57 protein-coding genes and 5 tRNA genes (2 of these 62 cut by a window edge) are annotated in these 56,060 nt (G+C 45.7%); 29 read left to right on the forward strand and 33 right to left on the reverse strand.

Features of this window, described 5'->3' with window-relative positions:
• The 4 genes from ACP7H9_RS01910 to ACP7H9_RS01925 all read left to right on the forward strand — a co-directional run.
• A protein-coding gene (locus ACP7H9_RS01910) for a YdbH domain-containing protein (RefSeq protein WP_439222123.1) crosses the window boundary here: on the forward strand, nucleotides 1-1,968 show its 3' portion. Its footprint begins 375 nt before the window's first position; 1,968 of the gene's 2,343 nt are visible here — the last part of the coding sequence; the start codon falls outside the window, past its left edge; the stop codon is at nucleotides 1,966-1,968.
• A gap of 12 nt (nucleotides 1,969-1,980) precedes the next feature.
• The gene (locus ACP7H9_RS01915; RefSeq protein ID WP_011234492.1) at nucleotides 1,981-2,166 is read left to right on the forward strand and encodes a YnbE family lipoprotein; all 186 of its coding nucleotides are present in this window, start codon (nucleotides 1,981-1,983) and stop codon (nucleotides 2,164-2,166) included.
• Nucleotides 2,167-2,181: 15 nt separating this feature from the next.
• Entirely contained in the window at nucleotides 2,182-2,538 is a 357-nt protein-coding gene (locus ACP7H9_RS01920) for a YdbL family protein (RefSeq protein ID WP_231378632.1), read from the forward strand.
• Between the two features lie 74 nt (nucleotides 2,539-2,612).
• Complete coding sequence (locus tag ACP7H9_RS01925; protein WP_439222124.1) at nucleotides 2,613-3,410, forward strand: hypothetical protein; 798 nt, start codon at nucleotides 2,613-2,615, stop codon at nucleotides 3,408-3,410.
• Nucleotides 3,411-3,605: 195 nt separating this feature from the next.
• Here ACP7H9_RS01925 and ACP7H9_RS01930 read toward each other — a convergent pair.
• The 10 genes from ACP7H9_RS01930 to ACP7H9_RS01975 form a co-directional block, all read right to left on the reverse strand.
• A tRNA-Leu gene (locus ACP7H9_RS01930) sits at nucleotides 3,606-3,692 on the reverse strand.
• A gap of 25 nt (nucleotides 3,693-3,717) precedes the next feature.
• Nucleotides 3,718-3,791, reverse strand: a tRNA-Cys gene (locus ACP7H9_RS01935).
• 6 nt (nucleotides 3,792-3,797) lie between these two features.
• Nucleotides 3,798-3,873 (reverse strand) — tRNA-Gly (locus ACP7H9_RS01940).
• A gap of 96 nt (nucleotides 3,874-3,969) precedes the next feature.
• Entirely contained in the window at nucleotides 3,970-4,518 is a 549-nt protein-coding gene (gene pgsA, locus ACP7H9_RS01945; protein WP_011233905.1) for a CDP-diacylglycerol--glycerol-3-phosphate 3-phosphatidyltransferase, read from the reverse strand.
• Between the two features lie 23 nt (nucleotides 4,519-4,541).
• Nucleotides 4,542-6,380 carry an excinuclease ABC subunit UvrC gene (gene uvrC / locus ACP7H9_RS01950; protein ID WP_114981339.1) on the reverse strand — a complete coding sequence of 613 codons (1,839 nt, stop codon included), beginning with the start codon at nucleotides 6,378-6,380 and terminating at the stop codon, nucleotides 4,542-4,544.
• Nucleotides 6,377-7,027, reverse strand: a complete 651-nt coding sequence (locus tag ACP7H9_RS01955) for a LuxR C-terminal-related transcriptional regulator (RefSeq protein ID WP_034820779.1) — start codon at nucleotides 7,025-7,027, stop codon at nucleotides 6,377-6,379. The genes uvrC and ACP7H9_RS01955 overlap by 4 nt, the downstream gene beginning before the upstream one ends.
• Nucleotides 7,028-7,235: 208 nt before the next feature.
• A complete protein-coding gene (locus tag ACP7H9_RS01960) occupies nucleotides 7,236-7,829 on the reverse strand; it encodes a DNA-3-methyladenine glycosylase family protein (protein WP_011233908.1) in 594 nt (197 codons plus the stop codon).
• 7 nt (nucleotides 7,830-7,836) lie between these two features.
• Nucleotides 7,837-8,631 (reverse strand): thioesterase family protein, encoded by a 795-nt coding sequence (locus ACP7H9_RS01965; RefSeq protein WP_011233909.1) that lies wholly within the window; start codon nucleotides 8,629-8,631, stop codon nucleotides 7,837-7,839.
• A gap of 29 nt (nucleotides 8,632-8,660) precedes the next feature.
• A complete protein-coding gene (locus ACP7H9_RS01970; protein ID WP_439222125.1) occupies nucleotides 8,661-9,569 on the reverse strand; it encodes a DUF3667 domain-containing protein in 909 nt (302 codons plus the stop codon).
• Nucleotides 9,570-9,688: 119 nt separating this feature from the next.
• Nucleotides 9,689-9,780, reverse strand: a tRNA-Ser gene (locus tag ACP7H9_RS01975).
• A gap of 245 nt (nucleotides 9,781-10,025) precedes the next feature.
• Between ACP7H9_RS01975 and ACP7H9_RS01980 the strand changes: the two genes are divergently transcribed.
• The 5 genes from ACP7H9_RS01980 to ACP7H9_RS02000 all read left to right on the forward strand — a co-directional run bounded on the left by ACP7H9_RS01980 (nucleotide 10,026) and on the right by ACP7H9_RS02000 (nucleotide 12,033).
• Entirely contained in the window at nucleotides 10,026-10,694 is a 669-nt protein-coding gene (locus tag ACP7H9_RS01980; protein ID WP_011233911.1) for a Bax inhibitor-1/YccA family protein, read from the forward strand.
• A gap of 66 nt (nucleotides 10,695-10,760) precedes the next feature.
• Nucleotides 10,761-11,105, forward strand: coding sequence for a sulfurtransferase complex subunit TusD (tusD, locus tag ACP7H9_RS01985; protein ID WP_011233912.1), 345 nt, complete (start codon nucleotides 10,761-10,763; stop codon nucleotides 11,103-11,105).
• A complete protein-coding gene (locus ACP7H9_RS01990; protein ID WP_011233913.1) occupies nucleotides 11,105-11,428 on the forward strand; it encodes a DsrE family protein in 324 nt (107 codons plus the stop codon). Before tusD ends, ACP7H9_RS01990 begins: the two co-directional genes overlap by 1 nt.
• Entirely contained in the window at nucleotides 11,425-11,694 is a 270-nt protein-coding gene (locus ACP7H9_RS01995) for a hypothetical protein (RefSeq protein ID WP_439222126.1), read from the forward strand. Before ACP7H9_RS01990 ends, ACP7H9_RS01995 begins: the two co-directional genes overlap by 4 nt.
• 9 nt (nucleotides 11,695-11,703) lie before the next feature.
• Nucleotides 11,704-12,033 carry a TusE/DsrC/DsvC family sulfur relay protein gene (locus ACP7H9_RS02000; protein ID WP_011233915.1) on the forward strand — a complete coding sequence of 110 codons (330 nt, stop codon included), beginning with the start codon at nucleotides 11,704-11,706 and terminating at the stop codon, nucleotides 12,031-12,033.
• A gap of 1 nt (nucleotide 12,034) precedes the next feature.
• Here ACP7H9_RS02000 and serS read toward each other — a convergent pair whose 3' ends face one another.
• The 6 genes from serS to lrp all read right to left on the reverse strand — a co-directional run bounded on the left by serS (nucleotide 12,035) and on the right by lrp (nucleotide 18,660).
• Nucleotides 12,035-13,327, reverse strand: a complete 1,293-nt coding sequence (serS, locus tag ACP7H9_RS02005; protein WP_011233916.1) for a serine--tRNA ligase — start codon at nucleotides 13,325-13,327, stop codon at nucleotides 12,035-12,037.
• A gap of 7 nt (nucleotides 13,328-13,334) precedes the next feature.
• Nucleotides 13,335-13,724 carry a fluoride efflux transporter CrcB gene (gene crcB / locus ACP7H9_RS02010; RefSeq protein ID WP_011233917.1) on the reverse strand — a complete coding sequence of 130 codons (390 nt, stop codon included), beginning with the start codon at nucleotides 13,722-13,724 and terminating at the stop codon, nucleotides 13,335-13,337.
• Nucleotides 13,717-15,057, reverse strand: coding sequence for a replication-associated recombination protein A (locus ACP7H9_RS02015; protein WP_011233918.1), 1,341 nt, complete (start codon nucleotides 15,055-15,057; stop codon nucleotides 13,717-13,719). Before ACP7H9_RS02015 ends, crcB begins: the two co-directional genes overlap by 8 nt.
• Nucleotides 15,058-15,062: 5 nt before the next feature.
• Nucleotides 15,063-15,665: an outer membrane lipoprotein chaperone LolA gene (lolA, locus tag ACP7H9_RS02020; RefSeq protein WP_439222127.1), complete on the reverse strand. Its 603-nt coding sequence runs from the start codon at nucleotides 15,663-15,665 to the stop codon at nucleotides 15,063-15,065.
• A 3-nt stretch (nucleotides 15,666-15,668) separates the two neighbouring features.
• On the reverse strand, nucleotides 15,669-18,074 hold the full coding sequence (locus tag ACP7H9_RS02025; protein ID WP_439222128.1) for a DNA translocase FtsK 4TM domain-containing protein: 2,406 nt from the start codon (nucleotides 18,072-18,074) through the stop codon (nucleotides 15,669-15,671).
• A gap of 94 nt (nucleotides 18,075-18,168) precedes the next feature.
• Nucleotides 18,169-18,660, reverse strand: coding sequence for a leucine-responsive transcriptional regulator Lrp (gene lrp / locus ACP7H9_RS02030; RefSeq protein ID WP_011233921.1), 492 nt, complete (start codon nucleotides 18,658-18,660; stop codon nucleotides 18,169-18,171).
• 141 nt (nucleotides 18,661-18,801) lie between these two features.
• Between lrp and ald the strand changes: the two genes are divergently transcribed.
• The 5 genes from ald to infA all read left to right on the forward strand — a co-directional run bounded on the left by ald (nucleotide 18,802) and on the right by infA (nucleotide 22,710).
• Nucleotides 18,802-19,929 carry an alanine dehydrogenase gene (gene ald, locus ACP7H9_RS02035; RefSeq protein ID WP_110013079.1) on the forward strand — a complete coding sequence of 376 codons (1,128 nt, stop codon included), beginning with the start codon at nucleotides 18,802-18,804 and terminating at the stop codon, nucleotides 19,927-19,929.
• Nucleotides 19,930-20,074: 145 nt separating this feature from the next.
• A complete protein-coding gene (gene trxB, locus ACP7H9_RS02040) occupies nucleotides 20,075-21,034 on the forward strand; it encodes a thioredoxin-disulfide reductase (RefSeq protein WP_439222129.1) in 960 nt (319 codons plus the stop codon).
• Nucleotides 21,035-21,043: 9 nt separating this feature from the next.
• Nucleotides 21,044-21,754, forward strand: coding sequence for a leucyl/phenylalanyl-tRNA--protein transferase (gene aat / locus ACP7H9_RS02045; RefSeq protein ID WP_439222130.1), 711 nt, complete (start codon nucleotides 21,044-21,046; stop codon nucleotides 21,752-21,754).
• Nucleotides 21,754-22,482: an arginyltransferase gene (locus ACP7H9_RS02050; RefSeq protein ID WP_439222131.1), complete on the forward strand. Its 729-nt coding sequence runs from the start codon at nucleotides 21,754-21,756 to the stop codon at nucleotides 22,480-22,482. The genes aat and ACP7H9_RS02050 overlap by 1 nt, the downstream gene beginning before the upstream one ends.
• Before the next feature lie 9 nt (nucleotides 22,483-22,491).
• Nucleotides 22,492-22,710 (forward strand): translation initiation factor IF-1, encoded by a 219-nt coding sequence (gene infA / locus ACP7H9_RS02055; RefSeq protein ID WP_008489926.1) that lies wholly within the window; start codon nucleotides 22,492-22,494, stop codon nucleotides 22,708-22,710.
• A gap of 69 nt (nucleotides 22,711-22,779) precedes the next feature.
• Here the strand turns inward: infA and clpA are convergent, their stop codons facing one another.
• Complete coding sequence (clpA, locus tag ACP7H9_RS02060; RefSeq protein WP_011233926.1) at nucleotides 22,780-25,050, reverse strand: ATP-dependent Clp protease ATP-binding subunit ClpA; 2,271 nt, start codon at nucleotides 25,048-25,050, stop codon at nucleotides 22,780-22,782.
• A 27-nt stretch (nucleotides 25,051-25,077) separates the two neighbouring features.
• Nucleotides 25,078-25,386 carry an ATP-dependent Clp protease adapter ClpS gene (clpS, locus tag ACP7H9_RS02065; RefSeq protein ID WP_011233927.1) on the reverse strand — a complete coding sequence of 103 codons (309 nt, stop codon included), beginning with the start codon at nucleotides 25,384-25,386 and terminating at the stop codon, nucleotides 25,078-25,080.
• A gap of 217 nt (nucleotides 25,387-25,603) precedes the next feature.
• On the opposite strand from clpS, the gene cspD reads away from it, so the two are divergent.
• Nucleotides 25,604-25,819 (forward strand): cold shock domain-containing protein CspD, encoded by a 216-nt coding sequence (gene cspD, locus ACP7H9_RS02070; RefSeq protein ID WP_011233928.1) that lies wholly within the window; start codon nucleotides 25,604-25,606, stop codon nucleotides 25,817-25,819.
• Between the two features lie 77 nt (nucleotides 25,820-25,896).
• Here the strand turns inward: cspD and yejK are convergent, their stop codons facing one another.
• Nucleotides 25,897-26,940: a nucleoid-associated protein YejK gene (gene yejK, locus ACP7H9_RS02075; RefSeq protein ID WP_439222132.1), complete on the reverse strand. Its 1,044-nt coding sequence runs from the start codon at nucleotides 26,938-26,940 to the stop codon at nucleotides 25,897-25,899.
• A gap of 67 nt (nucleotides 26,941-27,007) precedes the next feature.
• Between yejK and ACP7H9_RS02080 the strand changes: the two genes are divergently transcribed.
• From ACP7H9_RS02080 to ACP7H9_RS02095, 4 genes are all read left to right on the forward strand, one after another.
• Nucleotides 27,008-28,642 (forward strand): DUF3413 domain-containing protein, encoded by a 1,635-nt coding sequence (locus tag ACP7H9_RS02080; RefSeq protein ID WP_439222133.1) that lies wholly within the window; start codon nucleotides 27,008-27,010, stop codon nucleotides 28,640-28,642.
• Between the two features lie 86 nt (nucleotides 28,643-28,728).
• Nucleotides 28,729-28,805, forward strand: a tRNA-Pro gene (locus tag ACP7H9_RS02085).
• Between the two features lie 595 nt (nucleotides 28,806-29,400).
• Entirely contained in the window at nucleotides 29,401-30,858 is a 1,458-nt protein-coding gene (locus ACP7H9_RS02090; RefSeq protein WP_439222134.1) for a hypothetical protein, read from the forward strand.
• A 163-nt stretch (nucleotides 30,859-31,021) separates the two neighbouring features.
• Nucleotides 31,022-31,567: a hypothetical protein gene (locus ACP7H9_RS02095; protein ID WP_439222135.1), complete on the forward strand. Its 546-nt coding sequence runs from the start codon at nucleotides 31,022-31,024 to the stop codon at nucleotides 31,565-31,567.
• Nucleotides 31,568-31,636: 69 nt separating this feature from the next.
• Here the strand turns inward: ACP7H9_RS02095 and ACP7H9_RS02100 are convergent, their stop codons facing one another.
• From ACP7H9_RS02100 to ACP7H9_RS02115, 4 genes are all read right to left on the reverse strand, one after another.
• Nucleotides 31,637-32,017 carry an integrase arm-type DNA-binding domain-containing protein gene (locus ACP7H9_RS02100; RefSeq protein WP_439222136.1) on the reverse strand — a complete coding sequence of 127 codons (381 nt, stop codon included), beginning with the start codon at nucleotides 32,015-32,017 and terminating at the stop codon, nucleotides 31,637-31,639.
• A gap of 190 nt (nucleotides 32,018-32,207) precedes the next feature.
• Nucleotides 32,208-33,263: a Fic family protein gene (locus ACP7H9_RS02105; RefSeq protein WP_439222137.1), complete on the reverse strand. Its 1,056-nt coding sequence runs from the start codon at nucleotides 33,261-33,263 to the stop codon at nucleotides 32,208-32,210.
• A gap of 68 nt (nucleotides 33,264-33,331) precedes the next feature.
• The gene (locus ACP7H9_RS02110; protein WP_439222138.1) at nucleotides 33,332-33,736 is read right to left on the reverse strand and encodes an HIT domain-containing protein; all 405 of its coding nucleotides are present in this window, start codon (nucleotides 33,734-33,736) and stop codon (nucleotides 33,332-33,334) included.
• Nucleotides 33,737-33,739: 3 nt separating this feature from the next.
• Nucleotides 33,740-34,240, reverse strand: a complete 501-nt coding sequence (locus ACP7H9_RS02115) for an alpha/beta hydrolase (protein ID WP_439222139.1) — start codon at nucleotides 34,238-34,240, stop codon at nucleotides 33,740-33,742.
• A 115-nt stretch (nucleotides 34,241-34,355) separates the two neighbouring features.
• Here ACP7H9_RS02115 and ACP7H9_RS02120 point away from each other — a divergent pair, with 115 nt between their 5' ends.
• The gene (locus tag ACP7H9_RS02120) at nucleotides 34,356-35,198 is read left to right on the forward strand and encodes a TIGR02285 family protein (protein ID WP_110014006.1); all 843 of its coding nucleotides are present in this window, start codon (nucleotides 34,356-34,358) and stop codon (nucleotides 35,196-35,198) included.
• Here the strand turns inward: ACP7H9_RS02120 and ACP7H9_RS02125 are convergent.
• The 5 genes from ACP7H9_RS02125 to asnA form a co-directional block, all read right to left on the reverse strand.
• Nucleotides 35,195-35,578 (reverse strand): glutathione S-transferase N-terminal domain-containing protein, encoded by a 384-nt coding sequence (locus ACP7H9_RS02125; protein WP_011233941.1) that lies wholly within the window; start codon nucleotides 35,576-35,578, stop codon nucleotides 35,195-35,197. The two genes, ACP7H9_RS02120 and ACP7H9_RS02125, sit on opposite strands and share 4 nt — an antisense overlap.
• 84 nt (nucleotides 35,579-35,662) lie before the next feature.
• Complete coding sequence (locus ACP7H9_RS02130; protein ID WP_110014007.1) at nucleotides 35,663-36,646, reverse strand: LLM class flavin-dependent oxidoreductase; 984 nt, start codon at nucleotides 36,644-36,646, stop codon at nucleotides 35,663-35,665.
• Nucleotides 36,647-36,652: 6 nt separating this feature from the next.
• A complete protein-coding gene (locus ACP7H9_RS02135) occupies nucleotides 36,653-37,390 on the reverse strand; it encodes an SDR family oxidoreductase (protein WP_011233943.1) in 738 nt (245 codons plus the stop codon).
• A 20-nt stretch (nucleotides 37,391-37,410) separates the two neighbouring features.
• Entirely contained in the window at nucleotides 37,411-38,001 is a 591-nt protein-coding gene (locus tag ACP7H9_RS02140) for a TetR/AcrR family transcriptional regulator (RefSeq protein ID WP_016341287.1), read from the reverse strand.
• A gap of 56 nt (nucleotides 38,002-38,057) precedes the next feature.
• Nucleotides 38,058-39,038, reverse strand: coding sequence for an aspartate--ammonia ligase (gene asnA / locus ACP7H9_RS02145; RefSeq protein WP_439222140.1), 981 nt, complete (start codon nucleotides 39,036-39,038; stop codon nucleotides 38,058-38,060).
• Nucleotides 39,039-39,188: 150 nt separating this feature from the next.
• Here asnA and asnC point away from each other — a divergent pair, with 150 nt between their 5' ends.
• The 9 genes from asnC to ACP7H9_RS02190 all read left to right on the forward strand — a co-directional run bounded on the left by asnC (nucleotide 39,189) and on the right by ACP7H9_RS02190 (nucleotide 51,340).
• The gene (gene asnC, locus ACP7H9_RS02150) at nucleotides 39,189-39,659 is read left to right on the forward strand and encodes a transcriptional regulator AsnC (protein ID WP_110014010.1); all 471 of its coding nucleotides are present in this window, start codon (nucleotides 39,189-39,191) and stop codon (nucleotides 39,657-39,659) included.
• A 182-nt stretch (nucleotides 39,660-39,841) separates the two neighbouring features.
• Nucleotides 39,842-42,460: a M14 family zinc carboxypeptidase gene (locus tag ACP7H9_RS02155; protein ID WP_439222141.1), complete on the forward strand. Its 2,619-nt coding sequence runs from the start codon at nucleotides 39,842-39,844 to the stop codon at nucleotides 42,458-42,460.
• A 137-nt stretch (nucleotides 42,461-42,597) separates the two neighbouring features.
• Nucleotides 42,598-42,771 (forward strand): DUF1328 domain-containing protein, encoded by a 174-nt coding sequence (locus ACP7H9_RS02160; protein WP_016341288.1) that lies wholly within the window; start codon nucleotides 42,598-42,600, stop codon nucleotides 42,769-42,771.
• A 122-nt stretch (nucleotides 42,772-42,893) separates the two neighbouring features.
• A complete protein-coding gene (locus tag ACP7H9_RS02165) occupies nucleotides 42,894-44,573 on the forward strand; it encodes a carbon starvation CstA family protein (RefSeq protein ID WP_110014012.1) in 1,680 nt (559 codons plus the stop codon).
• 20 nt (nucleotides 44,574-44,593) lie between these two features.
• Nucleotides 44,594-44,866 (forward strand): cory-CC-star protein, encoded by a 273-nt coding sequence (locus tag ACP7H9_RS02170; protein ID WP_011233950.1) that lies wholly within the window; start codon nucleotides 44,594-44,596, stop codon nucleotides 44,864-44,866.
• 35 nt (nucleotides 44,867-44,901) lie between these two features.
• Nucleotides 44,902-45,912 carry an ArsA family ATPase gene (locus ACP7H9_RS02175; RefSeq protein WP_439222142.1) on the forward strand — a complete coding sequence of 337 codons (1,011 nt, stop codon included), beginning with the start codon at nucleotides 44,902-44,904 and terminating at the stop codon, nucleotides 45,910-45,912.
• A gap of 73 nt (nucleotides 45,913-45,985) precedes the next feature.
• Nucleotides 45,986-47,002 carry a zinc-binding alcohol dehydrogenase family protein gene (locus ACP7H9_RS02180; protein ID WP_011233952.1) on the forward strand — a complete coding sequence of 339 codons (1,017 nt, stop codon included), beginning with the start codon at nucleotides 45,986-45,988 and terminating at the stop codon, nucleotides 47,000-47,002.
• 69 nt (nucleotides 47,003-47,071) lie between these two features.
• A complete protein-coding gene (locus ACP7H9_RS02185; RefSeq protein WP_011233953.1) occupies nucleotides 47,072-48,226 on the forward strand; it encodes an efflux RND transporter periplasmic adaptor subunit in 1,155 nt (384 codons plus the stop codon).
• Nucleotides 48,227-48,238: 12 nt separating this feature from the next.
• Complete coding sequence (locus ACP7H9_RS02190; protein WP_110014016.1) at nucleotides 48,239-51,340, forward strand: efflux RND transporter permease subunit; 3,102 nt, start codon at nucleotides 48,239-48,241, stop codon at nucleotides 51,338-51,340.
• A gap of 64 nt (nucleotides 51,341-51,404) precedes the next feature.
• Here the strand turns inward: ACP7H9_RS02190 and ACP7H9_RS02195 are convergent, their stop codons facing one another.
• The 5 genes from ACP7H9_RS02195 to ACP7H9_RS02215 all read right to left on the reverse strand — a co-directional run.
• On the reverse strand, nucleotides 51,405-52,448 hold the full coding sequence (locus ACP7H9_RS02195) for a bifunctional glycosyltransferase family 2/GtrA family protein (protein WP_114981376.1): 1,044 nt from the start codon (nucleotides 52,446-52,448) through the stop codon (nucleotides 51,405-51,407).
• A gap of 21 nt (nucleotides 52,449-52,469) precedes the next feature.
• Nucleotides 52,470-52,838, reverse strand: coding sequence for a hypothetical protein (locus ACP7H9_RS02200; protein ID WP_114981377.1), 369 nt, complete (start codon nucleotides 52,836-52,838; stop codon nucleotides 52,470-52,472).
• 75 nt (nucleotides 52,839-52,913) lie between these two features.
• Entirely contained in the window at nucleotides 52,914-54,587 is a 1,674-nt protein-coding gene (locus tag ACP7H9_RS02205) for a M28 family metallopeptidase (protein ID WP_114981378.1), read from the reverse strand.
• Nucleotides 54,588-54,628: 41 nt separating this feature from the next.
• A complete protein-coding gene (locus tag ACP7H9_RS02210) occupies nucleotides 54,629-55,102 on the reverse strand; it encodes a DUF192 domain-containing protein (protein ID WP_227016298.1) in 474 nt (157 codons plus the stop codon).
• 89 nt (nucleotides 55,103-55,191) lie between these two features.
• On the reverse strand, nucleotides 55,192-56,060 hold the 3' portion of the coding sequence (locus ACP7H9_RS02215; RefSeq protein WP_414018443.1) for a protein adenylyltransferase SelO. The gene runs 538 nt beyond the window's last position; the window shows 869 of its 1,407 coding nt (coding positions 539-1,407); its start codon lies beyond the right edge, outside the window; its stop codon occupies nucleotides 55,192-55,194.

Here is a 56,060-nt window from a genome sequence, read left to right on the forward strand (position 1 = left end):
GCTGCTCTGAAAATTTTTAGGCAAGGTGGCCAGATAAAATTAAAAGCTCGCTACGACAACGCTCTGTTACAAGCTAATTATGATTACAACTCAGGAAAGCTTAAAGCCGGCGGCAGTTATCTTTTAGCGGCACAGCAATTTGCAGACAAGGTAACTACTGAACCAGTGTCGGTTGATGCAAAGTGGAACGGTAATCTTTCACCTTATATTGAGTCAGCGACATTGGAGAGCCTTGTAGCTGAATTGTCCGGCGAGCTTGTCGTGTCAATTGCGCAACCCACCTTAATAGAAATTACCAGCAGTACCACAACAGCAACAGGTGAATTTCAGCTAAATTTGAATAAGGGTATTATGGACTCTTATCAGCTCGAGCTGAAAGGTGATACTGAAAACTTAGCGTCGTTAATCGATTCCGATCTACCACTAAATTTTTTGTCGTTGTCTTGGGAGCTGAACAGCCATGACAGTTTGGGTATTTCAGTGCTCAATGCTAAGCAGGCTGTTAATAAAGCCCGTTGGCCTCTAAAGCTAAATGCTGTAGCTAAAGGTGAAAAAAACGAGACAATTCGCCTCGCGTCTGAGTTATCGGTACAGCAAAAACAATGGCAATTTAACTCACTTGAATTAGATTATGCACAACTAAGTGCAGATACCATTGAGTTTCCTGTTGCCGGGCAATCAATGACGATAAGCAAACTCATATCGAAGTTTTCCGGAACAGTTTCGACCACAGCTGCCGAATTCCATAGTACTGAACCAACCCGCATTGAGCTTAAAGCTTTAGACAACGACGCCTCGGCCGTACTGAGTTTCAATAGAATTTATTATCCGTACTCCGAACCTGAGAATGCGCTTGCAGAGTTTGACCTTAATATTCACAGCAAGGCGATTAACTTCGACTCCATAAGGAACCTCGAAGCCGTTTTTGACAGTAAATTTCAATATCAACAGCAGCAACTGACAAGTGACGGCGACCTCGTACTCGGTGACCATATAAAAGTGGCGCACCATAGCCAGGTTAATTCTGAACAGCTGAAAAGCAAAATTGAAGTTGCGAAATTCGACTGGCAGCAAATTCCACAACTGGATGCCCTGCTAGCAACTATGATGCCTCAACTTATTGTCAGTAAAGCGGCTATTAGCGGCCAGACAGATGTAGCTTACTCCATAAATAATAACCGCTGGCGCCTCGACAACGGGCAGTTAGAGATTCAAAAAGGTGACTGGGTTTTTGATACTTTATCGGTGGTTAATAGCAATATTGATTTTGGTTTCACCGCCAATAACGAACAACTTAATATGAATAATGCAAAGCTCCACATTGGCAGCGTGCAACAAGGCTTTGCGCTGGGGCCAATCACCGCTGAATTTAGAGCCCAACTGCCCTTTCAACAACCTATGCAATCCACTCTCGACTTAACCAGTCACACCATTAAAGCTCTTGGTGGCAGCATAAGCATTCCCAACCAGCGTTACTCTTTAACCGACAGCTTTGCACTGCCCATTGTGTTCGAAAAAATTTCGCTGGGTGAACTCATGCGTCAATATCCAAGCAACAAAATCTCCATAGATGGTGAGGTTTCAGGAACCATCCCTGTTTACTGGGACTCCAACGATTTAACCGTAGAAAGAGGTTATCTGGATGCGCTGGCGCCCGGTGGTCACCTGCAGGTAGATTCGTCCGCTCTGGTTCAACTTGCCGGCAGTAACCCCAGCTTACAAACTTTGGCAGGCGTATTGGGTAACTTCTATTATAATCAACTGTCTACGACCGTTGATTATAATGACAATGGTAAATTGACCTTAGCAGTACAACTAAAAGGCTCGAACCCTGAGCTTGAAAATGGACGTCCGGTTGAGCTTAACGTAAGCTTAGAAGAAGACTTACCCGCATTGATAAAAGGACTGCAAATAAGCAACAGTCTGAACGATGTTATCCGTAAACGAGTACAGCAAAAAATCAATTAATCAGGGGATGGTATGAAACGATTATTGCTACTAATAAGCGTGCCTTTATTCGTTCTGGGGTGTACCCCAACGGTACAGGTCGCAGCACCTAAAGAGCCTATTACTATTAACTTGAACGTTAAAATAAAGCATGAAATTTACGTTAAAGTTGATAAAGCGCTCGACGACGTAATTTCTGAATCCAGTGGCCTGTTTTAACGACAAAGGAATGCAATGATGAAATATTTACTAACCGCAGTTTTAATTGCTTTTATTGGCTTATCAAGCCCGCTGGCACAAGCTCAGCAGCTAAACTTAGAACAGTCAATGGCGCAGTTAAGTGACGCCAAAGAGCAGGGGCTGGTAGGTGAAAAGCCCGACGGTTACCTGGGAGTAGTAAAGTCCACCGAAACCGCCGAGCAAATTGTTAAGCACATTAACGAAGCTCGTCGTCAGGAATACACGCGCATAGCCAACAACAATGACATTGCTGTTGCCGATGTCGAGCTGTTAGCCGGCAAACGCGCCATTGAACGCACCAAGTCAGGTCACTATGTAAAAATTGACGGAGAATGGAAGCAGAAGCCTTAACTGGCTTCTGCAAAGGATTGCGGTGCATGAGCAAGAAGCTATTTTCAGTCGTAACTTTTAGAAGGAACTAATTAATGAAACCCACCTTAGTGTTTCTGGCTTTGGTACCTTTTTCTTTTGCGTTTTCAACATCTGCAGTAGCTCAAATTACTTGTGACAAGGCCTCTCATTTCCATAAAGCAAAAGCCGACTTCGACAACGCCTCGTCCTCCGGAGAGTTATTGGATGCATTCATGCAGCTCGAGCGCTATAGGCATAATTTAAGCAGTAGTGAATATAAGCAACTTGATCAGCAGCAGAAAAAGTGTCATGACGATATCCAAGAGTCCTACAGTAAATTGCTTAGCACATTTAAAGAGCGTTCAGCGGCGTTAGAAGAGAAAGAATCTGAAAAGACGGTTAAAGAGACTTCGCAAGGAAAAGAAATACAGAATGAACAAGAACAGCAGTCGGCAGAACTCATCGTTCAGAACGCGGCAGTTCAACAGGCTATAAAGTATCTAGACTCTGGTTCAGGCAGCCCAATGCCTATAAAGCAAGATCTTATTCTGAATTATCTTCAAATTAGACAAAACAAGTCATCAAGTTATTCTCGTGCTCAGCTTGAAGGTGCAACTTTTTTAACGGAACAAAAAAAAGTAGTTAATACATCCTTGGTAAATCCACTGGAAGACATGGGGTATAGCTTCGATGACACAATAAAATATGCAGCGTTAAAGTTACTAACGAAAGATTATAATACCCAGGAATTTATTCCTCTGTCGAGTCTCTCAATCCACCCCATGCAGATTAGAGAAGCGTTACTCTCTTTTGGACTCATTTCCGAAAACACCTACGATTTGCTTAACCTGCTTTATGAATCTCAGAACTAACTTTTAGTTATTTATTAGTACGCGAGTGATGAACGGTGGCGGATCCTGATCACCAAACTGGAATAGCACTAGAAGTAGCACCAAATGGTCGCATTTTCCAATAGGTTTTAATAAACAAGGGGAATCAAGGAATCGCCTGAGAGGCTTTATTTATAAGGCTTTATAAACTTTCAGATACTGCTGTAAATTCGGAATTGGTGCCCGGGGCCGGACTTGAACCGGCACGAAGTTACCTTCGAGGGATTTTAAATCCCTTGTGTCTACCAATTCCACCACCCGGGCACTACATAGAAGTGTTCTCGAATAATGGAGGCGGGTCCCGGAGTCGAACCGAGATCCACGGATTTGCAATCCGCTGCATAGCCATTCTGCCAACCCGCCAGAATTTGGAGCGGGAAACGAGATTCGAACTCGCGACCCCAACCTTGGCAAGGTTGTGCTCTACCAGCTGAGCTATTCCCGCACCGTCATCTGCCGTGGCATTCTACTGTTTAATCGTTTTCAGTCAATGACTTTTTATCATTTTAATGACTGTTTGCACAAATTTACGGCAAAGCAGTTAATTTCTGGTCAATTCACTCTTGGCGCCGCGTAAATATTCCCACATGGACCACACAGTCAAAACGAAAGCCGAATAGAACAAGAACATCGATAACCAATAAATATAGACGTTCGCATTCCAAAGTAGTCCAATTAAGGCCAGCATCTGTGCCACTGTTTTCCATTTACCTAAGTTCGAAACAGCAACTTTTGCTCTGTGGCCGCTTTGCGCCATCCATTCCCGTAGTGCACTTACTATAAGCTCACGACAAATCATCGTCAGCGCCGGAATGGTAATAAAGGCAGAATTATAATCTTCAACAATGACAACCAGCGCAGCAACCACCATCGCTTTATCAGCTACCGGGTCAAGAAACTCGCCAAACTTAGTAAACTGGTTAAAGCGACGGGCAATATAGCCATCCAGAGCATCTGTGATTGCCGCTAACCAAAAGATAAAAGCAGCCCAGAAACGCGCATCTTCCATTGGTAAATAGAAAACCACCAGAAATACCGGAATAAGTACTATCCGGAAGCTGGTCAAAATATTAGGGATATTCCACTTCATTATCCGCTGATTCCTTATTGTTTTTACTCATCACGAAATGAGTAATAGATTTTCTCTGCCAATGATCGGCTAATGCCAGGTACGCTGGCTAATTTATCAATACTAGCGTTTTTTACCTCTTGTAATCCACCTAGATTTTTCAAAATGGCCTGTCTGCGCTTCGCTCCTACCCCGTCAATCTGTTCTAACGTCGAGGTTTTCTTAACTTTAGCCCGCTTCTGGCGGTGCCCGGTTATTGCAAAACGATGTGACTCATCACGTATGTGCTGAATCAAATGCAGCGCACTGGCGTCTTTACTCAGCGGAATGGTTTCATGGCTACCGGCCATGATCAAAGTTTCCAGACCCGGTTTGCGCGACTCGCCTTTCGCCACGCCAATTAATACCGGCGCTTCTTTTCCCCAGTCATTAAAGTAGTTCTCCGCCTGAGCTAACTGTCCTTTACCACCGTCGATAAACAGAATATCCGGTATATTGCCCTGCTCTTTCGCATTGTCGTACCGCTTAGCCAGGGCTTTAGACATGGCAGCGTAATCATCGCCCGGCGTTATGCCGGTAATATTATAGCGGCGGTAGTCTGACTTTTTAGGCCCATTTTGATCAAATACAACACAGGAAGCCACCGTTTGTTGACCCATAGTGTGGCTAATATCAAAACATTCCATGCGCTGAATGGGTACACCAAATTCCAGCACCTGCTGTAATGCCTGAGTCCGGCGGTTCATCGTACTTTGCTGATTCAACCGACTCTCTAGCGCATTAACCGCATTCTTTTGAGCCAGTGACTGGTACTGACGCTTATCTCCACGTACCGAGCTTTGCAATTTAACCGGCTGCGACAGCGCATCACTCATCACTTCCGCTAAAACATTGTCAGGCTGTACATCGACGGGAAGCACGACTTCTCGTGGAATTTTCCGTCCAGCCGTATCTGACAAATAAAACTGCAGAAGAAAAGCCCTGAGTACTTCATCGTCAGGGGTATCTGTCGGCACTTTAGGAAAATAGCTGCGACTGCCTTGCAAATGATTATCCCGGATAAACAACATTTGCACTGTCGTCATTCCGTTACCACGTGCTAAACCAATAACATCCAGTTCTTGTTGGCTTCCGGTAACCGAGTTACGTTCCTGAGTTTTTCGTAGCGCAGCTATCTGGTCACGAAATCTAGCGGCTCGTTCAAAATCGAGATCTGTACTCGCCTGCTCCATTTTATTCATCAGCTCGTCAATAACCTGCTGATTCTTGCCCTGCAGGAACTGTTTTGCCAGCGCCACCTGTTCATTGTATTCGTCGTCAGTGCAAACATTAACGCAGGGCGCGAGGCAACGTTTTAACTGATACTGCAAACAAGGCCTGGTGCGCGCACGATAATAAGAGTCATCGCACTGTCGAATTGGAAACAGTTTCTGCAGCAGGTTTAGGCTTTCACGTACAGCCGAGCCATTAGGAAAGGGACCAAAATAGTCACCTTTCGCGCGCCGGGCGCCCCGATGAAAACCAAGCTTAGGGTGCTGGTGAGCAGTTAAAATAATATAAGGATAGGATTTATCGTCACGCAACAAGACATTGTATCGTGGTCGATATTTTTTGATAAAAGTGTTTTCTAATATTAACGCTTCAGCTTCGGTGTTGGTAACGGTTACGTCCATAGACGCAATTTGCTTAACCAACACCTGTGTTTTCATCCGGTCGACCTTCTCACGAAAGTAACTGGACACACGTTTTCTTAGATCCTTTGCTTTTCCGACATAAATCACGTCACCCGACTCATCGTACATCCGGTAAACGCCGGGCTGATGAGTCAGGTGACGAAGAAAGCTGTCGCTGTCAAACTGCTTTTGTTGATTACCTTCTGTCATCTACCTTCAAACTGAATTAGGTCAACAAGACCTGACTGAATTGCAAGATGAGACAATTGTACATCACCATCGATACCGAGTTTAGAGAAAATCCGATAACGGAAGGTATTTATTGTTTTACTGCTAATGCATAAATGCCGGGATATTTCTCTTACCCGAATGCCCCGGCTGAGCATTTGTGCGACCTGAAGCTCGCGTTCACTCAGCATATCAACCATTGTTTTTTGCTGTTGCGAACGCGGATTCTGTGCAAGATAAGCGGCAACCGGCGCTGCGACAAAAACATTGCCCTGTTTCAACGAACGAATTGCCTGAACTAAGTCGGCACTGTCGCACGAGTCCAGTAAATATCCGTCAACAACGCTAATACCGCACTGAAAATCAAGTATATCTTGTTGGCTGCTACCCCAGACAATAAGCTTTAGATCGCAGTGACGGCGCTTCAAACGACGCCAGTGTTCCACTGTTGCAGCACCACCAAGTCGGCTGCATAAAACAACTACTGCGTCTTCATACTCGTAGCAAGCTCGGCGTAAATCGGCAATACCGGTTACGGTCAATATTTGATCACTGAAGTGTTGCTGCAGAACAGAGGCCATGCCAGCGCTAATAATGGGGTTGGGGATCGCTAAAATAATACGGTTCATTTTCACATTCCTTATTTGTATACCTTGTTAGTCTTCCTGATTAGGTTAAATCCGTACCACCCTGCCCGAATTCGGATAGAATATTCTGAGCTTTTAGAGACAATAACAAGCGGCTTTTACAGAACTTTACAAAAACTCTGAAAAAGCCAATTCAAAGGTGTGAAAATAACATTTGAAGACTAGCTTCAATGTGAATTTTTATACTGGGCTACAGACGTGCCTGATCCAGCATGTCCCACAAATAGCAGGCTAAATAACTGCGGTAAGGCTGAGCCCGTTCGGGGATGATCAAAATATCCTGGTCTTTCAGCAGGCTCATGGCTTTACGCAGCGAGCTATCCTGAATGGGAAAAAGATCTTCATGGGCAAAATGAAACATAGCTAAAATAGACGCCGTCCAGGGACCAATACCTTTAAGCTGAGTCACATCCTTAATCAGGTCAGCTGAATTCATCTGCGACCAGGCATCTATTCTCTCAGGCTGAGTTTGATGACAGTGAGCAACGCTGTTAATAGCTGCAGCTTTGGAACGACTGACACCGCACCCTGTTAATTCCTCCGCAGGAATATAAGCAATGCGACCTACTCCTAATGCTTTTGCCTTTTGCTCTGCTCTTTCAATAATGGTTGCGGAGGCTTTTAAAGACAGCATTTGACGAATAATAATTCGTGGCAGTGCCTCGATAACGGGTGTTTCAGATGCCGCCAATAAGCCTCGCTCGGGCAACTGAAGCAGCAACAAGTCGATACCCGGCTGAGTATCGATAAGGTGTTGTCTGACGATTGCTGGTGTCGTTTTCATACAATTATTACGCAAATACCGTAAAAGTCTGTCGACTTATAGCTAATAACTCGCCCTTCTCACTCCACAGACCAGCGCGGCTGTGCCCATAACCATTTTCAGCATGCTCAATAAAAGCTTCGTACTGAAACCAGTCGTGGCTACTGAAACTTTGTAGAGGAATATCGGGAAACTCAATAGTCCAGGTTAAAGACGAGGCCGGCGCAGGGCTGTCCAGATGAGGCAAGACTGCCGGTGGCCAGGCGTCAACTAAAGCCAGTATAGTTGCCGTTGTCAGCGGCTGTTGTTCTTCACGAAAACGTATCCAGCCACCAAAAGTTCTTCCCGGTTGTCCGCTAAATGGCATACCACCTGACGTAATACGGTAATCGAAGTTTTTCGCAAACTCTGGGACAATATCCGCTTCAGGTAAACCTGGTCCGTCGTTGATGGTTTTAAGATCGGGTGGCGTTTCACTTACCACTGTAACCGTTGAACTTCGGCCTTTGCCCAGGCTTGCCAGACAAGACAACATAATCTGCCCTTGCTGCTGCAGTTCGACAGCAACCTGAATAACCGATTTTCCCTCGCGCAAAATTCGGTAATTTAACTCAGCCTCACCCGGTTCAGCAGGCGCGACAAAAGAGATACTCATGGAACGAAGATGATATTCAATCGGAAATTGTTTCAACAAAAACTGAGCAGCCAATGCTCCGCTGAATCCGCCGAAAAACGCGCGTCCCTGAGCCCAGCCGGAAGGTAGTTCAATGACTTGATTGTTCTTATCCGCAACGATTTGTTCTACAGCTGTGTGGAAGTTCATACTATACCCTATTTAAACGACCGTTTGATTTAAGCTTTAAGAATACCAATTATCACCATTAATACAAAAGAAGCGCTTAATAAAAGAAAATAACCCAAAACACAGGCTAAAAATTTGAATACAGTTAATGTCCAGCTTTGCTGATAGAAGCTCTTTTGCGTCAATAGCAGATAAGTGAACATCCACCCAATAAGAATATAACCTAACCAGTCGGATGGTAAGGTTAACCAGGTCCAGCCAAAGTTATCAATCAGCGGGTTAGTTATATAGCCTAATGTCGACAACAACATCAGGGAAAGCAGTAAAAAAGCATGTGTATGCAAAGCTACAGTTAAGTGCTCTAAGTAGTAACGGTTACTGAATAAATAAAGGACTTTTAAATACAGAGCCCAAAAAGGCAGCATCAAAAGCATCATCTGCGGCGTCATTGAAATCAGTTTTTGCGTAAACAGCTGGGGGTTTTGCTTTAAATGCTGAAGTTTCTGTTCAAGCATCCGCGTTTGCTCTTCATTCAACCAGGGGATATCACCAAACTGCAACTCAAATCCGCGCCGTACGGTACTTTCGTTAGAGTCACTTTCAGATACTTCTGTTTCGGACTGTCCATCCTCGGTCTTTGACCGTGAATCGTTAAAGGTTATCTGTGATGTCAGCACCATAAATGATATCAACGAGATAAAGAAATAGAGCCTGAGCGGAGGTACATAAGAGGCGTGGCGACCTTTCATAAACTCAGATGATAGAAAACCAGGTTTTAGAAAGAGTCCTCTTAGAGTACGATAGAATCTGGAGTCCCAGTGCCCTAACTCACCAAAAAGATCGCCGACAACGGCAAAAACGCTGCGTATGCTTTGTTTATCCTGTTGGCCGCATTGATGGCAGTATTCACCGGTAAGAGGTGTATTACAGTTCTTACAATTACTGACGGTCGATTCCATGGCAAAATTCCATTTTTGCTTAATATAACAGGAGGTTTAAAGTTGCGCTATCGGCTAGAACAAAAAGCGGCGGGAACAAAAAAAGCCCTACTCAAATGAGCGGGGCTTTTTTCTGAATTTGGCGGAGAGGGAGGGATTCGAACCCCCGGTGGGTATGAACCCACGCCTGATTTCAAGTCAGGTGCATTAAACCGAGCTCTGCCACCTCTCCGTATTTTTGTTCTCTGCAACTGCGTTGTTGAGAACGAGGCGAATATTAAAGACCTAAGTTACGCTTGTAAAGTAAAAATTTGAACAAAGTGTTCGTTTGGGCGTTTATTAAACAAACCGACCAAAATTCGCCAGAAATTACTACCTTCTGCTCTACCCAACGCCCCCATTAATGCTGTAGTATCGAGGAAACTTTTTAAATAAAAAACAGTCTTAACAGACAGTAAGTTCAACACGGAGAAATCTATGAACAATCGCAGTCAGACTTATGTCGGTCAGAACGAATCGACGCTGGCCGTTAATAAGGTATTACGCAACACCTACACTTTATTGGCAATGACATTAGCCTTTAGTGCTATTGTTGCTACTATCAGCACGATGATGAACTTGCCCTATCCGGGTTTCATTATCACTTTAGTTGCTTACTTTGGCTTACTTTTTGGTATTCACAAAACCAAAGATAGCGGCATGGGCATTGTACTAACCTTCGCTCTAACAGGCTTTTTAGGTTACACGCTTGGCCCTATCCTTAACATGGCATTATCAATGCCTGGTGGTGGCGAGATGGTTGCTACTGCGTTAGGCGGTACAGCTCTGACCTTCTTTGCAACTTCGGCTTATGTGTTAACCACGAAGAAAGACATGTCTAAACTGGGTGGTCTGGTTACTGCCGGTATTATCATGGTTTTTGTGGCGATGCTGGCTAACCTGTTCTTCCAACTGCCAGCATTACAGCTTGCAATATCTGCTATCATGATTCCATTGATGGCAATGCTGATTATGTGGCAGACCAGCGACATTATTAACGGTGGCGAGCGTAATTACATCCTTGCAACAGTCACTTTGTATGTTTCGATTTATAACTTGTTCCTTAGCTTGCTACAATTGCTAATGGCGTTTAGCGGCGATGATTAATCTCTCCTGCTAAAATAATAACAAACGCCCCGCCATGCGGGGCGTTTTTGTATAAACGGGCAGTTTATGGCTAAACTTACTCTCATTCTTCAACGTTCTGTTAAAGAACGAGCTCGTTCTTTAGACGCTCTGGCATTTGCAAAAGCGGCTATCAACACCGGCCACACCATAGCCTGTGTGTTTTTTTATCGGGAGTCGGTAAATCACGCGGAATTTCCCACTCCAGCAGAAAATGAAGACTTGATTACGCAATGGGAAGAGTTTAGCCAGCACCACCAAGTCCCCCTGGTGGTCTGCCATACCGTAGCTGAACGCAAAGGAATGGAGAAATTCCATCCCGGTTTTGAAGCCTCAGGTTTAACCGCTCTGGCAACTGCCATGGCTAACAGCGACCGGACCTTACAGTTTTAATGACCATGAAAAAAATTGCTATTTTACAATGCAGTGCCGCTAGCGACTCGGCGACCGAAGCACTCGATATTGCTTTAGCATTGGCCAGCTTTGATTATCCGGTGCAATTAATATTGTCCGGTGAAGCCGTTAAGTCTCTACTGAACCAACCTTCTAAGCGTTATGCCATGCTGGAATTACTGGATGCTGAGCCTGTTGTAATAAGTTCAGAAGAGTTAACCGATACAAGCGCCCTGCCCGCAAACATTGATACGGTTATCGTCTCGCCAGAACAATTAAAGCGTCACCTAAGCCAATTTGACGAGGTATTACAATTCTCATGACCTCTACTTTACACTGGTTAAGAAATTCGTCTTTAGTGTCCTGGCTGGAACAACATAGCCAGCTGCTGAGTGACACTGATGCTTTGCTTATGTCCGGCCTAGCACTCAACGAGCTGCCATCTGAGTCACCTGTTGAATTACCGGTTTATGCGCGTAAGAAGGAAGCTGACGCTTTGGATACTGCCCTGCCTGACTACGTCATGTTAAAATCGGACGAGCAGTGGGTTGAGCTGGTGCTTAGCTTCCAACAACAGATAACCTGGTAATAACACCGCATGATTGAATTTAACGGTAAAGAATACGAAACCGACAAACACAACTACCTTGCAAACTTAGACGACTGGAGCGAGGAGCTGGCGCTTCACTTTGCAGAGTTAGAAAATATCGACATGACCCCGGCACACTGGGAAGTCGTGACTTTTGTGCAGGATTTTTACCGTGAATTTGATACCAGTCCGGCAATGCGCGTACTGGTTAAAGCCATGAAAAAGCAGTTAGGCGAGGATAAAGGCAACAGTCGTTATTTGTATAAGCTGTTCCCTAAAGGCCCGGCAAAGCAGGCCACACGAATTGCGGGCCTGCCTAAACCGGCTAAATGTATTTAATTTAAGCCTTAAGCACTTCTACACCGCCCATGTAAGGACGTAATACCTCAGGCACAACAATTGAGCCGTCTTCCTGTTGATAGTTTTCCAGCACGGCTACCAGCGCACGGCCAACAGCCAGACCAGAGCCGTTTAATGTGTGCATAAGTTCAGGTTTCTTCGCGCCTTTACGACGGAAACGAGCCTGCATACGGCGCGCCTGAAAGTCCTGCATATTAGAGCAGGAGCTAATTTCACGGTACGCTTCCTGCGCCGGCAACCAAACTTCTAGGTCGTAGGTTTTGGCTGCGCCAAAGCCCATATCCCCAGTACACAGCAGTACTTTTCGATACGGCAGCTCAAGCTTTTGCAGCACAGTTTCGGCGTGGCCTGTTAATTGCTCCAGCGCATCCATCGACTGTTCAGGTTTAACCAACCAGACCAGTTCCACTTTATCAAACTGATGCTGACGAATAAGCCCACGAGTGTCGCGACCGTGAGAACCGGCTTCACTGCGGAAACACGGCGTATGCGCGGTAAACTTAAGCGGTAGCTCTTCTTCGTCAGCAATTTCATCACGGTATAAGTTTGTTAACGGCACTTCAGCCGTTGGAATCAACGACATAGGAATTTGATCCTGAGACTCGCCTTCAATATGGAATAAATCCTTACCGAACTTAGGTAACTGACCGGTTCCGTATAATGAGTCCTGGTTCACCATATAAGGCACATAGGTTTCAAGATACCCATGCTCGTCAGTATGCAAATCCAGCATAAACTGAGTCAGAGCGCGATGCATGCGGGCGATACCACCACGCATAACCACAAAGCGTGCTCCAGTGAGCTTCGCGGCCGTTTCAAAGTCCATACCTTTGGCTAAGGCTTCGCCTAAATCGACATGATCTTTCACTTCAAAGTCGAACGACTTAGGCTTGCCCCAAGTCAGGACCTCCTGATTTTCATCTTCATCCGCGCCTTCCGGGACTTCGTCTGCCGGCAAGTTCGGAACACCCATAATAATATCGTTAAGTTCTTGCTGGATAACTTTTAGCTCTTCTTTAGCGTTATCCAGTTGCTCGCCTAAATCGCTTACCGCATCTAACAAAGGTTGTATGTCTTCACCTGAAGCTTTTGCCTTACCAATGGCTTTCGAGCGGCTGTTACGCTCTGCCTGCAACTGCTCGGTGCGCACCTGCACCTCTTTGCGCTGCTCTTCCAGCTTTTGTAATTTGGCAACGTCTAAGTCAAAGCCTCGCGTTGCTAGCTTTTTTGCGGTCTGGTCTAATTCCTCTCGGAAGTATTTTGCGTCTAGCATGAGTGTCCTATTTAACCGTTGTTGAGTACAACATCATTGCCGCGAAAACTGCAGCAATACAAATAATTACATTAAAGGCAATGTGCAGAGCGGCTTTAAGCAGCTCACCCTGACTGGCTAAGGCCACAACTTCGACAGAGAATGTCGAGAAGGTTGTAAAAGCCCCCAGTAAACCAACGCCTAAAAATAAACGAGTTGTTTCAGAAACAGGTTGTTGCTCTGCGTAAGCCAGCAACAACCCTAAGAAAAATGAACCTATTATGTTAACGGTCAACGTGGCAAAAGGGAATGCCCGAACCCCAAATGATTGCATAGCAAGAACCATAGCAAAACGTGCCGATGCACCTATTGCGCCCCCCACTGCAACGCAAAAGAAATGAAGAAGAAGGTTATTCATCAGGTTCCCTGTGCCAGTCTGACTTTGAATCCATATCTTGCAGCCAACGGAGCTTTTCCTGCAACTTTATTTCTAAACCACGCGGCTCAGGGGCGTAGAACTGGGTATCGGCGATTTCCGACGGTAAGTAACGTTCACCCGGAACGTAAGCGTTAGGATAATTATGTGCGTACTGGTAGTCAGCACCATAACCCTGAGCTTTGTGCACCTTGGTTGGCGCGTTACGCAAATGTTCAGGCACTGGCGCATCGCTGTGTTCTTTAGCGGTTCTTAGTGCGCTCTTAAAAGCATTATAAACCGCGTTGCTTTTCGCCGCACAGGCACAATAAATAACTGCCTGAGCAATGGCTCGTTCACCTTCGGCGGGGCCAACTCTGTGATACGTATCCCAGGCGTTTAATGCCAACTGTAATGCCCTGGGGTCAGCATTACCTATATCTTCAGAGGCGATAGCCAATAGCCGGCGGGCAATAACCAAAGCGTCCCCACCACCGGTCAATAAGCGCGCGTACCAATACAAGGCTCCGTCTGGAGACGAGCCTCTGACAGACTTATGAAAAGCGGATAAAACATCGTAGTAATGGTCACCCTGATGATCAAAAGCCGTGGCTTTTTCACCAATAGCCGCAGTGATCAACTCGGGCGTAATTGGCTGGCTGCTGCTCTCGACAAAATCAGCAACCACTTCCAGATAGTTTAATAAGCGACGTGCATCCCCACCAGCTAAGTCCAGGAGCTTTGCCCTGGCTTCACCTTCCAGTTGCAATTGACGTTGACCAAGGCCCCGTTCCGCGTCCGTTAACGCGCTTTCCAGAGCCTGTTCAAGATCCGTTTTGGACAGTGTTTGTAAGCGGTAGACCCGCGCCCGCGACAGCAGTGCGTTGTTAAGCTCAAAGCCGGGGTTTTCGGTGGTCGCGCCAATAAAGACAATAGTGCCGTCTTCAATGTGGGGCAAAAAAGCGTCTTGCTGGCTTTTGTTGAAACGGTGCACTTCGTCCACAAACAAAATGGTGCGGCGCCCCTGCTGCTGAGCCAGCAACTTCGCTTCTTCAATGGCTTTTCGAATGTCTTTAACACCGGAGGTTACCGCGCTAATGCGGCTGACCGTAGCATTTGCCTGGGTCGCAATGAGTTCAGCTAAGGTGGTTTTACCGGTACCCGGAGGCCCCCATAAAATCATTGAATGCAGATGCCCCTGCTCGACCGCTACCCGCAAAGGTTTACCGGGAGCAAGAAGATGTTGCTGACCTACATACTCGTCAACCGTGCGTGGGCGCATTCGCGCCGCAAGAGGTTTGAAATCGGGTTGAAAATCTAAGTCCAGACCTGCCACAACAATTAACTTTGATCGTCGACGTCGACATCAGCGGGCACATCAAAAACAAATTGTTCGTCGCTGATGGTTTCATTTAACGCCACATTATTCAGCATCAGTTCAGTCCGCTCGCCCTGAGCCTGAACCATAGTTATCTCTGTGAGTTTTTCATCAGTAAATCTTAACTCCAGCTTACTGCCATTCGTTTGATGCTCAACAAAGTAGCGGTTATCGCGAAAGCTGACATTATAGTTCTGCCACTGATTACCGTTGCTGTTCAACACCAGCAGTAAAGGGCTGTCGTCAACCATGTCCTGCTGTGCATAAATGGTTACTTGTTCAACAAAAGGATTGTAGTACCAGACCTTTTCGCCGTTAGCGACCATCACGCTTTCGTCCGGCTCTTTCGTATGCCAATACAAATTAGCGGGTCGTTTTAGCTTTAACGTACCGCTTAATGTTTGTAGCACTTCGCCCTGTTCATCTTTTACTTGCTGTTCAAACTCTGCCGATAAGCTTTGAGTTTGTTTCAGTAAACTTTGCAGAGCCTGCTTGTCTGACTCGTCGCCTGAGGCAAACACATTAAACGAAACGGCCATGACCATGGCAAATACAACTGCTTTCATGAATTAATCCCTTGGAGCTCGTGGAGCCAGCACTTCGCGCTGGCCGTTATTGCCTGCACTGGTTACGACACCGCTCACCTGCATTTGTTCGACGATACGGGCGGCGCGGTTATAACCGATACGGAATTTGCGCTGCACACTCGACACTGATACCCGCTGGGTCTCAGTAACAAAGGCAACAGCCTCGTCGTACAGAGGGTCAGATTCAGCATCATCAGACTCCTGCTGTTCTCCCGGAAGCAGCGCTTCCTCGCCCTGATCGCCCGATAAAATTTCTTCCAGATAGTTAGGTCGACCACGTTTTTTCCAGTCTTTAACCACCGCATGAACTTCATGGTCATCGACAAAAGCACCATGTACACGCACCGGAGAACCGCTACCCGGTGGTAAATAGAGCATATCGCCCTGCCCTAACAATTGGTCGGCACCCGGCTGATCCAGAATGGTTCTCGAATCTATTTTTGATGATACCTGAAACGCAATTCGGGTTGGGATATTCGCTTTAATTAAACCGGTGATAACATCCACCGATGGGCGTTGAGTTGCCAAAATTAAGTGAATACCGGCAGCACGGGCTTTCTGGGCGATACGGGCTATTAGCTCTTCTACCTTTTTACCGACAATCATCATCATGTCGGCAAATTCGTCTATCACCACGACAATGTTTGGTAATTTTTCCAGCAACGGCGGTAACTCATCCATAGAGTCGCCCGGCTTCCAGATAGGGTCTCGCAGTGGTTCACCAGCGTCTTTAGCCGCCTTCACTTTCGCGTTGTAGCCTTTTAAATTACGTACCCCTAAAGATGACATGAGTTTGTAACGACGTTCCATTTCTCCCACACACCAACGCAGTGCATTGGCGGCATCTTTCATGTCAGTTACGACCTCGGTCAATAAGTGCGGAATGCCCTCATAAACCGACAGCTCAAGCATTTTCGGGTCTATCATAATAAGGCGAACGTCTTCCGGTGTGCTCTTGTAAAGCAGACTCAGAATCATAACGTTAACACCAACAGATTTACCGGAGCCGGTGGTACCTGCCACCAGCAAATGCGGCATTTTTCCTAAGTCGACAACGACTGGAGTGCCCGCAATGTTTTTGCCCAGAATCATCGTTAACGGCGAGCCGCTATGGGTGAACTGGTCGCTATTAATCACTTCGCTTAGCTGCACAGTTTCGCGGTGTTTATTAGGCAGTTCCAGACCAACATATGACTTACCCGGAATAACCTCTACCACACGTACAGCAACAGCAGACAAGGTACGGGCAATATCTTTTGCCAAATTCGAAATTCTGGAGACTTTAACGCCCGGTGCTAAGTCGAGCTCAAAACGGGTAATGACCGGACCGGGTTCAACGTGCGCCACCCGAACATCCACCCCAAAATCCTTCAGCACTGTCTCGACCGTGCGTGATACCTGATCCAGTTCTTCCTGAGTTACCGGGTGCTCTTTTTTATTCGGTCTATCCAGAAGCTCTATTGACGGCAACGGCGGAAGTAACTCGCCCTCGCCTGAATCAGCCGCTGATTGCGGTTCGTCTTCCGCAGAGGTGTCTGAAGAAGGCGCCACAGCTGGTTTCTTAGGTGTGTCTTTTTTCGCAGCCGCTTGCTTGCTAAATTTAGGCGCATCGCTGTCTACGTCATCATCTTCATCAACAGAGCTCATTGAAGGCAGGCTCAAAACAGGTTCTTGTTTGTCAGCCCCGAATAAGTCGCTACTGAGCGTTGTGGGTTTCTTTTCTTCAAGCGTTTGCTCACGCTCGTTGTCATCATAAGCTTCTGAGTCGTCTTCTTTATCTTCCGTTTCTGAGCTTCCGCGACTTTGCCAAAGAATTTTAATTTTTTCGGTTAGCCACAAAGCCCCGTCAATAACCCACTCACCGAGTTTGTCAGCAACCTGCAACCAGCTAATACCGCTGACCAGAGTGATGCCAGTAAAAAAGAAGGTTAACAAGAGTAAGGTTGTACCAACAAAATTCAGATAAGGAAGCAAAGACGCCGCAATAACATCGCCAATAACACCGCCGGCAGAAAAGTAGTAAATATCGTCGAAATTAATAGAGGACAGTGCGGATGCACCAATAAGCGCGAGCATAGCGCCTATCATACGCAAACTGACCGCAAGGTAATCCATTTCTAATAAATGGTAAGTTTTACGGAACAGTAAGTAGCCAAGGCCAACAAAGCCGAAAGGAATAAGGTAGGCAACGAAGCCAAAAGCAAACAAGAGTACATCGGCCATCCAGGCACCTACGGCACCGCCGGCATTATGTATGCTTCCTTCATAACCGGTCTGTGACCAGCTGGGATCAGCGGGATTAAAGCTCACCAATGACAAAAAAATGAAAATGGCCAGCGCACCACTTATTAGCAACCCTGCTTCTAAAACTCTTTGTACACCTGTCATTATCTTATTGCAGCGCCTTCGTTGGTATTCTTGTTACGATAAAATATCGAGATAAATTTTATCCGCATGATTGTAGCGAATATCAGCCCCAATGTTACCCCTTTACTAATACTTTATTTTCTTGTTTGACCTCTTCCATAACCACATAGGTTCTTGATTCATCAACCCCCGGCATCATTAACAGGGTTTCACCCAATAATTTGCGGTAAGCGCGCATATCCGGCACCCGTGCTTTTATCAGGAAGTCGAAGTCACCCGCCACCAAATGGCATTCAAGAATTTCATCCGTTTTACGTGCAGCCTCGCTAAATTCGGCAAAAGCGTCGGCTGAGGTTCGGGTTAAGGTAATTTCAACGAAAACCATCAGGTTTGCACCTAACTTAGCAGGATTAATCCGGGCATGATAACTTTCAATTACTTGTTCCCGCTCTAGCTTACGCACACGCTCCAGGCAAGCAGTCTGGCTAAGCCCTACACGCCTTGCCAGTTCAACATTCGACATGCGTCCATCATCCTGCAAAAGCCGCAGGATCTTCCTGTCGGTTTTATCAATAGTGACTTCTGCTGGTTGTTCGGCGTTAAACATAATAAATCTCTAAATAAGTAATTAAAATTAGTATATCACACCAAAAAATAACTTAAAAAAAGTAAGTCATGCACTGTTGTTTGCGTCTATAATTTGCGCCAAATAATTCCCCCTTAAACACGAAATTGTAAGAGGCAGATAATGTTAATTGGTGTACCAAAAGAGATTAAAAACCACGAATACCGTATCGGCTTAACTCCAGCAGCCGTGCGTGAATATGTGGAAAACGGCCATGACGTCATCATTGAAAATAACGGTGGTGCAGCAATAGGCTTCACAAACGAGCAATATATGGAAGCCGGTGCAACTATTATTGATACACCAGAAGAGATTTTTCAGCGCGCCGACATGATTGTTAAAGTAAAAGAGCCTCAGCCAAACGAATGCAAAATGCTTCGCGAAGGCCAAATTCTTTATACTTTCCTTCATTTAGCACCAGACCCAACTCAAACTGAGTTACTGGGTAAAGCGGGTTGTACTGCTATTGCTTACGAAACGGTCACCGATAACCGTAACGGTTTGCCTCTTTTAGCTCCTATGAGTGAAGTTGCCGGGCGTATGTCAATTCAGGCAGGCGCTCACTATTTAGAAAAAGCACATGGTGGCAGCGGCACCTTATTAGGTGGTGTTCCTGGCGTAGCACCGGGTAAAGTACTTATCATTGGCGGCGGTGTTGTTGGTACTAACGCTGCGAAAATGGCTATTGGCCTGGGTGCTGAAGTCACTATTTTAGATCGTTCTCTGCCTCGCTTACGTGAACTGGACGATATTTTTGCCGGCCGTGTACAAACTGTTTACTCAACCGTTGATGCTATCGATAAATACTCTCGTGAAGCTGACTTAGTGGTGGGTGCGGTTCTTATTCCAGGCGCCGCGGCACCGAAACTGCTGACTCGTGAAAACATCAGCAATATGAAGCCGGGCTCAGTACTGGTAGACGTTGCAATTGATCAGGGCGGCTGCTTTGAAACATCAAAAGCAACCACGCATCAGGACCCTGTTTACATTATTGACGACGTTGTTCACTACTGTGTGGCAAACATGCCGGGCGGTGTAGCACGTACCTCTACTATTGCACTGAACAATGCAACCTTGCCTTATGGTATTGCATTAGCAAATAAAGGCGTGCAAGCCATGCTCGAAAACGAGCACCTGTTACGCGGCCTGAACATGCATAAAGGTAAAATTACCTACAAAGCCATTCACGATGATCTTGGTCAGCAGTTAGGTCTGGATTACCAGGACCCTCGCGAAGCGCTTCAGGCGTAATAGCCGGTTGTTCTGAATAAGCCCGTGAACAAAAGTTTGCGGGCTTTTTTATTGGCAGTTCTTGTTCGCTAAGCTTGTAAACCCTACAATCAACCCCCATAGCTAAAGAACGAACAATCAAAAACGCATTAATGGAGTTTTTCTAATGGCTGAAGCCAAACACTGCAAGTTACTTATTCTGGGATCAGGTCCTGCTGGCTATACAGCTGCAGTCTATGCTGCACGTGCTAATTTAAACCCGGTTATGGTAACGGGCATGCAACAAGGTGGTCAGTTAACCACCACAACCGACGTTGAGAACTGGCCGGGCGACGCCGAAGGTTTAACCGGACCCGACCTTATGGTCCGTATGCAAAAGCACGCTGAGCGCTTTGATACCGAAATTGTGTTCGACCATATTAGCAGCGTCGACTTTTCCAAGCGCCCTTTTCAGTTAAAAGGTGACGTTGGTGAGTACACCGCAGACTCAGTCATTATCAGCACTGGCGCCTCAGCTAAATACTTAGGCTTAGACTCAGAAGAAGCCTTTATGGGTAAAGGCGTTTCAGCTTGCGCAACATGTGACGGCTTTTTCTACAAAAAGCAAAAGGTCTGCGTTGTCGGCGGCGGTAATACTGCGGTTGAAGAAGCGTTGTACCTTTCAAACATTGCCAGCGAAGTGCATGTTATCCACCGTCGTGACACTTTCCGGGCGGAGAAAATTCTGGTCGACCGTCTGCATGAAAAAGAGCAGAACGGTAATGTCACTTTCCATCTGAACAAAACCTTAGATGAAGTGCTGGGTGACGATGCTGGTGTTACTGGCGTGCGTATTAAAGATACGCAAGGCGGTAGTACCGAAGAGCTGGAAGTTGCGGGCTGCTTTATTGCTATCGGCCACCAGCCTAATACCGGTATTTTTGACGGTGAACTGGAAATGCAGGACGGTTACATTCAGGTGCAGAGCGGGCTTCAGGGCAATGCGACTGCAACCAGTGTACCGGGCGTTTTTGCAGCCGGTGACGTAATGGATCATATTTACCGTCAGGCAATTACCTCTGCCGGTACTGGCTGTATGGCCGCGTTAGATGCCGAGCGTTACTTAGACGCACTGACTAAGTCTTAGTCTTTTAACGTGATTGTTCAGCTTGATCCGGCATCAATCAGTTTTCCACCCGCAGCGACCGCTTTGCATGAGCCCAATGGGCTACTCGCTGTCGGTGGAGATTTATCGCCGGGTCGGCTGATACACGCCTATCAGCAGGGAATATTTCCCTGGTTCTCAGAAAATGACCCAATTCTGTGGTGGTCCCCTAACCCCAGAGCTGTATTTTTCCCCGACCAAATCCATACCAGCCGCTCTTTAGCTAAAACCAATCGTAAGCCAAACTGGCAAATGAGCATTAATCGTAACTTTGCTGAAGTTGTTCGTGCCTGCGCAGACGAACGCGCCGACAAAGAAGGTACCTGGATAACGGAAGAGATGATTGAAGCTTATTGCAAGCTTCATCAGTTAGGTTACGCCCATTCGGTCGAAATTTGGTTCGACAATGAACTTGCAGGTGGCTTGTACGGTATTTCAGTAGGCCGTGCTTTCTGCGGGGAAAGTATGTTTCACTACAAAACCGACGCGTCAAAAATAGCCTTGTTACGTTTCGCTCAATATTTTAAAAAGCATGGCGGCCAGCTAATTGATTGTCAGGTGGGTAATCCGCATTTATTTTCATTAGGTGCTGTTAACCTGCATCGGGAACGTTTTTTAATGAAGCTCAATATTGCGCAACAACAAAAGATGCCAGATACTTTTTGGCAAGCTCGTGAGCTTCCTCTACCTGGAGAACTCTAGTGCAATTTGGCGTGACGAAAGAGAGCCAGTGTCACTATTTAACCGACCAGGAAGAGCGACTTGTTGTTGCCCTGCCTAATGATCTTGAAAACCTTAATGCAGACGCGTATCAACAACTCATGCAATACGGCTTCCGGCGCAGCCATAATGAGGTTTACCGTCCGCACTGCCGGCTCTGTAGTGCTTGTCAGTCGCTCCGTGTGGTCGTGCCTGAGTTTCGCTTTAGTAAAAACCAAAAACGAATTCTAAAAAAGAATGACGACTTAACGCTGCAGATTAAACAGCAGCCGGAAGCCGAATACAGTCAATTGTTTTCGCAGTTTATTGAACAACGACACGCGGATGGGGAAATGTACCCACCCGACCCGGACAAATTCTGGAACTGGATAGATTGCGACTGGTTAACTCCCGAATTATTAGAGTGGCGCAATGCCAGCAATGAGTTAATGATAGTTTCGGTAGTTGATCGCACTGTTGACGCAATGTCCGCGGTCTATACCTTTTTTCATCCCGATGAGGAAAAGCGTTCGCCTGGCACTTACGCTGTATTAGAAATGATCCGGCTGGCTCAGGAGCGAAAAGTTGCCAGACTCTATTTGGGTTACCAAATTGATGACTGCAAAAAGATGAATTATAAGACTCGATTTGCCCCATATGAACGACTGGTTGGCAATCATTGGAAAAAAGAGCTAAAATCGCACACACTTAAAGCTCAAAACAAAGATTAGAGGATTTTAATGGCGAAAGAAGACAGTATTGAGATGCAGGGAACGGTTCTTGACACCCTTCCTAACACTATGTTCCGAGTAGAATTGGAAAATGGTCACGTAGTTACTGCCCATATCTCAGGAAAAATGCGTAAGCACTATATCCGCATCCTGACCGGCGATACCGTGACTGTGCAGTTAACTCCTTACGACCTGACCAAAGGCCGCATCGTCTTCCGCGCACGTTAATCCGCACTGAGGATTAAAAAAACCGGCTTCATTTAATGAGCCGGTTTTTTCATTTCTGCCGAAGACTTATTAACCTTCTACGGTTTCATTCTTGCTGTCGTAATCAAATTGCAGTCCGTCCTTGCCATCAGCAGTCACTTTCACGCTGCCGCCACTGGCCAGTTTCCCGAACAGAATTTCGTTGGCTAAGGTTTTCTTCAGGTGTTCCTGAATAACCCGGCTCATTGGACGGGCGCCCATTTCCTTATCGTAGCCTTTTTCAGCAATCCAGGCATGAGCAGAAGGGTCAACCTCAAGCGATACACCTTTTTTGTCTAACTGAGCCTGCAGTTCACAAATGAATTTATCGACGACCTGCTCCAGTACTTCCGGTGTCAGATGGTTAAACCACACAATACCGTCCAGGCGATTACGAAACTCCGGAGTGAAAATATTATTAATTTCCGCCAGCGCATCGAAGCTGTGATCCTGCTGTTTAAAGCCAATAGACTTACGCACAGTTTCACGAACGCCCGCATTGGTTGTCATAACAATAATTACGTTACGGAAGTCAGCTTTACGACCGTTATTGTCCGTTAAAGTGCCGTTATCCATTACCTGCAACAGAATGTTAAATACATCGCTGTGGGCTTTTTCCAGCTCATCTAACAGCAACACACAATGCGGTTGCTTGATTACCGCGTCGGTCAATAAACCGCCCTGCTCATAGCCTACATAACCCGGAGGCGCACCAATCAGGCGACTGACCGCATGGCGTTCCATGTATTCCGACATATCAAAGCGCACCAGCTCAATGCCCATAGCTTTCGCCAGTTGCTGTGTTACCTCGGTTTTACCAACACCCGTTGGTCCGGCAAAAATAAACGAACCTATTGGCTGGTTATCGTTGGCAAGACCAGAACGCGACAACCGTATAGCACCAGTGAGCTTATCAATAGCTTCATCCTGACCAAACACCACCATTTTCAGGTTACGATCCAGCTGCTTCAGTAAGTCCTGGTCGGACCGGGAAACTGACTGTTCCGGAATACGGGCTATTTTGGCGATAATGGTTTCAATATCCGACACCCCGACCGTTTTACGGCGTTTGGACGGCGGCAATAAACGCTGGGAAGCACCGGCTTCATCCATTACATCAATGGCTTTATCAGGCAAATGGCGCTCATTAATGTATTTAGCAGAGAGCTCCGCTGCCGCTTTAATCGCCGGCTGCGTGTAACGAATACCATGATGGCTTTCGTAACGCTCTTTTAAGCCCATTAGAATTTTAGTGGTGTCTTCTACTGAAGGCTCCACCACATCCACTTTCTGGAAGCGGCGAACCAGCGCTCGGTCTTTTTCAAAAACATTTTTGAATTCATTGTACGTAGTGGAGCCAATGCACTTAAGCTGCCCACTTGAAAGCAACGGCTTAATTAAATTAGAAGCATCCAGAACGCCACCGCTGGCAGCTCCGGCACCAATAATGGTATGAATTTCGTCAATGAACAGAATCGCGTGCTCTTTTTCCTGCAGTTCTTTTAAAAGCATTTTAAAGCGCTTTTCAAAGTCGCCACGATATTTAGTGCCCGCCAGCAAGTCGCCCATGTCCAGTGAATAGATGGTGGCATCCGCGAGTATCTCCGGTACTTCACCTTTAATAATGCGATAAGCCAGGCCTTCTGCAATAGCGGTTTTACCCACACCGGCTTCGCCTACTAGCAAAGGGTTATTCTTACGACGGCGGCAAAGAATTTGCGCACACCGTTCCAGCTCAAAATCGCGGCCAATTAGAGGGTCAATTTTGCCTTCCTTTGCCTGCACATTAAGATTGGCACAAAAGCGCTTCAAGTAGCTCTCTTGCTCTTCACCACCCTTAACGGCCTCTTCTTCCGCCATTTCTTCGTCCATAGGCTCATCGTCATCGATACGAGAAATACCATGAGAAATGAAATTAACGATATCCAGTCGGGTAATATCGTTTTTACTTAGCAGATAGACGGCTTGAGATTCCTGTTCACTGAAAATGGCAACCAATACATTGGCGCCCGTTACCTCAGCGTTACCGGATGACTGAACATGAAATACCGCGCGCTGCAAAACTCGCTGAAAACCAAGCGTAGGTTGAGTGTCCGGACTTTCTTCTTCCGGACCAAACAGCGGCGTACTGCGGTCAATATAACTTAACAGTTCTTCTTTCAGTTGTTGAAAGTTTGCCCCACAAGCTCGAAGCGCTTCCGATGCATCAGGGTTATCCAGTAATGCAATTAGCAAGTGTTCAACTGTCATCAATTCATGATTACGTTCGCGCGCTAGCCGAAACGCATCGTTTAGCGTTAATTCAAGGGCTTTATTCAACATAGACCACTCCTTACCAGCCAACCCGGATCATTCTTGCTCCATGGTACACAATAATGGATGCTGATTTTCCCGAGCATACTGATTTACCTGTACTACTTTAGTTTCGGCGATTTCCGCAGAATATACACCGCAAACGGCCTTTCCTTTATAATGCACCTGTAACATGGTGTCCGTGGCGCGCTCCTGATCCATCTTAAAAAATCTCATCAATACTTCAATCACAAAATCCATAGGGGTGTAATCGTCATTATTAATAATGACCTTATACATGGATGGTGGCTTGAGCTCCTGCTTTTCCTCTGTATCGCTAAGGTGCTGGTGATCAAACTGACTCATTTATTAACAACCTGCCATAATAATAGTTTTAAATTTACCAGAAAATATAAAAAAACAACCAAAATATTAACAATCAAGGTTATTTTTTGAACTTTAGGGCTTGACTAATCACTCACGTCACCTAGAGTTAAACATGGTGCTAAATCGGCGATTTTTCAAGCCACCGCACCTAATAATAATAAACTATCTATCTGTTGCAGAAGAAGGATGTAGAAGTATGGCTACCGGAAAAGTCAAATGGTTCAATAATTCGAAGGGCTTCGGCTTTATCGAAAGCGAGGACCGCGAAGGTGATATTTTCGCTCACTATTCAACCATTGAAATGGAAGGCTATCGCACACTTAAAGCGGGGCAACCCGTAGAGTTTGAACTCGAAGAAGGCCCCAAAGGCTTGCATGCCAACAACATTGTTCCCGGCGCTGCCGATAAATAACATCGGCTAAACCAAACAATTTAAGTACTTTCAAAACGCCGGCTTGTCCGGCGTTTTAATTTACTTAATCACTTCAACTAACTATCTATACCAAAATAACGCCGTAATTGATCACGTAAATTTGGCGGAGTTCCATTAATTGTTAATGTATCCGTCGCCGCGTCATAGTGCACTCTCTCTCCCAGGGCTGTGTGATCAAAGCCAACGCTGACTCCTCCACCTTGTCCCTGAAACTTAACCAACTTACGTAATGTCGACTTATCTGCCGGAAAGTCATCGACTAATTCGCGTGAATTCTGTTCAGCAAAATCCTTTGAGAAACTCTCGAAGCTCTTTTCTACCGGGTACTGCTCTGCAAATTGCTCTGATAGATCTTTGATTTTTACCGTGTCGCCCTGCTTCCATTGGTCGTCACAATACTCATAAGCCGCTTTGTTCAGAGCTTGGCGTTGTTCCGTTTCCAGTTCCGACTGTTTCGCATATTCTTGAACCGAATCGACTAACTGTTGTGTGTGCGCTTTTGAGTTTAAACGCTCAGTGCACCCCAGAAAATCGAGGAAGAAATCTGAAACCTTGCGACCGGCGCGTCCTTTAATAAAAGAAATGTACCGCTCACTTTCCGGAGATGTTTTCCACTCGGTTAAATCAATACGAGCCGCCAATTGGACTTTTGTTATATCTAACTGCGACGAGCGGTCAACAGCCAGCTCAGGGTTTATTGTTACCCCTTCTTTAACGGGTAAAAAGCATACCAATAAATACTCGGTGCTAATGTGTTGGTAGCGTGTGACTAACAAAAAGCCCGCTTCTAACAAGTTATAGTTTTGCAGTTGTTCCAGCAATAGTTTGGCAGACTGTTGGCTGAACTCGACAAAGTCCAGCTGCCCGTCATACCAGGAGGTTAAATGCTCAGGAAAAGGACCGGGCTCGCCCTCTTCTTCATCTTTAAGAAAACTCGCATAACCTTTTGCCGGTTTGCTGGTATACACATCCGTTAATTCGACTAACAAATCGTGCAACTGGTCATCTTCCGTTAACGCCAAAGGAGCCAACCGAAGCCCTACTTGTCCGTCATTTTGATAAAACTGGTGAATAATGCTTTCTTCTATCCGCAATTGCATAACGGGGACTATCCTTGCTGTTTTGCTGTGTTACTATAATGCCATTGTAACACGGGACTGACGAACGATGGGAAAGTACCAACGTAGGGATAAAATTGCCCGATTAATAAGCTGGGGACATTGGTTTACCTTTGCCAATATCGTCCTGTGCCTGTTTATTGGACTTTTGTATATTGAAGCGGCCCCGAAGCCCTCCACGGCTATCGGTAATCTCTACATGCTTGTCAGCTGGATAGGTCACTTTGCCTTCCTGCCGTTCGTATTCTTCATAATTCTGATATTCCCGTTTTGCCTGATAGTACCTTATTCCAAAATATTACGTGGCTTTGCCGCCCTGATAGCCTCATTCGGTCTAATAGCGCTTATCGCCGATGCGCTGTTCTTTCGTCAGTACGGGTATCATTTAAATACCTATTCTATGGCGCAAATGACCCGCGATGCAGAAGCGGTTTTCACAGGGGCCAGTTTCGTTATTATTTCCGGTGTTCTGTTAGGTTTCTTATTAACTGTCGGAATACAGCTGCTGTTGGCTAACCTCGCGTGGAAACGTCTGGAAGACTTACAACAGCGGAAAATTGGTGCCCCGGTTACAGCCATTTTCCTTTTATGCTTTTTCGTTAGCCACAGTATTCATGTTTGGGCTGACGCGGTGTTGTACGACCCTATTACCCAACAAGACGATATGTTCCCGTTGTCCTATCCTACAACGGCTAAAACATTAATGGCTAAACACGGAGTCATTGATGTTGAAAGCTACCAGGCCAGACAACAAATGCTGATGGCTACCGATAAAATAAAACTTAAGTATCCCCAGCACCCGCTTTTATGCTCTAAAATAGACTCTCAGCAGTCAACAACTCTGATTCTATTCGAACGTAGCAGTAGCAAAATTCAGAAAGAACTGGAAACTCTGGCAGCCAAACATCAACTAGAGCGGCCGGAGCTTAAACTACTGGCTCATCCGAACCGCGACGGCGGATTATTTCAGGTACTTTATGGCTTGCCCGACTTTTATCAGGAGTCCATTGAGCGACAGCAGCTTAAACCCGCTTACCTTAAGCCGCTTAACGACTTTAATTTTGATGTGCGCTGGTATCACAGCGAAAACTGGAACGACTCTCTGCGTTTAAGTCAGTTTCATTCCGACTGGCAAAGCCAGGAGCTGGCAGAGTTTCGCGCTCATCCGCAAAACCAAATTAATGTCATTTTAATTGCTGAAGACGATATTTCTACTTTAGATAAAGTGCTTCAGCAAACCGGAGACCAACAACTGCTTCTCACGGCCTTGTCTCCTGCGCAAAGTGAAGAGTTATTGGGTAACAAGCAGTTTGCGCTTGAAAACATGCAGGTTCCCCTTTGGCAGCGAGATTACCAGTTGGCAGACCAACCTATAGCCGGACTTATGGATTTGGTTCCAACCATGCTTGAAGATCGTATCTCCTGCGCTGGTTCTCATAAAAATTACACCAATGGCGAAAGCTTGCAGACATCTAAGCGTCGTTGGCCGCTGGTTGAAACCTACAGTCCTTATATTGTTATTTACGACCAGAAAGAGATTACGATTTTAGATAATAGTGGTCAGTTTAGCGTATACAGCAGCAACGATTTTGAACTGAAAAAACAGGCCGAACCGCCCGTCCCGGTGCTTATCGACGCACTGAAAGATTTAAAACGCTTTAGCGAAACTGAAAACAAGGAGTAATTGTCGAAAATAGCAGCAGTCGAGCACCGGAGGGCGTGTTGAGACTTGCTAATTCGGCTTAATCCAGTAACATAGCAGTCCTCGGTCGGCGTGTGGCGCAGCTTGGTAGCGCACTGTCATGGGGTGTCAGGGGTCGGAGGTTCAAATCCTCTCACGCCGACCAATTCTTCTCTTAAAGTCCCTTACAAAATCAGCACGTTATAATCCCCCCCCTCTATGCCTGATATGTTTCAGTAGGAATGTTCCTTTTCTCTAAATGTAGCAATAGTGTAGCATCCTGTTTTGGGGCTAAATATTGAAATTAATCATACGAACATCTGGTAACCGAACTAACTCTCATTACTAAAAAATGCCCTCCGGTCCCTGTTTCTCAGAGAGATATTCAAGAATACAGAACTTAAATCATACCCCCTCTTTATAAGGCATCTGTCTTTTGCTTTTTCTCTCACTGGTCTTCGACTCAAAACTAAGCTAAATTGGTGTTTAAATTCGTTGGAATAGAGGGTATTCACTTGGCAAATAGTTCCAACATACTCATAGGCAGCTCCGTAATATTCATTTGTGCTCTGATACTAGCAGTGGTTGGTGTGAGCTTGTGATTGTATGTATCCAAAAGGGATAAAGACTCGGATAACGATTAGAGTTACTTACGGCATTTGGGGTTTAACAAGCCTTTTTAAATCTAATACGCTGCAAGTTTTCTATAAAAGCTACTTAGCTTGCGAATTTTTACTTTTAAAAGGTTTAAGGGAATAAAAATGAGTAGATGGATTGAAAACTTCGAAAATCACCCATTTCAGGCAAAGTGGGCAGAAATACTAGAAGCATCAAATGCACTGATAATTGACGACTCCTCTATAACTACGGAAGTTCAAGAACTCTCTAGATTTAAGAAAGCAGTTACTTATGTCAATGAATTGCTACAGTCTATTGATCCAGAACTCACTCCAGAACAAACCTGGGCAAATTTTGATGGACAAGCACAAAACTGCCTTCAAAGGTTGAGGAATTATCAATCGGATCGAAATGTAGGTCATATCAGGAATGCGAATACTCACGTTGATAATCTCTTAACCTACATTCGTCCTTATCAGGTAACTGCGTCCGCTCAAGCAAAGTCTGCGAAGAGATCTTATACAGAATATTCAAAAACCATTAAACAGCACTTATCAAGTTTTCATGATACCGCGAATAGCCTGTTAGAAGATATTAAAGTGTTAAGAGACAGTGATGCTGCGGAAACAGTCAGTAAACTCAATGAACTACTCGATGAAAGCCAAATCGTTCTACATAATTCTAGAGATATTGAATATGAGATAGAGTCTTTTCGAACACGTCTTCTGGTTGATACGGATGAAGCGGATAGCGTAGAAAAGCAAGTTGATGAGCTAGTCACTCAACTTGAGGAGTCAAGCCGGAAAATCAATGAATTTAAGGCTCAGTTACTTGAAGGGGATGACGACGAACCGTCTATTGCTTATGAAATTAAAGAAGCAAAACAGGCAGCTACTGACGATAGTACGGAAATAGAAAAACTTCTATCTGACACCAAAAATAGGCTCTCCCAGTTTCATGATTATTATTCTGAGGTTTTCGGTTCTGCTGATGAAAACGGCAACCGAGAAGGCGGTTTAAAAAGCGAGCTTGAACTGAGGAAAAAAGAGCTAATTGATTTTGAGGCGGTTCAGAAAAAAAGGTATGAAGAGCTGAATTCTGAAATTAATAGCCTTATTCCTGGCGCTACAACTGCTGGATTGGCGACGGCTTACAAAGAGTTAAAAAACCAATTCTCTGGCCCAATCAAAACATATACATGGGTATTCTTCGGCTCAATAGCACTCATAGCTGCTGTTGCTCTATTCACGGTTGATGCAACAAGCTTTTCAGAGCTGTCGAATAACTTTATCAACCGTTTACCTATTTATATACCATTAATTTGGATAGCCATGTTTTCGTCTAAAAGAAGAAATGAAGCACACCGGCTACAACAAGAATATGCTCATAAAGAGGCTATCGCTAAGTCTTACCAAAGCTTTAAGATGCAAATAAATAACCTCAATGATAACGATGACGCAATGATGAAGCAGCTATTAGCAGCCGCAATCAAGGCTATTTCTCGTAACTCTTCAGAAACCCTTGATAATGCGCGCAGCGATGGTTCTCCAGCTCAAGAAACCATCGAGAGTTTAAAGGTTGCAGGTAAGTCTACAAAGTAGAGGATCCAACAACTAACACTCAGAGAGTGTTAATCATAAGTATTGATTATGGAGTAACTGGTAAGCGCTATTGTAGTTACTTACTATTTATAAAACACTTTACCTTCTTACAAAAGCGATAAACCCATCAAACAACCATATAACAATTTAAGGGGCTCGATCTATGGAGATTATTACGATAAAGGAAGTAATAATGCTTGCTATAGCATTGTATGGCGCAGCTCTCTCCACTTACTCATATAACCGAAACAGAGTTAAAATCGAGTTGCATACTGCATGCGTGATAATGGCTTTGACTGATAACGGTGATGCTTTGAAGCCAATGGGAGTAATTAAGCTATCAGTAAAAAATAAAGGTCAATCTAGCTGCTACGTTGAAAAGCTTGGTTTAGTAGACTCTTTTGGCAAGTTTCTACCCTTAGATATACTTGATGGCATTGATGCCCCTAGCGAGGTCCAACCAAACTTTAGCGATGGTAAAATAACAAGTATATCCAGAACAAACTCTAGAGAAGGTTCGTTAGTGGACGATAGGGAAGTAAAACCAAACTCTAAATCTTCTGCTTTTTTCAAAGCCGACTCACTGGAAGGTATTGTGGAAGAATTCGGTGCTGATAAAGTTTATGCCTATGTAGAGTGTTCAGGCATTTCCAAGAAGAAAGAGTTAGATTACTCAGGACTCCTAAAACTAGATAAAGATAAAAATTAACAGAAGAGATTGAGTTAAATAATATTAAAACTACACTTCAACGTTAAAAGAATAAACCTAGGCCTTACTCTAAGGTGAGGAGCCCTGCTTCTTGCGCTCCATTTGAATATCTAGTCCATCTCTTATTTTTGCCTTGCATTCAAGCGCTATATTTCGAGCAGTATCTATATCAACCTCGTGGAGGTTACCAATTCGGAAGTTAGCTGTTCGAACAGGCTTAGTGCGAGTTCGATAAAAAAGATATAAGACTTTTGAACGGACACAGGCGTTATTCGCCTTTCCTAAACGGACATGCAGACCCTTAATCTCCGGATCGTTTATTCTATAAACTCCATCTTCAACGTTGTTCAGAAGTGTCTTTGTGAGCTTCTTTGTAATTGAACGCGAGTCCTTACCGAAACTCAAACTGCGACTTCTACTTCCGGCCTCTTCTTTATGTTGCAAGTTCATAACCGTCTCCCAAGCAAATGTTTCATGTATGTAGCAACGCAATCTCTGTCCGCTCGTTATGGGGCATGTCCCCTCACTAACCGACATCGCAAAAAAATTAATGCTAAATTTGCTTGGGTTTGTCATGGGGGGTCGAAGGTTCAAATCCTCTCACGCCGACCAATTCTTCTAGTGACACTCAATAAAGCATTCACTGGTTCCATTCTGGTAAGCTAAGTTGCTCTCCCATTTCAGTTGCCACTCGCCAGTAACCTCCTCTGGCAGAACCTTTTCGAATTAATACCCCTTGTTCTTTCAATTTAGAAATGTGTTTTTCTACCGCGCGCGACGAAATATTCAACACTTCAGCGACTCTGGCGGCACTCCATTCGGGTTGCTCATTTAATAGCCTAAGTACCATGTTTCGTGTGCTCGTGCCCGAATATCGACCTTTACCCGAACCGTTATCCGAACCTAACAGCGAACTTTTTACCGAACTCGATGCCATTTCACTGGAAAAATCATGCGAAATATTCGCTTCTTCCAGCACCTCTGCTTTGTCTTTTTCTTCTTTTACTGTGGTTGAAATACTCTGTTGCAAACAATCCAGAATAAACTCAACCATAAGACCTCTGTCATTTTCACTAATTGAGCGTCGCAAGCAATCAAGATATTCGTCTTTATTGAATTTAAAGATTTGCTCAAAGCTTAACCAGGCAACTGCCGGATGCCATTTAGCTAAAATAAGGCTAAACCAGAGTCTTCCAACACAACCGTTGGCAACAGAAAACGGCTGAATAAATTCGAACTGCTGTAAGAAAATAGCCGCTTTAATTAAAGGGTGTTCGTTGCTTTCGTCTAACCAGGACAATAAACTTCTTACCGACTTACCGGCCTGCCCCGCCGGAGCGGTCATATGAACCAGTTTGTTGTTGCGGTAAACGCCCATTCCCGTTGCGCGATAGCTTCCGGCACTGGGGGTTACTGCGGCGCAAATCATCTGGTGAGCGTTTTTAAGATCTGACTCCGAATGTAAATTCCACTCAGACAATTTTTTATAGGCTTCATCTAGACGAATACCCTCCAGCGGTTGTGACTGCTCATCCAGGCCTACCGACGCATGAGCTTTAATTGGCAATTGTTGAGACTTAAAATCTTCTAAATTGCTTTTATCGGATTCAAGTAATGCTAACCAACGGCCAAAGTCGGTGCTTATTTGCGCCACTAAATTCACGCATTTACTGGTAATCAAATAATCTGCTGCCATTTGTTATTAGTAACCTCTGGGGGTTACTCTCCGTTATTTTGTTAACGCACACACTCAGTCTAAAACACTTACACTGTAATATCAGCGAATACCGATTGCAGCCTTGCCACTTCACTTTCTTCCAGCAGAAGCATAGGTTGTTTCCCCCAGACTGGAGCAGGCCAGGCAGCGTCAGTTTGAAACCGCGCTATATGATGAACATGCAACTGCGGAACCTGATTTCCTAAAGCAGCGACATTAAGTTTATCGGGTTGGTATTCAGCCTTTAGCCAGTGGCATAGAAATCGGCTTTCTTTTAACAACTGCAGTTGATCGTCTTCAGAAAGGTCTATGGATTCGCGCACGTCTGCCACTTTAGGAACCAACAAAAACCACGGAAATTGCCTGTCATTCATGACTCTGACTTCGCATAGCGGCCAATCGGTTAAATGATAACTGTCTCTGGCTAATTCCGGAGCTAATGTATATTCCATAACCTACCCTTTTAATAACGTTTCAAGAAACCGTTTAAACAGTGCATTAGTTTGCGGCAAGCTGTCAATTAAACGGTGGTCATCATTCACCAGGTGTAACTCTGCCCTGGTTCTTTCCGCATAACGCCAACTGTTCTCAACAGGAACAATATCGTCGTTCCAGCCATGAACAATTTGAGTCTCACAAGGCGGTGTCAGTTCATCAAAATTTGCCTGACCACCTAAGTAAAAGGCCGGAGCCATTAAGAACAGCCCCCGGCTCTTTGTTTTAGCTGCAGCTACCGTTGCCACGTAACCGCCCATGCTGGAACCGACCAGTAAGAAATTTTCCGTTAGTGCTTCAATATATGTTGTGAGTTTTTCCACGCGCTGATCAGGATCATCAATACCCTGATAATCGACACTGGTTACGCTAAACCCCAAAGCTTCAGCGGTTTTTGCTAAAACTTTAATTTTGCTGCCCCAGGGGCCGCTCTCTTTTCCGTGATTAAAAATAACCTGCATTTAGCAATTACCTATATTTTGTGCTTAGATAAAACTATCAGAAATAACAATTAAGTAACAATGTAAGCTTTTATCATGATAGTCAAAACGTTCATTATAAAGAAAGGCGGTTACTATGACCTTTAACAAGCAACTTGTTGCGCTGTACACCGTATTATCTATAGTGGCTCTGTTTAGCTCAAGCAGCCTTGCCGAGCACGAAGACATTATCTGGGGAGTAAACTCCTCCCCGCCGTTTCATATATTTGATGGTAAATACGAAGAACAAGGCTTTTGCGATGCTTTAGTCAGCAGCTTTCAGCGCCAGCTACCGGAACTGTCGCACAAGGTCAGAAAGCTTCCCTCCCGCCGTATTACCATGCTTATGAAAAAGAACAAGAACCTCTGCTTTCCCTGCCTGATTAAAGGAGCAAGTTACAATTCCGAGTTTAATTACACCGACACAACTCACCGGTATCAACCACACGGTATCATCACCCGTGCTGACACCGCGGCCAGAATCATTGGAAAGTATGGCCAGCCAGTAGATTTTTCCAGCCTGGTTCAGGACTCAAATTTACGCTTTGCGCAACCGGCTGAACGCCGATACGGCCGCCTGCAGCCGCTACTGGAAGAGCACCTTATCGATTCAGATAATTTCAGTTTTATCAGCGGCGACAATGCCCACATCAACTTGCTGACTATGATAGTCAACGAGCGTATTGATTACACTATCGATTATGAAATGATTATGACTTACTACAACGAAACAGAATTTAAAAACAGCGGACTGGTGTTTTTGCCTATTGAAGAGTACGAGGGTGTGGTTATTGAGGGCGCGGTTGGTTGCAGTAATAATGAATGGGGACGTAAAGCTGTGCGACACCTTAATGAAGTCATCAATGAACTTAAAGCTGATCCGGACTTTCAAAAAAGCCTGGATCAGTGGTTAGGAACTAGTCGCCCAATGGTTGATTAAGCAAAGCGCTGTTGTAAATACTGGTTAATGTCATCGGACTCATACATCCACTGTACTTTATCGTCCTGCTCAATGCGCAAACACGGCACTTTAACTCTGCCGCCGCCATCTAACAGCTCTTGTCTGTGCTGCTCATTATTTTTCGCATCTCTTAACTCTATATTCAAATTAAGGCGGGCAATTTCCTTACGTACCTTGACGCAAAAAGGGCAAGCGGCAAATTGATAAAGAGCCAGCGACTTGCAGGCTTCATCTACCTGTTGTTGAGCCTCATCACTGCGGCTCTGGCCTTTTGGCGTGGTCAATTTTTCGACCAGTAAAACAATAGGCGTTAAAATAAGCCGTAGAGTACGAAAAAAGTAACGAATGATAATTCTCATAGAAATACAACCAGACTGCCTGTTAAAGATGCCGCTATTCTAACGTGTTTAAGGTAAAGCGTCAGTCTTTTAACTAAACGCTTTTCACTTTCCGTTTAAAGCTTCCGCGGCAATTTCTAACGACCTTAAACGAGCCTGATGATCAAAGGCATGGCAGGTAAGAATAACTTCATCTATACCGGTATCATCAATAAACTGATTAATATGCCGTTGAACTGAATCCTTAGTGCCAACCGCCGTATAGGTTAATGCATGATTCGCCCCGGCCAGTTCATGAGGCGCGGCAACCGTTCTTATGTCATCCACCGGTGCTTTTAAAGGCCCGGGTGTACCACGACGCAACGCAATAAACTGTTGTTGCATTGAGCTCATCATTTTTCGCGCATCGGTTTCGCTGTCTGCCGCAAAAACGTTCATTGCCGCAGCAACATAAGGTTTGCTGAGGTAACGCGACGGACGAAAGTTCTCGCGATACGCTTTTAATGCATGCTGCAAATAGTCTGGTGCAAAATGCGATGCAAAGGCATAAGGCAGACCTAAATGCGCTGCAAGCTGGGCGCCAAAAGTGCTTGAGCCGAGCAACCACACCGGAATTTTCTGTCCAAACCCGGGCACAGCTTTAATCGCATCACTTTCCTGCGCTTCTTCCAGGTAACCTAAAAGCTCCTGAACATCGTTAGGAAACTGCTCGGCGTCGTCGGGTTTACGTCTCAATGCCCGTAGGGTTCGGCCGTCTGTTCCCGGCGCTCGACCCAAACCAATATCAATACGTCCGGGGTACAGGGCATCCAACGTACCAAACTGCTCAGCCACCACAAAAGGCGCATGGTTAGGCAACATGACACCACCTGAACCTACCCGAATTTTATCGGTTTTGCCGGCAACATAACCTAAGGCAACAGCGGTTGCGGCCGAGGCAATTCCGGTCATATTGTGGTGCTCAGCCATCCAGAAGCGGTGGTAACCCCACCGCTCTGCATGCTGGGCTAAATCAGCAGAATTATGCAATGATTCAGCCACAGACCCACCTTCGGTAATAGGCGCTAAATCAAGAACTGAATATTTCATAACAAATTACAGCTCTTGCTTGGTTGGGCGAATGATCATTTCATTCACGTCAACTTGCTGAGGTTGCTCAATAGCAAACGTAATGGCACGGGCAATAGCCGCAGAATCAATAGCGTCTGAATACAAACTGTCAGCCATTTCTTTCGCGTCTTTGTCACTAATGTGGTCAGTCAGTTCTGTTGCTACAGCGCCCGGTGAAATATTGGTCGCGCGAATTTCACCATTAGATTCCTGACGAATGCCTTCGGAAATGGCTTTTACCGCAAACTTGGTTGCGCAATACACCGTTCCGCCGGCAAAGACTTTCTGACCTGCAACCGATGACAGGTTGATGATATGACCCACATGCTGTTCACGCATAACCGGTAATACAGCAGCTACGCCATATAGAACACCTTTAATGTTCACATCAATCATGGTGTCCCATTCGTCCACTTTCAGCGCATCGAGCGGGGCCAGTGGCATAAGTCCGGCGTTATTAATTAAAACATCAATGCGACCAAATTCTGCTTTGGTGTCATCAGCCAGTTTTTGAACCGCGGCTTTGTCGGTTACATCAACCACACGGTAAGCTGCCTGACCACCGTCTTTCTTAATTGACTCAGTCAATTCTTTTAGGCGATCTTCGCGACGCGCCGCTAACATCAGTTTTGCGCCTTTTGCTGCAAGCATACGAGCAGTCTCTTCTCCTAAGCCGCTGCTTGCGCCCGTAATAATTACAACTTTATCTTGTACTTCTGACATAGCTTTACCTCCGGTTAGTGCTATTGGTCAACTGCCCCTAACTGCTTTAATATCATCTCTTCAAAACGCAGTAGCGGCAGCATAGAACGCTGAACTTTGGCTCGCAGTAATGCTCCCTGCCAACCCGAAAGAATGAAGGCTCCCATCTGTTCGGTGTCAATGCACTGCTGAATTTGCTGTGCGTCTTGTGCAGCTTTTAAACACCGAGCAATACGCTGCTCCCAGTCAGAAAAAATGTCATCTAACCGTTCGCGAAATAAGTCACTCTGAGATGCCATTTCCTGACCCAGGTTGCCTATCAGACAGCCTTTGGAGAAATCACACGACTTTAAGTCCTCTACCGAGCGACGCAAATAGCTGCGCAAACGATCAACCGGCTCCAACGTCTCGTTAGCCAGAGTTTCGTCCATGCGTGCTTCATAATCCTCGGCGTAGGTTTCGATAACAGCCAGGCCAAAATCATTCTTACTTTTGAAGTAATGATAAAAGGAGCCCTTGGGCACCTGCGCCTCGCTCAGAATTTTATTCAAACCGGTGCTGCCGAACCCATGTATGGATATCAGGTCAGCACCGATTGTTATGATGTTTTGTCGTGTGTCATTCTTAGTCATGCGATCTATATTAGACCAGTCGTCTAGAAACTTCAAGATCAGTCTGTTAATTGCAACTATAGGGCTTCAGCAATGGGTTCCGGCCAGACACCGCACTGAACTTTAGCAATGTGGTCACTTTGTAAAATTTGCATAACCACCCGTGACTGACCTATTCCCCCTCCAATAGTTAAAGGCAATTCACCCGCTAACAAGGACTGATGCCAGGGTAGCTGGAGCTTTTCTTCCTGTTCGCTAATAGCCAACTGACGTTTTAATGCCTGCTGGTCAACACGTATCCCCATAGACGAAAGCTCCAGCGCGTCATCTAATGCCGGATGCCAGACAAGAATATCGCCGTTTAACCCCGTACTGCCCTGCTCGTTAACCGAACTCCAGTCATCGTAGTCCGGCGCTCTTACGTCATGTGCATGACCATGACTCAGCTCCCCGCCAATACCGACCAAAAATACTGCGCCATGTTGTTTAACCACTTTGCGCTCACGTTGTTTTGCAGTAAGGTCTGGATAGGCAGTAATTAAATCCTCTGCATGCACAACCTGTATTTTCTCCGGTAAGGTTCCGGTTCCACCGTGTTGTTCAATATATTGCTGCTCCGTTTGACGCAAAGCAGCGTAAATACGCTCGACGGTCTGGATCAGAAACGCCAGCGAACGCTGCTCTTCAGTAATGACTTTTTCCCAGTCCCACTGGTCAACGTAAACAGAATGTACGGAACTCAAAGCTTCTTCGTCAGGCCGCAAGGCTTTCATCTGGGTAACTATGCCCTCACCTGCACCAAAGCCGTAACGGCCAAGGGTAAAGCGTTTCCACTTAGCCAATGAATGAACTACTTCATAATCTTTGTCGGGCACGGCTTTTACTTTAACTGCAACCGCCTTTTCCCAGCCCGACAAATCGTCCTGAACACCACTGCCCAACTCACTTAGTAGTGGCGACTGCACTTCAATAAGCCCAAGCTGAAGCTGTAACTGCTGAGTAAAGCCGGATTTTACGAATTGAATTTTCTGTTGCTGTAACATGTATTGTGACTTCATAAATACTCCGAATCGTTAATAAAAGAATAGAAACACAATTCAATTAATACCTTTTAGAACTATTTATTCAATAACGTTTAACAAAAATAGCTTTACTTATTATTTTCCGTTAATTTATACCTAACTTAATTAACGAAGCTTTAATAAAACATGAAAAAATCACCTGAAAATTATCAAATCGATGATCTGGACCGTTCCATACTAAGAACTCTGATGGAAGACGCACGTATTCCTTACGCTGAGCTGGCCAAACGCTATAAGGTGAGTCCGGCCACTATTCACGTACGGGTTGAAAAAATGAAGCGTGCCGGGATTATTGAGGGTACGCGTTTACAGGTTAACGCCAAACGCTTAGGCTACGATGTCTGTTGTTTCATTGGCATTACGCTGAAAAGCGCGGGTGACTACCCGGCCGCAATTGAAAAACTGGAAAAGCTCGAAGAAGTTATTGAGGCTTACTACACTACCGGTCAGTACAACGTCTTTATTAAAATTATGACACCGTCAATAAACGAGCTACAACACACGCTAATCAATCGAATTCAGGCTATTGATGAAATACAATCGACGGAAACGCTCATTTCATTACAGCAGCCAATTAACCGGGACATACAGCCATGACAGCGCAGAACTGCATAAACAGTGGATAGAAGGCTTACTGGTTGACTACTACGACCCCATGTACGACTACCAAATGAAAAAGCGATAAGCATCGCTAAAAATCTGCGACCCGCCGAAAACAACAGTCAATGCGTTACGCTTTTGTTATGGTATTGTCATAATAACACCAAGGGGATTTATCTATGCTGAAGCGAATGTTAAGCCGTGTCACCGCGGCCGCATTGGTCATCGTTGCCCTGCCTTCTATGGCAGCAACAACAGACCTTTCTTACTATCTGCCACAGGATGTCAGTTACAACCCGGAAATTACCAAACCCAAAGATGTGCTGGGTTATCAGGTTGGTGAATGGCATGCCCGCCCCGAGCAAATTGTAAAGTATATGGAAGTTCTTGCCGAAGAGTCGGATCGTATTACGCTGGAAGTGACCGGTCGCACACATGAGCAGCGTCCTTTGTTACTTCTTACCGTCACCTCAGAAGACAACCACCGCAATATTGATGACGTTCGTGAGCGTCATTTGGCCGCAGCTGATCCAAACCGTGATGCCGACCCGGACAATACGCCGGTGGTCATGTATATGGGCTACAGTATTCACGGAGACGAATCGAGCGGTAGTAATGCAGCAATACTTTTTGCTTATTACCTTGCAGCCGCTGAAGGCGAAGCCGTAGATGAGCTTTTGAATGATTCAGTTATTCTGCTTGATCCGGCGTTTAACCCGGACGGTCTTGCTCGCTTCGCACAATGGGCAAACCAGCACCGCGGACAAAATTTAGTTGCGGATCCTCAGCATCGCGAACACGTGCAGCCGTTCACCCGAGGTCGGGTTAACCACTATTGGTTCGATATGAACCGCGACTGGCTGTTACTGCAACACCCTGAATCGCGCGCGCGTATCGCTAACTTTCAGAAATGGAAGCCAAACGTACTGACCGATTACCACGAAATGGGAACCAACAGCACGTATTTCTTCCAGCCGGGTATTCCGTCTCGTAAAAACCCATTAACGCCAGATGAAAACGTGCGCTTAACCGAAATTCTTGCGGCAGAACACGCCGACTCGCTGGATGATATTGGCAGCCTGTATTACACCGAAGAGTCATTTGATGACTTTTATTATGGCAAAGGCTCAACGTATCCGGATATTCAGGGAGCTGTCGGCATACTGTTCGAACAAGCTTCCAGCCGCGGGCACCTGCAGGACTCGGTTAATGGTGAAGTCAGCTTTCCGTTCACTATTCGTAACCAGTTTGTCGCCTCACTCAGTACCATTTACGGCACACACAAAAGCAAAAGTCGTTTTATTGAGTTTCAGGAGCGCGCTTACGATGAAGGTATGGAAGCAGCCAAAAAAGCCAAGTTTGAAGGTTATATAATTGGTGATTCAAGCGACCCGTCGCGTGTAGAAGGCTTACTGGAAATATTTAAACAGCACGGTATTAAAGCTTACCGTGTAGAAAAAGATATAGAGCAGAACGGTACTCAGTTTAAAGCCGGAAGCAGTTATTACATCCCTCTGGCTCAGGCTCAGTACGGTTTGATTCAGGGAATATTCAGTACGCGCAAGAACTTCCCGAACAATACCTTCTACGATGTTTCAGGCTGGACTCTGCCATTAGCCTTTAACGTGCCATTTGAGACTCATCGTGGTCGTATTCAAATTGCGGATAATGCCTGGGATGCGCCAAAACGCAAGACGTCGGCTCTCACTGATGCCTACGCTTACGCATTTAACTGGAACGATTACTTCGCTCCGGGTTTATTACAAGAGTTGCTGGAGCAGAACATTCACGTTCGTCAGACAACAAAACCCTTCACTGTAGAAGGTGAAAAAGGCCGTCAGGAGTTTGCAGCCGGTTCTATTGTTGTACCTAAAGCCTATCAGGAACGGGAATGGCGCGATGTACAACGTCGTCTGGCTACCGCAGCAAAAGAAAAAGGTATTCAGGTAACCTCTATCGAGACCGGATTAACACCTGAAGGTGTTGACCTGGGTAGCCGCAATATTCAACCGGTAGAAAAGCCCAGCGTAATGATGCTGACCGGCGAAGGGGTTAACCTTTACGAAGCTGGGGAAACCTGGTACTACCTTGACCGCCACGTAGGTATTCCATTGTCGATGGTTGATACTGAACGTCTGCCCAGCGCTGACTTAACCCGTTATAGCCATATTATTATGGTGGACGGACATTACAGCAATTTAGATAAACAACTGCGTAAAAAAATCCAAAACTGGGTAAGCCAGGGTGGAACAATAATTGGTCAGCGTGGTGGTGCTGAATGGTTAGCAGAAAATGGTCTTCTGCAAACTCGCTTTATTGATGATGCCGTCTTCCAGAGCGCTTTTACTAAAAAGCAGCTAAGTTACGAAGAGCGCGACGACTTCTACGCTGAACAGCGAATTGCCGGAGCGATATTCTCAATGGATGTCGATACTTCTCACCCATTATTCTTTGGCTTCCCGCGTGACCAAATGCCAGTATTCAAGAATTCGGCTGCCGCCATGGAAGAACCCGAGTCGCCTTTCGTTTCAGTCGCTCGCTATTCGGAGCAGCCTTTAATGAGTGGTTACACTGATGAGCGCAATCGCGAAATACTAAAAGGTAAAACCAATATTGCCGCCCATCGTTTAGGCAACGGTCAGGTAATTGGTTTTGCCGACAACATTAATTTCCGCGCCTATTTTTGGGGAACCGCTAAATTACTCAGTAATGCTATTTATTTAGCTCCCCGTATTCAGGTTTATGCGAAAAAACTGGACGATAAAGCGGCAGCTGATGCCGCCGCAGAAGCCCATTAATTAATTAGCTTTTGAGAAATAAAAACCGTTAGGACTTCCCGTCTTAGCGGTTTTTTTACACTTGGATATATTGGTTATTTTTCAAATCATGGTCTACCTTACTAATTGAATCTTCTAAATTAATCAGTGAGGTGAATATGTTACGTTGGGTTCTTATCTTTCTAGCCGTGGCTGTAGTTGCTGCTATTTTAGGCTTTGGTGGAATTGCCGGAACAGCAGCCGGAATAGCCAAAATTATCTTCTATATCTTTATTATCCTCTTTGCGATTTCTTTAGTTGTCCGCCTGCTTCAGGGTAATAAAAGGCTTTAAATGTTTTAGCCTTTGTTAGATATTAGACATTGGTCGTATGCCAACAGTTATTGAATCTACGATACAATAACTGTTGGCATTTTTCGTTATCTGTCTAACACTACAACAATGAGGCTCTTGCCATGAACGCAATCGTAATGATGGTTCTGGGTTTAGGCGCAATGTTTCTCGGTTACGTTTTTTACTCTAAATTCATTGCTGAGAAAATTTTTAAGCTTGATCCAGACTTCAGAACACCCGCTCACGAATTAGAAGACGGCGTCGACTTCGTCCCTACCAATAAATACGTTCTGTGGGGCCACCACTTTACTTCTGTAGCCGGTGCGGCACCTATTATTGGTCCTGCCATCGCGGTTATCTGGGGTTGGGTACCTGCTTTCTTATGGGTTATTTTCGGTACCATATTTTTTGCTGGCGTACACGATGCTGGCGCTATCTGGGCAAGTAACCGTAATAAAGCCAAATCTATCGGTAACCTGACCGGCGATGTTGTAGGCAAGCGCTCTCAAACGCTGTTTATGATCGTTATCTTCCTTGTGTTACTAATGGTTAACGCAGTGTTCGCCACCGCTATTTCGGGTCTGCTGATTAAATTCTCCAGCTCAGTAGTGCCAGTTTGGGGTGCTATTTTTGTCGCACTTATTATCGGACAAATTATTTTCCGTAAATGGATGGGCTTAGGTGCAATATCCATTATCGGTGTACTAGCGCTGTACGCACTTATCTGGGCAGGTCCATCATTCCCAATAGAGTTGCCGGAAACGGTAATGGGTATTAGCGACAACGCGCAATGGGTTCTTATCCTGTTTGGCTACGCAGCCATCGCTTCGTTACTACCTGTTTGGATGTTGCTTCAGCCACGTGATTACATCAACGGTCTGCAGCTTTTCATCGGTCTTATTTTGCTTTACGGCGCCACCTTATTACTGGCTCCGGAAATTTCAGCACCGGCCTTCAATAGCAACACTCCGGAAGGCACCCCATCAATGTTGCCGCTGTTGTTCGTGACCATAGCCTGTGGGGCAATTTCGGGCTTCCACGGTCTGGTTGCATCTGGCACAACCTCTAAGCAACTTGATAAAGAAACCGACGCCCGTTTTGTCGGATACTTTGGTGCGGTTGGTGAAGGCTCATTGTCGCTGGCGACTATCATCGCTGCCACAGCCGGTTTTGCAACATTAGCCGACTGGGAAGCGGTCTACTCTTCTTTCGGACAAGGCGGCGTATCAGCCTTTGTTGAAGGTGGCGCCAACATTATTAGTCAGGGGCTTGGCCTGGACATTGGCGTATCAGAAACCCTGCTGACGGTAATGGCTGTGCTTTTTGCCGGTACCACAATGGATACTGGATTACGTCTGCAACGCTATATTTTCCAGGAATGGGGAAACCTGTATAACATTAACTGGATGCAAAAAGCCTTTCCGGCAACGATGCTAGCTGTAGGAAGCTGCTTATTGTTAGCCTTCGGTGCTGGCGGCGCAGACGGTTCCGGCGGCTTAGTTATCTGGCCTCTGTTCGGTACCACAAACCAGTTATTAGCAGGGTTGACCTTGTTGGTTATTACGGTCATGTTGGTGCGCTTAGGCCGACCAATGTATTACACCTTAATACCGTTAATTTTCCTGTTGATAATGACAGTCTTCGCTCTTATTGTTCAGCTTAAAGATTTCTATAACAGCGGTGACTGGTTCTTAATGGGTCTGGATTTAGTGGTGCTGGTTGCCGCTATCTGGATTGCTCTTGAAGCTAGCGCAGGCTTAACTAAAATCCGTAAGGAACAAAAAGCCCAGAAGCAGCAATAAGAGTAACGGGAGTAAGTAGCATGAATATACAGTCAGTGCGCCGTTGGTTCAGCCGGGCAAGTGATTTGGCCAATGAGTTTTATAATGCGCCCTATCGCTCTGCTATTGCCCGGGCAAAGCGCGACGAAGACGATTTATTCATGCTACTGGTTTTTTCTGAAATGATGGGCGTGCCGAACCCGGCCGCCTATTATACTTTAGAGTTACAGCCATTAATGCTGGAACGTTTCCACGAATGGCATCAACGCATGGGGATGGAACACTCACCTCTTGATCACTTCCGTTGTTGCTAATTTTATAACCCGACCAAAAACAGGGTTCATTTCTCATGTTGTTAAGCGATAAAAAAGTTTTATTAGTTGGTGGTAAAGGCGGAGTTGGTAAAACAACCGTGTCTTCTGCTCTGGCGGTTCTTGCTGCACGCCAAGGTAAAAAGGTATTGCTGGTTTCAACCGACCCGGCGCATAGCCTGGCCGACGTATTCGACAAGAAAATCGGCGATAAAAAAACTGTTATGCGCGAAAATTTAACCGCATTAGAAATTGATCCTGACCACGAAGTTAAGGCTCATATTGAACGCGTCAGTTCTCAAATGAAGCGTTTTACAAACCCCGATCTCTTTCCCGAAATTGAACGCCAGATGCGTTTAACCCAGCAGTCTCCGGGAGCCCAGGAGGCTGCTTTGCTAGAGCGCATTTGCAACGTCATTGATGAAGCAGAGAAAGACTACGATTTGTTGATTTTTGACACAGCCCCGACCGGCCATACTTTGCGTTTACTGACATTACCCGAGGCTATGGCAGCCTGGACTCAGGGAATGCTGCGCTCGCAAAAGCGCTCTGAAGACTTTGATTCAGTCCTTGAACATTTATCACCCAAAGCCGGTAAAGATATTAATAACCCAATGGCTGACCCTCAAGACAATGCCAGCGACGGTATGAGTGACCGCACTAAAGCAATTACAGAACAACTATTAACACGACAGAGGCTTTTTCAACGAACCCGACGCTTATTGCAGGATAGCAGTTACACATCCATTCTGTTTGTGTTAACACCAGAACGTCTCCCTATTCAGGAAACTGATCGGGCACTGCAGTCGTTAACCGCGGAGAAGTTACCCGTTGGTGGTGTTGTCATTAATAGAATATTGCCTGAACAGGCCGACGGCAGCTTTTTGGCCAAACGCAGGCTTCAGGAAAAAACTTACATAGAAGACATTCACAAACGTTTTAAAGCATGGCGAAATTACTCTCTTTATCTATTAGAAGAAGATGTCCAAGGTCTTGATGCATTAGAAGCCTTTGCAAATAATCTGGAGCAAGCAGGATTTTCTGCCTAACTGCCATTTTTTTGTCATCGCTTTCTCTAATAATACGTATACAGTGTGATTGTTGTTAATTAAGGAGAAGACTATGCGCGCTGTAGGATACAAAGAATCACTTCCGGCCGAAGATCCAAGTTCACTGCTGGATATTACTGTCGATGATCCGGTTCCCGGAGCCAACGATTTACTGGTTAAAGTTAAAGCCGTAGCCGTTAACCCGGTTGATACCAAAATCAGAATGCGCATGGCGCCTGAATCTGGCCACAAAATTATTGGCTGGGATGCAGTCGGGGAAGTTGTCTCTGCCGGAGATAAAGTAACAGGTTTTAAAACCGGAGACCGTGTTTGGTACGCGGGGGACTTGACCCGACCAGGTTGTAACGCGCAATTGCAAACCGTCGATTATCGCATTGTAGGCAAAGCACCGGAGAACCTCGATGACACTCAGGCAGCCGCCCTTCCACTGACCAGCATTACTGCCTGGGAAATTCTGTTTGATCGCTTACAGGTTGATAAACCCTCACCGCACAACAAAAGAACGTTATTAATCATTGGCGGAGCCGGTGGCGTTGGTTCGGTCTTAATTCAGCTTGCCGCGCAGCTAACCGATGTCACCGTTATCGCTACGGCCTCCCGCGCAGAGTCTCAACAATGGGTAAAAGCTCTGGGGGCTGACCACGTTATCAATCATTACGACGACTTAGCTGAGCAGATAGAGTCTGTTGGCGCCTCTCCGGTAACCGATGTGGCCTGTTTGACTCATAGCGAACAGTATTTCGCACAATGCATGAAATTAATGGCTCCTCAGGGTCGCTTTTGCCTTATAGATGATCCGTCAGAAAGTATCGACATTACCCTGATGAAACAAAAAAGTATCAGCTTGCACTGGGAGTTTATGTTTACCCGTTCTATGTTTACTACAGCAGACATGATAAAGCAGCAGGAATTACTGAACCATATTGCGAAAATGGTCGAAAAAGGCCAAATTCGTTCGACTCTGGGTAAAAGCTTTGGCGAAATGAATGCGAATAATCTTCGGAAGGCGCATCAGGCATTAGAAAGTCAGAAAACCATCGGAAAAATAGCGCTAACTGTCGCTGAATAGTTTTACAAACATACATGAATGTATGTATAATTCCGGATTGATATAAATTAATAGGTCAGAGGTAATTTAATGAACACGCGTTTTAGGTTTGCCCCCATTTTTGCCGCGAGTCTTCTGTTAACGGGAGCACTAACCGCATGCAGCGACCAACAACAGCAGCAACAAGGCCAGCAGCAAGCAGCTCAGGTTGATGTGATTACCGTAACGCCTGAGTCAATCAGCCTTAGTACCGATTTACCTGGACGTACAGCTGCCTACCGAGTTGCTCAGGTGCGTCCACAAGTTAGTGGTGTATTGCTGAAACGGACTTTTGAAGAAGGAACTTTTGTAGAGAAAGGACAACAACTCTATCAAATTGATCCTGCCGTTTACGAAGCAGAATTAGCCAGCGCCAAAGCTGAAGTTGAAAGCGCCAAAGCTGTGCTGCGCAGCTCGGAACTTCGTTATAAACGCTTTCAGGAATTACTTGAAGAGAACGCTGTCAGTCAAGACGAATTTGATAGTGCAGAAGCCACTTTTTATCAAAACAAAGCGGCTGTTTCAGTCGCTGAAGCCCAGTTAAAAAATGCCCGTATTAATCTTGAATATACAAAAGTCAACGCCCCTATTAACGGTGTCATTGGCCGCTCTAATTTCACTGAAGGTGCATTATTAACGGCGTCGCAGACTGAGCCTTTGGTTACGATTAATCAACTGGATCCAATTTATGTTGATATCAACCAGTCCAGTAAACAATTTATGGAATTACAGGCTGATATAAAATCTGGCCGTATTCAGGCGAACGAGAAAGGTAACGCACCCGTTCGTCTAAAATTAAATGGTCTGGATTACGATCAAAAAGGTGAGCTGCTTTTTTCTGAAGTCAGTGTCGATGAGGATACAGGAGCAATTCTATTACGTGCTGAATTCCCTAACCCGGATAAAACGCTGTATCCCGGCATGTTTGTGCGTGCTGAAGTGAGTGAAGGCACTATTAACTCAGCCATTAAAGTACCACAAACAGCCGTAACTCGAGACCCCAGAGGACGACCTTATGTCATGCTGGTAAATGATGACAAAAAAGTTGAACAACGGATGATAACGACAGAACGCGCTGTAGGCAGCAGTTGGTTAGTATCTGAAGGCCTTAAAGAAGGCGATACCGTTATCACTTCAGGTCTGCAAAAAATTCGTCCGGGCGCATCGGTGACTATCGATTCATCTAACTCTGAACAGCAGCAGTAAGGGAAGTCAGTAATGGCCAAGTTTTTTATAAATCGCCCGATATTTGCCTGGGTTATCGCGCTGCTGACCATGATGGCCGGTGCTATCGCGATGCTGCAGCTACCTATAGCTCAGTATCCGACTATCGCTCCGCCTGCAGTCGAAATTCAGGTGAGTTACCCTGGCGCTAACGCCGAAACCGTTTCAAATACCGTAACCAAAGTGATTGAGCAGAATATGACAGGTATAGATAACCTGCTCTACTTCTCTTCTCAGAGCAACTTTGGCAACGGTACCGTTAGTCTGACTTTTGCTTCAGGAACGGATCCTGATATTGCTCAGGTGCAAGTTCAGAATAAGCTTTCTCAGGCAACCCCCCAGTTGCCTCAGGCAGTTCAGGCTCAGGGCATTACCGTTAGTAAAGCAAGTAGCTCATTCTTAATGGTAGCCGCACTCGTGGCCTCAGACGACCGTTACTCTCAAACCGACTTAAGTGACTATATTGCGTCAAATATTCAGGATCCTATAGCCCGTACAACCGGCGTTGGTAACGTTCAGCTCTTTGGCTCGCCCTACTCAATGAGAATTTGGGTAGACCCGTCAGCGCTGGTTAACTACGGCATGACAATGGCTGACCTTAAAAGTGCTATTCAGGCACAAAATGCTCAGGTTGCTGCCGGTGAACTCGGTGGTACCCCAGCCGTAGAGGGACAACGTCTAAACGCAACCATTATTGCGCAAACTCGTATGTCTGATGTCTCTGAGTTTGAAAACATCACCTTAAAAGTGTTGTCCGATGGTTCGCAAGTCCTTCTTAAAGACGTTGCTGAGGTCGAAAAAGGCGCAGAAAACTATTCCATTCAGGCCAATTATAACGGTAAGCCGGCAACAGGTCTGGCAATTAACTTGCAGACCGGCGCTAACGCCCTGGAAACAGCCGATGCGGTAAAAGCGCGAATGGCTGAACTGGAAGAGTTTTTCCCTGATGGAATGGAGTTGGTTACAGCGTACGATACGACTCCCTTTATCAAAATCTCAATTTCAGAAGTTGCGCAGGTTTTAATAGAAGCCATTATTCTGGTCTTCCTGCTGATGTTCGTTTTCCTGCAGAACCTACGCGCTACCTTAATACCCACCTTAGCAATACCGGTGGTTATTCTGGGAACCATGGGGGTCATGGCATTAGCTGGTTTCTCAATTAACACCCTGACCATGTTCGGTATGGTGTTGTCCATCGGCCTGTTGGTTGATGATGCCATCGTGGTTGTAGAGAACGTTGAGCGCTTAATGTCTGAAGAGGGCTTGTCACCCAAGCAGGCAACGATTAAGTCGATGGGACAAATTACCGGTGCACTTGTTGCTATCGGTGTTGTTATGGCCGCGGTATTCGCACCTATGGCCTTTTTCCCAGGCTCGACTGGTGCCGTTTACCGACAGTTCTCACTGACCATCATTACCTCGATGGGTCTGTCTGTTCTCGTCGCAATCGTGTTCTCACCAGCATTGTGTGCCACCCTGCTGAAACCGGTTAAGCACGACAAAAGCAGTGGCTGGGGCCCGCTTGGTTGGTTCAACCGTACCTTAGAAAAATGGACCGATAAGTACACCAATACCATTCACTCAATTTTACGTCGTACCGTACGGTTTGGCGTACTTTACCTGGGTATTATTGGTATTCTGGTGTTCTTATTCATGAAATTGCCAGCGGCCTTCTTGCCCGACGAAGATCGCGGCGTATTCTTGACTCAGATGCAGTTACCGGTCGGTTCGACTATTGAGCAGTCGGTTAATACCATGGACAAAATAGAAAACTATTACCTTAACCAGGAAGATGCGGTTCAGTCAGTATTTTCTGTTGTTGGTTTCAGTTTCTCAGGACGAAGTCAGGCTAATGGTATCGCCTTCGTGCGTTTGAAAGACTGGAGCGAACGTGACGAAAGCCAGAGTGTTAATGCCGTTATAGGCAGAGCTTTTGGGTTCTTCGCTGGTATTAAAGAGGCGATGATATTTGCCTTTAACCTGCCACCTATTCCAGAACTTGGTGTTTCCAGTGGTTTCAACCTGTTCCTGCAGGATCGCGGTAACCTGGGTCATGCAGGTTTACTCGAAGCCCGTAACCAATTGCTGGGTATGGCAGGACAGAACGACAAGCTGGTACAGGTACGTCCAAATGGTCTTGAAGATGCGCCACAGTTGCGTATTGATATCGACTTTGAAAAAGCTCAGGCGCTGGGACTGACTATTACCAATATCAATGAAACCTTAAGCACAGCCTGGGGCTCATCCTACGTTAACGACTTTATCGATCGGGGCCGGGTTAAAAAGGTCTATCTGCAGGGCGAAGCGGAATCGCGTATGTTGCCTGAAGATATCAACGAATGGTATGTCAAGAATAACCAGGGTGATATGGTGCCATTTAGCTCATTCTCGAGTTGGGAATGGACTTATGGTGCCCAGCGAGTTGAAAGCTATAACGGTGTTTCTGCAATGGAAATCCAGGGGCAGGCAGCTCCGGGAGTCAGTACCGGCGAAGCCATGATTGAAATGGAAAAGATGATTGCTAAGCTTCCTCCGGGTATTGGTTTCGAATGGACAGGTATTTCTTTACAAGAGCGTCAATCCGGTGATTTTGCGCCGATCCTTTATAGCGTATCGCTGATTGTTGTATTCCTGTTCCTGGCAGCCCTGTACGAAAGCTGGTCAATACCATTCTCAGTCATGCTGGTTGTCCCTCTGGGTATTCTGGGTGCTGTCGTTGCTGTTATGCTTCGCGGTATTTCTAACGATGTTTACTTCCAGGTAGGTCTGCTGACAACCGTTGGGGTGTCGGCAAGGAACGCCATACTGATCGTTGAGTTTGCGAAAGACTTGCAGGCTCAGGGTAAAGAACTACTGGATGCCACTCTGGAAGCCGTACGCTTACGTCTGCGCCCTATCCTTATGACGTCCTTAGCCTTTATCTTTGGTGTTATGCCTCTGGCGCTAAGCGATGGTGCAGGTGCAGCAAGCCGTAATGCCATCGGTACCAGTGTTATAGGCGGGATGATTGGTGGTACTGTACTGGCAATCTTCTTCGTACCATTATTCTTCTATGTTGTACGGCGAATATTCCCGCCTAAGCAAGCTGAAGAATAACGAATAGCGGATACAAAAAACCCGGAGCTTAAACTCCGGGTTTTCTTTTTAAAACGACAACTTGTTAAGCTGCTTTTTTAAAGACCAAGCGTTTTTGTCCACCGTAACTCAACAAGAAGACTAAGCCTTCCGCTAATGGCTTACCAATAAAGGGAGTAACACCAAGGTAGCGGAACGCCTCTGTAAGGCCGTAATTAGCTGCCACTAAGACAATGGCGAGACAACTGTATTTAGTTGCATCCCAGGCAACATGAGACCCTTGTTTGAATACCCATTGGCGATTCAAAGAAAAGTTGAACACCCCGGATATAACTCGAGCCAGAACAATAGATTCCAACACCTGACCGGAGAAAAAGTAAGCTGTTGCAAAAACGGAGTAATCCAGGCCGGCAGACAAAATCCCAATACTCGCAAACTTTAAAAACTTTTGGTAAATTTTTATCGAGTCGATTACTGGTCGGTAATGACTTGTTTCATTACCCTCTTCATAAACCGTGGTTATTTCCTGAGAATTTATGCGATAGCCGCAGCGCTTAGCCGAAAGCAGCATTTCTAATTCAAACTCATAACCTGAACTGGTAAAGTGAACTAACTTTTCAAGAAAACCCAAAGGAATTCCGCGCAGCCCTGTTTGGGTATCTTTAATGTCCTGCCCCGTTACCAGTCGAAAAATAACCCGGGTAAATTTATTACCGAGTCTGGAACGAAAAGGAATGTCTTTTTCATCGAAAGTGCGGCTACCCAGCCATAGCTTATCCGGGTATCCTTTTAGGCAGGTACAGATAGCAAGAATGTCTTTAGCCAAATGTTGGCCGTCCGCATCTGCTGTGACAGCACCGGAACAGCGTTCATCACTTTGCTTGATGATCCAGTCAAAAGCCGTGCGCAATGCAGCGCCTTTTCCCTTATTTTGCTCATGGCTTAGAACATGAACACGATGGCGATCAGCCAGTTGCTGAAAAACGTCTGAGGAGCGACTACCGTCATCAACAACAATAATACCCAGATAGTGATTCCATTCTGGATCTTCAGTGGTAATTCTATCAATAAGCTCCAGCAAGTGCTGGTCGGGATCCAGCGCCGGAATAACAATATAAGGTTTTTTCATTCCAGCACTGGACCTTTGTTTCTATGGTTTTTTGTCCTGATCTTCTTTGACTTCGTACTCTCCATCAATAACCGAGCCACGGTCTTCCTTATTATTTTCATAATGTTCTTGTTGTTTTTGATGCTGCCGCTGTTGCTCCTGATAATGCTGCTTCGCTTGTTTACGCATGCGCCAGACCTGTTTAATAGTATGACGTTGACGCCACATAACCGGAATCATCAGCACAAATAGTACGGCCGCGATGACCATGCCAAAAGCCAGCCCAAGGCCTATCAGAACCAATAACAAAAAAAGGCCCAGCAAACGGCTGAGCCAGTTACCGGAGGATGAACCTCCGGCGCGTGAACCCTGGTTGAAACGGACATAAACTTTATCTCGTTTATGAGTCATAACTGCTCCTAAAAAATGACTACAAAGCTAAGACAACATAAGGCACAGACCGTTCCTACAAGGTTATCTTAACGTCTATTTACGCATATCTTCTGTTGCTTTACGTGCCGCTTCAAATTCATTACCCGGTGCCCATTGAGGCCATTCACGTGAGTTTGCTAACTCATTACCGATTGAATAAAAAACGGACATATCCTGCTGTACACCACGTAAATCCCAGTTTTCATCAAATTCATCAGCCGGTTTATGATAAGCATCGCGGTTAAATATAGCACGCTGCTCTTCAGTCCACTCACGGCCTTTTTCAACATGGTCATTGCCGCCTTTAGCGTAAAGCATTGGAACACCTCTTTTCGCCAGATTAAAATGATCTGAGCGATAGAATGAACCCACTTCAGGAGTTGGCTCAGGTGCTACATAACGATCTTGGGCCTTTACGTAGCGTTTCAAGTAGTCTTCCATAGAAGAATTGCCATAACCTACGACAACCATGTCTTTCATCGGCCCATAAACATTCATAACGTCCATATTGATACCACCAACGGCTTTGCCCAGTGGCAGCATTGGATGCGACGCGTACCAGTCAGAACCAAGCAGGCCACTCTCTTCTGCACCGACCGCAGCAAACACAATAGAGCGCTCTGGTTGTGGCTCTTTGGCAAACTGCTCAGCCATAGCCATTAATGCAGCCGTGCCCGAGGCATTATCCTGCGCACCATTATAGATAGGATCATCTTCACGCACCGGATCGGTTCCCAGATGGTCATGGTGAGCCATATAAATAACGTGTTCTTCTGGATACTTAGAGCCTTCGATGTAACCAATCACGTTATTGGTATCTAAATATTCAAATTTGTTTTTAACCGTCAATGAGGCTTCAATGTTCAGCGGCTGAGGCTTGAAGTCACCACTTAAAGCCAACTCTCGCATTTGCTCTAAATTTTTCCCAACACTGGCGAATAACGCGTTAGCGCTTTCTTCTGTCACCCAACCTTCAATGGCTGAGCGGTCCATATTCTTGTTTTCACGTTTTAAGTCAAAACGCACTGGAGAACCACCAGCAACAACGCCCCAACCGTAACCGGCAGGCCCTGTTTCGTGTATTACAAACGCGGCTTTAGCTCCCTGACGCGCGGCTTCTTCATATTTGTATGTCCAGCGCCCATAATACGTCATGGCATTACCATTAAATAGCTCTGAATCTCCGGTTGCATAACCCGGGTCATTCACCAGCATAACAACGGTCTTACCTTCAACGTCCAGTCCTTCGTAGTCATTCCAGTCGTATTCAGGAGCAACAATGCCGTATCCGACAAAAACGACGTCGCTGTTTTCGACGTTAACTTCGTCAACCACACGCGGTGTCCACGCCATCATTTCAGTACGATACTTCATAGACTCGGGTGCTGAATCACCAGCAAAGTTCAGAGAACTCACTTTATACGGCATCAATTTGACTAAGGGGACGGGCTGACGGTAGCTGTCATTTTCCTGGTCATACGGCTTCAAGCCCCACTCCCGAAAATTATTTTCAATAAAGCTAACCGCTTTCTCGCCGCCGGCTGACGCAGGTGCGCGCCCTTCAAACTCGTCAGAAGATAACGTCTTTAGATAATCCCGGTAATTGGGGTTAAAAGCTGAATCCTGTATATCGGCAACCGCTTTATCTGTTTCTTTGTTTGACTCGTTTGCCGGCCCGCAGGCAGCTAGAACACTTAAGCTCAGTGCTCCTAATATGACGTACTTCATGGTTTCTCCTTTTTTATTACTCTTCATTATTATTTTTTACCCTATTTTTGCTTACAACTTTCGCCCTCAGCTTTTCTTAATTGATCGCCCATGCGAATATCATGCTCAGCAAAGAATCCGCCATTTACCTCAAGCACACTCCAGTAGTTTTTCCCCGGAGAATAGCTTCGGCATTGCGTCGGATCATCGCTGCCGCAAGGTCGCATCGTGAAAGTTTTCACAATACGGCCCTGTCGATCAAGGTAAGCAATATCTAATGGAATTAATGTCTGATACATCCAGAAACCACTGTAGCCCGGACGTTCATTGCCGTAACGGAACCACATACCTTTATACTCGCCCAGTGACTCACGCTGCATTAACCCCCGCGCTTGTTGCTGCTGATTATCTGCCAGCTCGACGGTTAAAGGTTGTTCAAGTTCGCCCAGACAAACTTCGGTTTTATCAAATTCTTGTGGTTCAGGAACATTCCATTGTTGCGCCATACCGCAAAAAGGTAAGGCGCTGATTAACATAAAAAGCACTCGATAGTTCATTCGCTTGACCCTGTCATAATCAGTAACTCTGATTTTGTCCTATCCAGTGGGAGATCGCAATTCAAACCTCAACTCGAGCAGGACAGTTCAGAGACCTGCTCCTCAGCTGTTGGCGGCTTCGCCCAGGGGCTTTCGCGTAAACGTTCAGAAAAGGGGTTCATTAAAGCCTGCACATAGTCATGTAATAACGAGTCGTCACCGGCTTCTGCAGCATCGATAACCCGCTGCGCGTGGTGTGTTCTGACAATAACCCAGGGGTTAACTTGCTTCATCACGTCAATATCGCTCTTTCCGTTTACCACGTTATTGTATTCCTGCCACCAGCTGTCACCGCTTCGTGCCAACAACCCTTTCGGCTCTTTCGCTTCAAGCGAGTCAATTAAGTCACGGAACGCCAATTGATAATCGGCCTGGTTCACTTCCAGCAGACTTAACCAGCCGCCAACTAACTGCATTCTCTCTTTGGCCGGTACTGACGACATCCCCAGACGCTTTGTCATTCGGTTTAAGTAAGCTTTTCGAAGTTCAGGTTCGTAGGTGTCCAGCGCCGCCCTTAGTTTATCTGCCTCAATTAAAGGACTAACTGCCTGAGCCAGTCGCTGTAAATTCCAGAGTCCGACTCCCGGTTGTTGCAAAAGCCCGTAACGCCCGCCTGCATCAGTATGATTAAAAATCTTTTCGGGCTGGTAATCATCCAGAAAGGCATAGGGACCAAAGTCGAAGGTTTCGCCAGCTAAACTCATATTGTCGGTATTCATTACACCATGAATAAAACCATAAGCCTGCCACGCAGCAATCATCTCAGCGGTACTTTTAATCACCTGCGAAAATTGTTCCTCGATATCCGCATCTGCTAAGTGTGGCCAGGTCACTTCTATGGTGTCCTGCCAGAGGTTGTGCATGGTATCTTCCAGTCCGCGGTGAAAACAGTGTTCAA

Origin of the sequence: Idiomarina sp. ST20R2A10, assembly GCF_051842345.1 — a bacterium.
Lineage (GTDB): Bacteria > Pseudomonadota > Gammaproteobacteria > Enterobacterales > Alteromonadaceae > Idiomarina > Idiomarina loihiensis.

What these genes read in the sequence shown, in the direction of transcription:
- ACP7H9_RS01915 (WP_011234492.1), top strand. Translation starts at nt 1,981, where the DNA reads ATGAAACGATTATTGCTACTAATAAGCGTGCCTTTATTCGTTCTGGGG.
- ACP7H9_RS01920 (WP_231378632.1), top strand. Translation starts at nt 2,182, where the DNA reads ATGATGAAATATTTACTAACCGCAGTTTTAATTGCTTTTATTGGCTTA.
- ACP7H9_RS01925 (WP_439222124.1), top strand. Translation starts at nt 2,613, where the DNA reads ATGAAACCCACCTTAGTGTTTCTGGCTTTGGTACCTTTTTCTTTTGCG.
- pgsA (WP_011233905.1), bottom strand. Translation starts at nt 4,518, where the DNA reads ATGAAGTGGAATATCCCTAATATTTTGACCAGCTTCCGGATAGTACTT.
- uvrC (WP_114981339.1), bottom strand. Translation starts at nt 6,380, where the DNA reads ATGACAGAAGGTAATCAACAAAAGCAGTTTGACAGCGACAGCTTTCTT.
- ACP7H9_RS01955 (WP_034820779.1), bottom strand. Translation starts at nt 7,027, where the DNA reads ATGAACCGTATTATTTTAGCGATCCCCAACCCCATTATTAGCGCTGGC.
- ACP7H9_RS01960 (WP_011233908.1), bottom strand. Translation starts at nt 7,829, where the DNA reads ATGAAAACGACACCAGCAATCGTCAGACAACACCTTATCGATACTCAG.
- ACP7H9_RS01965 (WP_011233909.1), bottom strand. Translation starts at nt 8,631, where the DNA reads ATGAACTTCCACACAGCTGTAGAACAAATCGTTGCGGATAAGAACAAT.
- ACP7H9_RS01970 (WP_439222125.1), bottom strand. Translation starts at nt 9,569, where the DNA reads ATGGAATCGACCGTCAGTAATTGTAAGAACTGTAATACACCTCTTACC.
- ACP7H9_RS01980 (WP_011233911.1), top strand. Translation starts at nt 10,026, where the DNA reads ATGAACAATCGCAGTCAGACTTATGTCGGTCAGAACGAATCGACGCTG.
- tusD (WP_011233912.1), top strand. Translation starts at nt 10,761, where the DNA reads ATGGCTAAACTTACTCTCATTCTTCAACGTTCTGTTAAAGAACGAGCT.
- ACP7H9_RS01990 (WP_011233913.1), top strand. Translation starts at nt 11,105, where the DNA reads ATGACCATGAAAAAAATTGCTATTTTACAATGCAGTGCCGCTAGCGAC.
- ACP7H9_RS01995 (WP_439222126.1), top strand. Translation starts at nt 11,425, where the DNA reads ATGACCTCTACTTTACACTGGTTAAGAAATTCGTCTTTAGTGTCCTGG.
- ACP7H9_RS02000 (WP_011233915.1), top strand. Translation starts at nt 11,704, where the DNA reads ATGATTGAATTTAACGGTAAAGAATACGAAACCGACAAACACAACTAC.
- serS (WP_011233916.1), bottom strand. Translation starts at nt 13,327, where the DNA reads ATGCTAGACGCAAAATACTTCCGAGAGGAATTAGACCAGACCGCAAAA.
- crcB (WP_011233917.1), bottom strand. Translation starts at nt 13,724, where the DNA reads ATGAATAACCTTCTTCTTCATTTCTTTTGCGTTGCAGTGGGGGGCGCA.
- lolA (WP_439222127.1), bottom strand. Translation starts at nt 15,665, where the DNA reads ATGAAAGCAGTTGTATTTGCCATGGTCATGGCCGTTTCGTTTAATGTG.
- ACP7H9_RS02025 (WP_439222128.1), bottom strand. Translation starts at nt 18,074, where the DNA reads ATGACAGGTGTACAAAGAGTTTTAGAAGCAGGGTTGCTAATAAGTGGT.
- lrp (WP_011233921.1), bottom strand. Translation starts at nt 18,660, where the DNA reads ATGTTTAACGCCGAACAACCAGCAGAAGTCACTATTGATAAAACCGAC.
- ald (WP_110013079.1), top strand. Translation starts at nt 18,802, where the DNA reads ATGTTAATTGGTGTACCAAAAGAGATTAAAAACCACGAATACCGTATC.
- trxB (WP_439222129.1), top strand. Translation starts at nt 20,075, where the DNA reads ATGGCTGAAGCCAAACACTGCAAGTTACTTATTCTGGGATCAGGTCCT.
- infA (WP_008489926.1), top strand. Translation starts at nt 22,492, where the DNA reads ATGGCGAAAGAAGACAGTATTGAGATGCAGGGAACGGTTCTTGACACC.
- clpA (WP_011233926.1), bottom strand. Translation starts at nt 25,050, where the DNA reads ATGTTGAATAAAGCCCTTGAATTAACGCTAAACGATGCGTTTCGGCTA.
- clpS (WP_011233927.1), bottom strand. Translation starts at nt 25,386, where the DNA reads ATGAGTCAGTTTGATCACCAGCACCTTAGCGATACAGAGGAAAAGCAG.
- cspD (WP_011233928.1), top strand. Translation starts at nt 25,604, where the DNA reads ATGGCTACCGGAAAAGTCAAATGGTTCAATAATTCGAAGGGCTTCGGC.
- yejK (WP_439222132.1), bottom strand. Translation starts at nt 26,940, where the DNA reads ATGCAATTGCGGATAGAAGAAAGCATTATTCACCAGTTTTATCAAAAT.
- ACP7H9_RS02080 (WP_439222133.1), top strand. Translation starts at nt 27,008, where the DNA reads ATGGGAAAGTACCAACGTAGGGATAAAATTGCCCGATTAATAAGCTGG.
- ACP7H9_RS02090 (WP_439222134.1), top strand. Translation starts at nt 29,401, where the DNA reads ATGAGTAGATGGATTGAAAACTTCGAAAATCACCCATTTCAGGCAAAG.
- ACP7H9_RS02095 (WP_439222135.1), top strand. Translation starts at nt 31,022, where the DNA reads ATGGAGATTATTACGATAAAGGAAGTAATAATGCTTGCTATAGCATTG.
- ACP7H9_RS02100 (WP_439222136.1), bottom strand. Translation starts at nt 32,017, where the DNA reads ATGAACTTGCAACATAAAGAAGAGGCCGGAAGTAGAAGTCGCAGTTTG.
- ACP7H9_RS02105 (WP_439222137.1), bottom strand. Translation starts at nt 33,263, where the DNA reads ATGGCAGCAGATTATTTGATTACCAGTAAATGCGTGAATTTAGTGGCG.
- ACP7H9_RS02110 (WP_439222138.1), bottom strand. Translation starts at nt 33,736, where the DNA reads ATGGAATATACATTAGCTCCGGAATTAGCCAGAGACAGTTATCATTTA.
- ACP7H9_RS02115 (WP_439222139.1), bottom strand. Translation starts at nt 34,240, where the DNA reads ATGCAGGTTATTTTTAATCACGGAAAAGAGAGCGGCCCCTGGGGCAGC.
- ACP7H9_RS02120 (WP_110014006.1), top strand. Translation starts at nt 34,356, where the DNA reads ATGACCTTTAACAAGCAACTTGTTGCGCTGTACACCGTATTATCTATA.
- ACP7H9_RS02125 (WP_011233941.1), bottom strand. Translation starts at nt 35,578, where the DNA reads ATGAGAATTATCATTCGTTACTTTTTTCGTACTCTACGGCTTATTTTA.
- ACP7H9_RS02130 (WP_110014007.1), bottom strand. Translation starts at nt 36,646, where the DNA reads ATGAAATATTCAGTTCTTGATTTAGCGCCTATTACCGAAGGTGGGTCT.
- ACP7H9_RS02135 (WP_011233943.1), bottom strand. Translation starts at nt 37,390, where the DNA reads ATGTCAGAAGTACAAGATAAAGTTGTAATTATTACGGGCGCAAGCAGC.
- ACP7H9_RS02140 (WP_016341287.1), bottom strand. Translation starts at nt 38,001, where the DNA reads ATGACTAAGAATGACACACGACAAAACATCATAACAATCGGTGCTGAC.
- asnA (WP_439222140.1), bottom strand. Translation starts at nt 39,038, where the DNA reads ATGAAGTCACAATACATGTTACAGCAACAGAAAATTCAATTCGTAAAA.
- asnC (WP_110014010.1), top strand. Translation starts at nt 39,189, where the DNA reads ATGAAAAAATCACCTGAAAATTATCAAATCGATGATCTGGACCGTTCC.
- ACP7H9_RS02155 (WP_439222141.1), top strand. Translation starts at nt 39,842, where the DNA reads ATGCTGAAGCGAATGTTAAGCCGTGTCACCGCGGCCGCATTGGTCATC.
- ACP7H9_RS02160 (WP_016341288.1), top strand. Translation starts at nt 42,598, where the DNA reads ATGTTACGTTGGGTTCTTATCTTTCTAGCCGTGGCTGTAGTTGCTGCT.
- ACP7H9_RS02165 (WP_110014012.1), top strand. Translation starts at nt 42,894, where the DNA reads ATGAACGCAATCGTAATGATGGTTCTGGGTTTAGGCGCAATGTTTCTC.
- ACP7H9_RS02170 (WP_011233950.1), top strand. Translation starts at nt 44,594, where the DNA reads ATGAATATACAGTCAGTGCGCCGTTGGTTCAGCCGGGCAAGTGATTTG.
- ACP7H9_RS02175 (WP_439222142.1), top strand. Translation starts at nt 44,902, where the DNA reads ATGTTGTTAAGCGATAAAAAAGTTTTATTAGTTGGTGGTAAAGGCGGA.
- ACP7H9_RS02180 (WP_011233952.1), top strand. Translation starts at nt 45,986, where the DNA reads ATGCGCGCTGTAGGATACAAAGAATCACTTCCGGCCGAAGATCCAAGT.
- ACP7H9_RS02185 (WP_011233953.1), top strand. Translation starts at nt 47,072, where the DNA reads ATGAACACGCGTTTTAGGTTTGCCCCCATTTTTGCCGCGAGTCTTCTG.
- ACP7H9_RS02190 (WP_110014016.1), top strand. Translation starts at nt 48,239, where the DNA reads ATGGCCAAGTTTTTTATAAATCGCCCGATATTTGCCTGGGTTATCGCG.
- ACP7H9_RS02195 (WP_114981376.1), bottom strand. Translation starts at nt 52,448, where the DNA reads ATGAAAAAACCTTATATTGTTATTCCGGCGCTGGATCCCGACCAGCAC.
- ACP7H9_RS02200 (WP_114981377.1), bottom strand. Translation starts at nt 52,838, where the DNA reads ATGACTCATAAACGAGATAAAGTTTATGTCCGTTTCAACCAGGGTTCA.
- ACP7H9_RS02205 (WP_114981378.1), bottom strand. Translation starts at nt 54,587, where the DNA reads ATGAAGTACGTCATATTAGGAGCACTGAGCTTAAGTGTTCTAGCTGCC.
- ACP7H9_RS02210 (WP_227016298.1), bottom strand. Translation starts at nt 55,102, where the DNA reads ATGTTAATCAGCGCCTTACCTTTTTGCGGTATGGCGCAACAATGGAAT.